The following is a 54,607-nucleotide window of genomic DNA, read 5'->3' as shown; positions in this document are numbered from 1 at the left end:
CCGCACCACCGGCCAACCCGTCACCCGATCACTCATCGCCTACGACCACTGACCCACTTCGGAACTACTCGTCTAGCCCTTGGCATCAATCATCTAGTGAACGACGTAAGGGAGGGAAAGCACCTGTGACCCGATGGGAAGACACACTCACCGACCTGGTGAGCACCCGCGGCCCGGCGCTCAAACGGTACGCCTACTTGCTCACCGCCTCCGACGAGGCTGCCGAGGACCTGCTCCAGGAAGCGCTGCTCAAGGTCTTCACCAGCGGACGCCGCCGAGGAGTCCCCGGAGCCGTCGAAGCCTACTTGCGCACGGCGATGCTCAACACCTTCCTCGACACCGTCCGCCGCCACCAGCGATGGCTGCGCATCCTGCCCGCGCTGAGCCCGCGCACCTCCGTACCGGACCACAGCACGGCGGTGTCCGACTTCCATGACGCCAGCGCCGCCCTGGCCGCGCTCTCGGACCGCCAGCGCGCCTGCGTCGTACTCCGCTACTACGAGGACCTGACGGTACCGGAGATCGCGACCAGGCTCGGAATCTCCCAAGGATCGATCAAGCGCTACCTCGCCGATGCCACGGCCCGCCTGCAACCACTGCTGCAGTCCACCGACGGAGGAGAGAGCACGTGACGGAGAACCCCGACGACCTGAGCCGAATCCTCCGGCACGCCGCCGCCGACGCACCGCCGCCGCGCACCGATCCACAGCGGACGATCGCTCTCGTGCGCCGTCGCCGGCGCAACCGGGCGTTCCTCCTCGGATCGACGGCAGCCTTGGCGGCTGCAGCCGTCGCAGGCGTCCTGAGCTCGCTGCCCGGACACGACGGGCCCGTGTCCGCCGCTCCCGGTGCGCTCGGGCCCGCCTCCTCCTGCGGGGCTCCCCTGCCTGCCGACGTGGACCTGCGGCCGCCCGCCGCGGTGGCTCTGGGCATCAGCGGCGTTCACAAGCGCACTGCCCAGGAACCGCCTTCGGTGGAGGTGTCCGTCAGCACCGACCGCGAGGTCAAGGTCGTTCCCACCGGAGTGATCGAGATGCAGGTCCTGGTCCTGCACGACGGAAAGGTGGTGGACAGGATCGGCGGCACGTCATTGCCGCAGGGCGCCCCCTCCGATGCCGCGGTTCCTGCCATCGGCCGCCAATGGCAGGTCTCCCCGACGGCCCTTCACGTCGAACAGGTCGCCCCCGACGCCCGAACGCGTTGCCCGAACGTCGACTGGACGCAGATCTGGGCCTCACCGGCGGACTACCAACTCGTCGCCGTCATGAGCGAACCCCGCGTCTACGACACCGACGGCCCGTTGCCCGTGTCCACCACAGATCCGGCCGACCCCGTCATCATGTCCGGACAGCAGCCGCTCGGCCGGTGACAGCCGAGGAACACCACCACGGTGGCCTCACCGCAGCCATCGGTCCCACCCCGCCCGGAGGGCCTAGCGTGGGACGGCGGGCGCGCCCCCGAGCCGCGTCCGGGAGAGGTGGTGGCGGGATGGAACTGCCGGACGTGCTGGGCGTGTTCGCGCACCCGGACGACGAGTCGCTGGCGGCGGGCGGGCTGCTGGCCCGGCACGCGGAGGCCGGGGCGCGGACGGCCGTGGTGACCGCGACGTGGGCGGAGGGGACCCACCGGGTGCCGGAACTGGCGCGGGCGCTGGCGGAGTTGGGGGCCGGTGCGCCGCGGCTGCTGGGGTACGCGGACGCGAAGGTCCCGGAGTCGGCGCCCGGCGCGGTGCGGCTGCTGGACGCGCCGGTGGCGGGGGCGGTGCGGCAACTGGTCGCCCAGTTGCGCGAGTTCCGGCCGAGCTGGGTGGTGACGCACGACGCGCACGGCGGCATGACCGGGCACCCGGACCACCGGCGGACCCACCGGCTGACGGTGCTAGCGGTGCGGGCGGCCGCCCTGCCGGACCGGTACCCGGAGCTGGGCGGGCCCGTCCGGGTGCGGCGGCTGCTGCTGGCGACGCACCCGGCGGGGGCGGCCCGCGAGCTGGCCCCGCTGCTGCTGCGGCCGGGGCGGACGGCGCACACCGTGCCGGACGGGGAGGCGTGGGCGCTGGACGTCTCGCCGTGGCTGGAGCGCAAGCTGGCGGCGGTGTTCGCGCACCGCTCGGAGGTGGAGCGCGGCGCGCTGCCGGGGCGGCTGGCGGCCGCGACCCCGGCGGACCGGGTCCGGATGGCGGGCACCGAGTGGTACCAGCTCCTCCCGCTGCCGGACACCGGGGCGGACCGGCCGCTGTCCGGGGATCTCCCACCGTCGGAGGACTTGACGCGGCACTGCCGGGGAGCGAAGGTGAGCAAAACCATCTGACATGTTGCGTGTGACATTGCATAGCCCCGATGCCACCGCCGAGGCGGGGCCGCCCGCACGCGAGGAGGCCCGGCCGTGGATCTGGAACTGCGACACCTGCGGGTGCTCTGCGCGATCGCCGACAGCGGCAGCGTGGGCCGGGCCGCGGCGGCGATCGGCGCCTCCCAGCCCGCCACCAGCACCCAACTACGGCGCATCGAACGCTACTTGGGCGCGGTGGTGTTCGACCGGACGGCGGCCGGAGTGGTGCCCACCACCTTCGGCGCGGAGGTACTGGCCGCGGCCCGCGAGGTGCTCTCCCGGGTCGACCGGCTGGGCCGGGCGGCCGCCCCGGACGGCGAGCGCCCGCACCGCGAACTGCGCCTGACCACCGACTGCCCCGCCCTGCTGCCCGGCACCCTGGCCCGGGCCAGACAGCTCAGACCGGAGCTGCGCTTCACCCTGGCCCGCGGCCGGGACGCCGAACCCCCCGTCGACCTCGCCCCGCCGCTCGACCACCACGACGGCGCGGACCGGGCCCGGGGCGACGAGTTCGCCGACCTCGCCCTGCTGCTCGACCACCCCGGCTCCGGCCTGCGCGCCACGCCCGCCCTGGCGGCGCGGGCCGTCGCCACCGAGCCGGTGTTCGTCGCCCTGCCCACCGGACACCCGCTGCGCCACCACGCCGAACCGGCACTGGCCGACCTGGCGGGCGAGCACTGGCTGCTGCCCGCCGCCGACGGCGCCTCCTGGCCCGCACTGCTCCGGGCGGCCTGCGAGGCCGCCTCGTTCGCCCCCGCCGGGGTGCGGGAACTGCCGTGCGGGCGGCGGGAGGTGCTCGACTTGGTGGCCGCGGGCCTGGGGGCAGCCCTGGTGCCGGGCAGCACGGCGCCGGTGCCGGGCGTCTCCGTGAAGCCGCTGCTGGGAACGCCGCTGTGGCTGCGGTACGTGCTGCTGTGGCAGCGCGCCACGATCGGCCCGGGCCTGGCCGACACCCTGTTCGGGGCGGCCGCGGCCGCGTACCGGGAACTCGCCGCCGAGGCTCCCCACCTGCACAGCTGGGCCGGTCGCACCTTCCGCCCGCCACGCACCTGAGGCCGCGCCCCCGCAGCCCGCGGTCCGCGGTCCGCGGTCCGCAGTCCGCAGTCCGCAGTCCGCAGTCCGCAGTCCGCGCCAAGCCTTTCCCGGCCGTGTTATGCCGCGTTCATGCAATGTCATATGACCTGTGACATTGTTCTGACGCTGCTTCCGGTGCCAGGATGCTCACCGCGTCACCCTCCCCCAACTGATGTGCTCAGTGAGCTCCCTCCCCCAGGAGAAGCAGTGCGTCTGCGCATACCCCTCCCCACCCTGGCGGCCGGCCTGCTGGCCGGCTGCACCGTCGCGGCCACCCTGCTGCCGGCCTCCCCCGCCGCGGCCGCCCCCGGCGGGCAGTCCGCGAAGGCCGCCGGTACGGCGCTCTCCGCCCCGGCCGCCGCCCCGGTCTCCGCCTCCGCCTCCGCCGAGGACGCGAACGCCCCCGGCGGGGCCGTCCCCAAGCCGCTCGGCCCGATCGTCGACGCCGCCCCCGAGAGCCTGACGCCGGTGGCGGCGCCGCTGCCGCCCGCCCTGCTCGGTCAGGTCCAGCTGGGGCAGCCGAAGGGCACCGCCGTCCAGACCGCCCCGCGCCCGGCGGAACAGGGCGCCGGGAAGGCCCCGCACGGCACCCAGGCCGCCGCCTCCGTCTCCGCCGCCTCCGTCTCCGCCGCTGCCGCTGCCGCTGCCGCGCCGAGCTGCACGTACGCCGACTTCGGCAGCCGCTCCGGTACGGACCTGGTGAACTTCGTCAAGTCCTCGACGAACACCTGCGTCAACACCCTGTACAACGTGACCGGCACCGACGCGGGCGCGATCTTCAAGCAGGCCAACATGCTCACCGTCGCGGGCGCCTTCAAGGACCTGGCGGCGGCCTACGACGGCACCAACAGCTCCGGCATCCTGCAACTGGTGCAGTTCCTGCGGGCCGGGTACTACGTGCAGTCCTACTACCCGTCCCAGGTCGGCGGCTACGGCGCCACCCTGACCGGCGCCACCCGGGCCGGCCTGGACGCCTTCTTCGCGGGCACCCGCTGGAAGGACGTCACCGACGCCAACGGCCTCGTGCTGTACGACGTGCTGGTGCTGACCGACAGCGCCAACGTCCAGGCCGAGTACCTGAAGGTCTACCGGCAGGTGCTGGACGGCTACGACAACAGCTACAACGCGACGCCGAAGATGGTCAACGCGGTCAACTCGGTGCTGTTCGCCCCGCTGTGGCGCGGCAACTGGAACACCGACTTCGTGAACGCGATCGGCGCGGACACCTCCCTGGTCACCTCGCTCGGCAACTTCGCGCTCGACCACCGCGACCTGCTGGGCACCTCGAACGCCTTCCTGGACGTCAACGCGGGCAACGACCTCGCCCGGATGGCCGGGACGTCCACCGCCGTGGAGAGCGCCGCCAAGCCGCTGGTCAAGCAGATCCTGGACACCACCCAGATCCTCGGCGCGACCGGCCCGCTGTACGTGCACGTGGCGTTCAACGCCAACACCTACGACCACGGCCAGTGCTCGTACTACGGCACCTGCGACCTACCGAACAAGCTCGCCGACGCCGTCCTGCCCAACGTCCTGGTCTGCGACAACAAGACGCTGCGCGCCCAGGCCCTGACGGTGGCCCAGCTGCAGCCGGTCTGCGACAGCCTGCGCGGCGAGGACGCCTTCTTCCACGGCCTGGTCAAGGACAGCGGCCCGGTGCCGAACCAGTACGGCAAGACGGTCGTCATGCCGGTGTTCGCCAGCGCCGCCGACTACCAGACCTACTCGTGGGCGATCTACGGCAACTCGACCGACAACGGCGGCCAGACCGTCATGGACGTCACCGACCCGAACAACCAGCCGGTGTGCGTGATGTACCAGAAGTCGTGGAACGACGACTTCGCGGGCAACGTGTGGAACCTCAACCACGAGTACACCCACTACCTCGACAACGTCTACGACATGAAGGGCGACTTCGCCGCCGAGACCTCCGTCCCGGACATCTGGTGGATCGAGGGCGTCGCCGAGTACCAGTCGTACGCCTACCGCGGCGTCACCGACACCCAGGCGATGGCCGAGGCGGCCAAGCACACCTACAAGCTGTCGACGATCTTCCAGAACACGTACGGCAATTCGGACTCCACCCGGGTCTACCCGTGGGGCTACCTGGCCGTCCGCTACATGTTCGAGAAGCACCCGGCGGACGTGCACGGCATGCTCGGCCACTTCCGCACCGGCGACTACCAGGGCGGCTACGCGGTCTACAACGGCCTCGGCACCTCCTACGACGCCGACTTCGACGCCTGGCTGAGCGCGTGCGCGAGCGGCGCCTGCTTCGCCACCGGCCCGACCGCGCTGTTCGACCAGTCCGTCAACGGCGCCACCGTCACCCTCACCGACCGCTCCGTCGTCACCAACTCCCCGGCGCAGATCACCGGTTGGCACTGGACCTTCGGCGACGGCAGCTCCTCCGACGAGCGCAACCCCGCGCACACCTACGCCAAGGCGGGCACCTACACCGTCGCCCTGACCGTCACCGACGCCAACGGCCGCACCACCGCCACCCCGGCCTCGGTCACCACCACCGTCGACGGCGGCGCCCCCGTCCTGCCGCTCTGCACCGACCAGCGCACCGACGCGATGGGCCAGAACTGCCGCCGCACCGGCCGCGCCCGCACCGCGGGCAGCACCGACTACCTGTACGTCTACCTGCCAGCCGGAACCACCACCCTGAAGGTCACCGCGAGCGGCGGCACCGGCACCGCGTACCTGTACTACAACGACACCACCTGGGCCTCCCCGAACGCCTTCACCGCCTCCTCCACCAACCCGGGCACCACCCAGAGCATCACCGTCACCACCCCCACCGCCGGCTACCGCTACCTGAGCCTGTACGCGGTCACCGACTTCTCCGACGTCACCATCAGCACCCAGTTCTGACCTGCTGACCCCCACCCGGGCAGCCGCGGCCCCCGCGCCGCGGCTGCCTCCGGCGTTCCCCGGCCCTCAGCCCAACCGCCCGGCCCTCAGCCCAACCGTCCGCCCCTCAGCCCAACCGCCCGGCCGCAGCCTCCCGCAGCTCGTCGTCCTCCACCGGGCTGTCCCTCAACTCGGCCAGCCGGAACTCCAGTTCCCCACCCACGGGGACGTGCCGCACCGCGTACAGCCGGGCGTCGGGCTCGCAGTCCCAGAGCGACTCGCTCAGCAGCGGCGCCGCCGCGTCCGGGTCGATCGCGTGCAACGCCCGCAGGTAGGACGGGCGTTCGTAGCTGTGCGGGGTGAGCTGCCAGAACCGGCGCAGCAGCGGCCCGGCCTCCGCGGCGGCGGGGCCGAGCCGGGCCAGGCCGTCGGAGACGAGCTTCGGCCCGCACCACGCGCGCTCCTCCCACTGGCTCGCCAACTCGGCCACCAGTCGCGGGACGTCGCCGGTGCCGCCGTGCTCGGCGAGCACCTGCACGCCCAGCCACTGCAGCCAGTGGCGGTCGTCGTCGGCCCACTCCCGGGCCGGTCCGACCGCGAGCGGACCGAGCCGCCGCACCGCACGGTGCACGCCGCCCAGCGCCCGCCCGCCGGAGCCGTCACCCCCATCGGTCGACAAGTCAGGTACCAGGGCTAGGAGTTCGACCGGAACGGTGGGGCGCTCGGCCAGGGTCCGCAGGGCTTCGCCGCGCTCCCTGGAAGAGGATTCCGGGTCCGTCAGCACGGCGAGCAGCCGGTCGGTGCGGGGCGTGCTCCGCACCGGGCGCCGGGCCCGCGGCGCGGGCTCCCGCACGGGCAGCAACTCCCGCCAGGTCAGCCAGGGTTCGAACCCCCAGAGTTCCGGCCGCTCCCCGCCGAGGCGGCGCACCGCGTCCGGCCCCAGGTCCTCCCACCAGTCCGTCGGCCAGTTGTCCGCCAGGACGGACAGCGCCTTCTGCCACCACTCGCCCTCCCGCACGTAGCGGCGCAGCGCCTCCCGGGCCGGTGCCGAACCCAGCAGGGCGAGTCGGGCCAGCGTCTCCCGGGCCCACTCGGAGCCGTTCTCGTCGGGGTTGTCGAGCTGCGCCAGCAGCGGTTCGATCGGCAGCCCCAACTCCCGTACCAGGTAGGCCTGGTAGTCGGCCCGCTGGTCGACGCTCCGGTCCCAGCGGGTGTCCCGGTGCAGGCAGTCGAGCACCGCCTCGGCCCCGGCCGGGCGATCGGACAGGGCGTACGCCCAGCCCAGGCCGCGGCCGCGTTCGAGCGCGCCGAGCAGGGTGTCGGGCGGGGAGTAGGACCAGGCGGCGTCTTCGGTGTCGGTCACGGGCGACGAGGGTGCCCGACGCCCCGGCCGGACGCGAACGGTTTTCCGGCCGTCCGGTTCAACTCCCGTACGGGGACCATCCGGTGGCGGTGGCCCAGGGTTCGGCGAGGGCGACGACCAGGTCGACCACCGGGTCCTTGACGTCGGCGTAGGTGTCGTGGTCGGCGACCGCCCCGGCCAGCGCCCGCTTGAACGCGGCGTAGCCCGGCACCGCCTCGGGGTGGGCGCGGAACCAGTCGCGGAACAGCAGCGCCAGCCGCTCGTTGGGCGAGCCGAGCAGCCGCACGTGCAGGTTGCAGTCCGGCCCGGCGGCCGGGTCGCGGCGCACCCACAGCCGCTTCACCCAGCGCTGCGGGTCGTCGTCCGACCCGGCCGGGACGTGGTCGTGCCGGTGCGGCGAGCGGCGGAAGCCGAGCGCGCCGAGCGGCCCGTCGAAGTCCCGCTCGGCGGCGGCCAGGTCGGCGACGCCGATCTGCACGTCGTACACCGGCTTGGCGGCCATCCCGGGGACGGCGGTGCTCCCGATGTGCTCGACCCGCACCGCCGCCGGGCCGAGCGCGGCCCGCAGCCCGGCGGTGAGTTCGGCCGCCCGTACGGGCCAGGCGGGGTCGTAGGGGCGGACGAGGACGGCGGGCTGCGGTGCGGTGGACATCCGGCCGAGTCTAACGGGGGCGGCGGGTGACGGCGGGGGCTCCCGCGGGTACACCCGTGCCGTGGCGGTGGGGGCCGTGCCATCGGGGTGGGCCCGCTGCCCGATGACGGGGGTCGTCGTGGGAACGGTCGGTGTGGTGTACGCGGTGGTCGGGCTGCTCGGGGCGTGGCTGCTGCGCCGACTGCCCGTCCGGGGGCGGACGGAGGGCCTGTCGGCGGCCGGGGTCGCGGCGGTGCGGGGCGGGGGCCGGGCGGCGCTGGCGGTGGTCGCCGTGGAGCTGTGGCGGGCGGGGGCGATCGAGGTCGGGCGGTCCGGGCGGCTGCGGCGGCTGGTGCACAGCGCCCCGGGCCGCGGCACGGCCCCGCTGCACCGGGCGCTGCGAAGCGCGCTCGGCCGGGAGCTGTCGCTGGCCGACGCCGCCGTCGCCCCGGCCGTGCGACGGGCCCGGGCGGAGCTGCTGGCCGAGATGGCCGGGCGCGGCCTGCGCTGCGGGCGGGCCCGGCTGGCCGCGTCGGCCCTGCTCGCCCTGGCCTCCGCCGGAACGGCCGTGGCCCTCGCCGTCCGGGGCGACCTCGCAACGGGCCTGCCGCTGGCGGCACTCGCGCTCGCCGTCCCGTTCACCCCGGCCCGGACGCCGGCCGGGCACCGGCTGCTGCGCGACCTGCGCCGCCTGCACCCCCTGCCGGAGGCGGACGCCGCAGCGAACGCCGCAGCGGACACCGACCCGGCGGAGGCCGGGCTGCTGACCGCACTGCACGGGCGCCGGGCACTGCGCCTGCTGGCCCCCGGCTTCGCCGCCCCGGCGGGCCTGCTGGGCCGCCGGACGGCCCGGGAGACCGTGGCCCGCTCCGAGGGCGACGCGTTCGGTTTCGGCACCGTCCCCACCTCCGTCCTCAGCTCCGGCGACAGCCACGGAGCCTGAACACCCCGGCCCGCCGCCCGTCCGTCCCGCCGTACGCCCATCCCGCCGCTCGTCCGTCGGTGCGGTGGTGCATCCTGCGGGGATGGACGCACGCAGACCCGGCATGTGGTGGGGCACCACCGTCGAAGCACCCGACCCCGGTGCGCTGGCCCGCTTCTACGTGGCGCTGCTCGACTGGCACCTGGGCCACGAGGAACCCGGCACCGCGGTGGTCGCAGCCTCCCCGCAGGGGCCGTTCCTGGTCTTCCAGCAGGCCGACGGGTACCGACGGCCGGTGTGGCCGCCGCAGGAGGGGCAGCAGCGCCCGATGATGCACTTCGACTTCCAGGTCGCCGACCTGGACGCCGCGGTGGCCGAGGCGGTGGCACTGGGCGCGGTGCTCGCCGAGCACCAGCCGCAGGAGCACGTCCGGGTCCTGTTCGACCCGGCCGGGCACCCGTTCTGCCTCTGCCACGACCCGTCCTGATCCGGCGCCGCGCACCCGCTGGCGGCCGCGGAGCGCCGTCGGCGGGTGCGCGGCTGGGCCTCGCTCCCGCCGTCCGTCCCCGCGGGCGGGCCGTCGGCCCGTCCGGGACCGGCGTGCCGGGGCGGGGCGGGGGTGGGGGATCATTCTCGGCATGACCCCCGTTCTGCTGTTCGGCCTGGCCGCGTTGTTCGTGCTGTTGACGCGGCGGCGGACCCCCGGCGGGCGGCCGGTGCCCGGGGCGGCGGAGGTGGCCGGGTTCGACCCGGGGGCGTACGGGCTGGTGCCCTCGGCGGAGTTGGACCCGGGGCGGGGCGGGCCGCCGATGCGGCTGCTGCGGCGCAAGGAGCTGGAGGCGCTGGCGGACTCCTGCCTGGCGGGCGGCTGGCGGGCCGCCGAGGCGCACGTGGCGGCGGCGGGCGAGGACTGGGACGAGCGCTGGTCCCGGCTGGACTTCCTGACCCGGATCGCGGCCGAGCGCGACGAGTGGCTGACCGCCTGGGAGGAGGCGGGGACGGACCGGTGCGCCGCCGCGACGGTCCGGGCCCGGCTGGTGGTGCAGCGGGCCTGGGAGGCGCGCGGCGGCGGCTTGCCCGCGCAGGTCGCGCCGGAGCGGGCGGCCGCGTTCCGGGCGCAGCTGGCCGTGGCGCACGAACTGGCGTGCCGCGCCGCCGAGTCGGACCGGCGCGACCCCGGCCCCTGGGTGGTGATGGTCGCCGCGGCACGCGGGATGCGGCTGCCGCGGCGGAGGTTCCGGGAGCTGTGGGGCGAGGTGGTGGCCCGGGCGCCGCACCACGTCGGGGGGCACTGGCAGGCGATGCAGTACTGGTGCGCCAAGTGGCACGGCAGTGACGCCCTGATGCTGCGCTTCGCGGTGCGCGCGGTGCACGGGGCCCCGGCCGGGTCGCCGCTGCCCGGGCTGTACCTGCAGGCGCTCACCGAACTGGAGCTGCGGCACGGCCCGGGCGGGCTGCCCGGCGGCCGCCGGTACCGGGAGCTGCTGCCCAGGGTCGCGGCGGCGCTGGACGGGACCCCCGCCGCCAACGACCAGGTGCCGCTGCTGCGGCACCTGCTGGCGCACTTCGCCCTGCTGTCCCGGCAACCCGCGCTGGCGCTGGAGCAGTTCCGGCTGATCGGACCGTGGTGCGGCGCCCACCCGTGGTCCGCGGCGCCGAACCCGGTCCGGGCCTTCGACCAGGCCCGGGCGCTGGCCGCGACCCTGGCCGCGCCCCTGACCGGGAACGGGATCGGAAACGGGGGCGGGAACGGGACGGAGGGCGCGAACGGGACGGAGGGCGGCCGGACGGTCTCCGGCGCCTGACATTCCGGCTGTTGTCCGGACGAGTCGGACGGCCCGCCGGGGGCCGCCGGGCCGCTTCCGGGCCGCCGCCGGGCCGCTTCCGCGGCGGGATCCCACCCGTCCGGCGCGGCAGGCGGACGAGTGGCGTGACCGCCCCCGGGTTCGGTCGTTATCCCCGGACGTGAGTGCCGACCCCTGGGCCCCGATGGGCGTCCGTGACGAAACGATTCAGCAAGCCCCCATCTACGCAAGACTGGTGACGCTGTGGCACCAGTCCGGCCGTACCGTGCCCGGCCGCCGGGACCACGAGTGGTCCCGGCTGGTCACCCCGCCCCGGTTCTCCGCCCACCCGGCCCCCGTACGGGAGCACTGCTCCCCGCCGCCCCCGCCCGATCCCGGGGCGGACGGCGCGGCAACGGGGGCCGCCGTCCCCGCAGCGCAGGCCCCCGCAGCGCCGGTCCCCGAACCGCCGGGCACACCCCCCGCAGCGCAGGCCCCTGCCCCCGCCACACAGGCCCCCTCCCCCTCCCCCGTCCCGTCCGTCGTCCGTCCGAGGGAGGCGTCGTGAGCCACCGCAACACCCCGCGCGCGTGGCTGCGGCGCAACGGCGAGCCGGACTGCGTGCTGCTGCTGGACGTGACGGTCTCGCCGTGCCCGGGGCTGCGGGTCTCGGTGCCGGCCCGGCTGCGCTACCACCGGGCCGATCCGTACGCCGTGCACCTGGACTGCCACGTCGACCTGGAGGAGCCGATCACCTGGCTGTTCGCCCGCGAGCTGCTGGTGGAGGGGCTGGAGGGGTGGGCGGGGATCGGGGACGTGACGATCCGGCGGTCGACCGCGGACGGGGACCTGCTGGCGATCGCGCTGAGCACGCCGGGCCAGACCGCGGTGCTGCACACCCCGGCCGAGCCGGTGCGCGGCTTCCTGGAGCTGACCCGCCGGCTGGTGCCGGTCGGCGCCGAGCACCGGTACCTGGACGCGGAGGGGATGATGCGCCGGATGCTGGAGGAGGCCGGGGGCGCGGAGCGGTTCGAATAGCGCCGGCAGAATTGAATAAGAGCGGACAAGATGATCGTATTCCCGCCGGGTCATCACATTCGGCCATTTCCGATACCCCGGTGTCGAACGGTCGACGCTCGGCGGAAATCGGTATTCGCCGTCGGCGCCGCCCGTTATTCTGGGGCCAACCCCTTAGGTGGTCCGCACAAGGAGTTGTCGATGCCGCACACCCGTGGTCCGAATGCCGCATTGCGCGGTTGCATGGCGGAGGCCGGGTGGAACGGCCCGGCGCTGGCGGCCGCGTTGCAGAAGGTGGCCCGGGAGAGCGGCTTCAGCGTGGGCTACGACCGGACGACGGTGGCGCACTGGCTGTCCGGCACCCAGCCGCGGCCGCCCGGGCCGCAGTTGCTGGAGGAGGCGTTCGCCCGGCGGCTGGGCCGCCCGGTCTCGCGGGGCGAGCTCGGCCTGCAGTCGGCCGATCCGGCGCTCGCGGAGGAGTCCGGCCCGGAGTCGGCGGACGCCCTGACGGGGCTGCGTCGACTGCATTCCTGGCCGAATTCCGGCGAGCCGCAGGACGAAACGTTTCAGCCTCCGCTGTTCCAGATCCGGCTGGTGCCCGCCCCGCGCCCGGCGGCGGGGCCCGGACCCTCCGCCGGGAACGCCGCGCCCCGTCCGCCGCTGGTGCCGTCCGTCCGCCGCTCCGGCCCGGAGCGGGTCGGGGCCCGGCAGGTGGAGGCGGTGCGGGAGATGACGGCGTTCGGCGCCCGGCACTACGACGGGTACGGCGGGGCGATCGCCCGCGGCCTGCTGCTGGGCTACCTGCGCGACCAGGTACTGCCCTGGGCGAAGTCCCCCGCCGGGGGCCCGCGGCACGCCGAACTGCTGGTCGCCGCCTCCCAGTTGGTCCGCCTGGTCGGGCGGACGTACACCGACGACAACCGGCACGGCGAGGCCCAGCGGCACTACCGGCTGGCGTACCAGCTCGCGGCCGAGGCACAGGACGGACCGGCCCAGGCGATGGCACTGCGCGACCAGAGCACCCAGGCCGGGGCCCTCGGGCACCAGGCGTACGCGGCCCGGCTGGCGGACGCGGCGGCCGAGCACCTGCCGCCGGACGCGGCCCTGGGCGTGCGGGCCTTCGTGCTGGCCCAGCAGGCGGTGGCGGCGGCCCGGCTGCGGCAGTCCGCGCAGGCGCTCAAGCACCTGGAGGGCGCGCAGCACTGGGCGGGGCGGGCGGCCGCGGAGGGCGGCCCGCACCGGTACCCGGAGCCCGCCCTGCTGTACCAGGCCGCGCAGGTGCACCGCTCGCTGCGGGCCACCGAGTTGTCGCTGTCGTACCTGCGGGCCTCGCTGCGGGCCCGGCCCCCGGGCGAGCACCGGACGATCGGGGTGTCCCTGTTGCAGCTCGCGCACCTGGAGCTGGACGCGGGCAACATCCACCAGGCCCGGCGGGCGTACGCGAGCTTCCGGGAGCGGCAGGACGCGCTGCGCTCCCCGGCGACGGCCCTCCAACTGTCGCGCCTGGAGGGCCGGTTCGCCCGACTGGGCGGGTAGCCCGGCGGACGGCGGAGCGGACCGGGGCGCGGCTCACCCCGCCGCCGGGGCATGCCGGGGCGCGCCCCGGCGGCGGGGTGAGCCGTGCGGGCGCGGTGGTTGGCGGGCGGGGGCGGCGGTGATCAATTGACGTCATGAACGATCCCTCGTACTACCCGCTGCTGCGGCCCGCCCCTTCGTGGACGATCGGCCGGGAGGCCGTGGAACGCCCGGCAGTTGACGTCGTTCCCGCGGGCGGCGGCGCCCCGCCCCCGGAGGTGCCGGACCGGGCCGGGCCCGGCACCGGGCGGTTCAGCTGACGGGGGCGGGGGCGGGGGCCGCCGCGTCCGCCGCGCCTGCCACGTCCGCCGCCTGCGGGTCGACGGGGCGGACCAGCATCAGCGCGGTGGCGGCGGCGAGCACCTCGCCGTCGCCGCCGGTGACGTCGGCCCGGGTGAGGATGCGGCTGCCCTGCCGGTGGGTGACGGCGCCCAGGCAGCCGACCTCTCCGCCGGGCGCGGGGACGGGCCGCAGGTACTGGAGGCTCAGGTTGGCGGTGACCACGGTGTGCCGGGGCGGGACGAGGGAGGCCACCGCGAGGCCGCACGCGGTGTCGCACAGCGCGGCGAGGTACCCGCCGTGGGTGTGGCCCGGCCAGCCCTGGTGGTCGGCCGCGGTGGTGACGGAGAGCAGCACCTCGCCGGGCGCGACGGCCACCACCCTCATGTCGAGGAGGTCGCTGAACGGGAACAGCGCCCGCGCGACGCCGCGGGCCGCCCGGACGGCGTCGAGGCCGTTCATCCGCTCCAGCCGCCCGTACAGGGAGCCGTACAGGGAGCCGTCGGCGGACGCGGCTTTCGGACCGGACGGAACGGGGCCGGACGGAGCGAGGCCGGACAGCGACGGGCCGGACGGCGAGGGGGCGGGCCGGGGGGAGGGGCCGGGCGGGGTCGAACCGGGCGGGGTCGGGCCGGTTCGGCAGGGGTTGGGCATGGGGTTCTTTCCGCTCGCGGGCGTGCTGCGCCGCCCGAACGACGTACCGGGTCGCGGGTGACCGTCCCGGTGGGCGCGGTGCCGTCGCGCCGCCGGGTTTCCCGGTCTCCCGGCAGCAGTATGGGGGGTGGCGCGGCCCGGCGGGCGGGAGCGGGCGGGGCGGTCCGGTTGAAGTCGTCGCGGTGTTGAAATCCCTGGTCGGCGCGGTGCGGTGGGCCCGTGCCGGGGTCGGCCGGGCGGCCGCGCGGGGGGTGGCGCGGGGACGGGGCCGGCCCCGGGGCCGGGTGGGGTGCCCGGGCCGGGGCCGTCCGTCCTCCTCCCCGGGGCGGGGAGTGCTGTTCCCTGGCCGCGCCCCGTGCGTCAGGAGGCGCGTTCGTTGAGGGCGGGGACCCTGATCCGGCCGGTGGAGCGCACGGGGACGCGGCCGACGGGGGCGACGGGGCCGGTGGGGCGGACCCGGTAGCGGTTGAGGTGGCGGCGTTCGGCCTCGCGCAGCGGGCGGCTGCGCCGGGTCGCGGCGTCGGTCGGCACGGTGACCGTCCGGGCCTGGAACACCATCTGCCCGCGGCGGCGGGCCTCGCAGGTGGTGCTGATCGAGGACCGGCCGAGGCGCTCCACCCAGATCTGCACGGGCAGCGGGGTGGGGCAGTGGTAGAGCGGGGAGCGGTAGTCGATCTCGTGACGGGCGATCATGAACCCGTCCTCGAAGAGGTCCTGGCCCTCGGTGTCGTCGTACAGCAGGCAGTAGACCGCCTCCTGGACGTACTGGAGGACCTTGAGGTTGTTGACGTGCCCGAAGGCGTCCATGTCGCCCCAGCGGGTGCGGCACAAGTAGGTGTACAACGGTCAGCCGTCCGTTCGGTGTTCGGCGCGGTAGCCGAGGCTGCGGCGCAGGTACCCGTAGGCGTACGGGGAGCGGTGCAGGGCGGTGTCGTGGCCCTGCTCGTAGACCTCGGCGGCGGTGTCCAGGACGGCGCGGCCGAGGATCCGTTCGGTGCGGTGGCAGAGCTTCTCGAGTTCGACCAGCCGCTGGGCGGCGGGCAGTCCGGCGAGGGCGGCGCACTCCCGCTCCACGTGGTCGACCCCGTCACGGTGTTCAGACATCGATTCCTCGTTTCCGGTCGGACTTGTATCGCGTGAGGATTCAGGAATGGGGTTCAGCTGTGGGTTTCATCCGTCGTGGGGAAGGGGCGGCGGCTCCGTTGACGCCGAATATCCTTCCGCTGGTCAAACTCGATCAGGAACCAACCGGAAATGGTGAATTGCGCGGTCTTTCGTTGAAGATCGCCGACTCGCCGTCAACTTTCAACACCGGGCCGGGCCGGGCTCAGCCGAGCCGGGCCGGGCCGGGCTCAGCCGAGCCGGGCCGGGCCGGGCCGGGCTCAGCCGACCAGGGTGAGGGCGAGCACCGACCCGGGCAGCGCGACGACCACCAGGCCGTCGGGGGTGACCGAGAGGGTGCGGACGGCCGCGCCGAGCCGGATGTCGGCGCCGTGGTGGCGCTCGCCCCAGCGGCGCAGCCGCAGCAGGCCGTCGGACCAGGCCGCGGCGAGCAGCAGTCCGGCGGGGGTGCTGCCGAGGGCGACGGCGGTGACCGGCCAGGGGCGCTGGTCGACGGGGGCGGGCAGCGGCGGGCGGCCGGGCATCCAGGTCCACACCCGGCCGTCCTCGCCGCCGCTGGCGACCAGGACGCCGCCGTCGGCGGGAGCCACGTCGAGGGCGGTGACCGGGCCCTCGTGCAGGGGGTGCTCGGGCCGGTGGGCGGTGCCGGTGGAGACCTCGCTGTAGGTGGTGAGGCCGTCGGGGCGGCCGAACACCATGACGTCCTCGTGCGCGGCGACGGCGGTGCAGGCGTCCAGGGCGGCCAGCGCGCCGTCCGGGACGCCCTCGGCGCCGCGCACGGTGAGCGAGCGCAGCGTGCCCGAGGCGTCGAGCAGCAGGGCGCCGCCGAACGGGGTGGCGGTCAGGGCGCGCGGGTGGGGTGCGTGCAGCGGCTCGGGCCGGTCGTCGTGGAGGCGGCCGGTGGCGGGGTCGGCCAGGTGCAGGCCGTCGCCGTCGGCGAGCAGCAGGTGCCCGGCGGACGGGCCGAGGCCCGGGGTGGCGGCGCAGGGGCCGTCGGCGGGGGTGTGCTGCCAGACGGCGCGCCAGCGGGTGTCGGCCTGCCGGGCGAGTTCGGCGCAGTGTGCGGCAGCGGCGTCGTGGCGGCCGGTGAGGTGGGCGTGCAGGACGGCGGCCCGGTCGGCGGGGCGGGCGGTGGCGGCCCGGTCGGGGGCGGCGCGGCGCCAGGCCTCGGCGAGCGGGGTGGCCGGCCGTCCGCTGTCCTCGGCGTACTGGAACGCGGCGGTGACGGCGGCGGGTTCGGCGTGCAGCAGCAGGTCGACCTCGTCGAGCATCGGGCTGGCGGGGTCGCCCGCGGAGGCGTGCCGGAGCAGCAGGGCGAGGCGCTCGGGGTCGCTGGCGGCGAGGTCGGGGCCGCCGTCGGCGCGCACGGGTATGCCGCCCGCCACCTCCCACATCGTGGCGGCGTGGTCGACCGGCGGGCTGTCGGCGGTGACCAGGTCGGCGAGCTGCTCGGGGCGCAGCCGCCAGCGGTCGGCCATCGGGGGCGGGGGCAGCAGGTCGGCGGCGGCCGCGACGGAGCGGGCGTCGGCGCCGGGCAGGGTGGCCCACAGGGCGGTGCTGATCGGGCCCTCGGCCCCGGCCAGGGCGGCGAGGGCGGCGCGTTCGGCGGGCGGGACGGCCGCCCACCAGGCCCCGGCGAGCGCGGCGGCGCGTTCGGCGGGCGGCCGGGCCGGGTCGGGGGCGGCGCCGGGGGTGCGGGCGGCGAGCTGGGCCAGGCCCGGGCTGGGGTGGGTGGCGGCCGGGTCGACGGGGTGGCCGGGCAGCCCCGCGCACCAGGCGGCGTACTTCGCGGGGTCGGTCCACTGCGGCTGGTCGAGGTCGAGGACGGCGCCGGTCGGGGCGGCGGCGGTGAGCGCCTCGGCGGCGGGGCCGTCGGCGGCCTCGACGACCAGCAGCAGCCAGGGGACGGACAGCAGCGGGACGAGGAGCTCGCGGGCGAGGCGTTCGGGCAGGTCGGGCAGCCGGGGGCCGCCGGCCCGGTCGAGGTCGGTGACCACGACGGTGCGGGGGGTGCCGTCCTGCAGCGCTTCGAGGAGTTCGGCGGGTTCGCCCGCGCTGAGGCCGAGCAGGTCGGCGAGCCGGGCGGTGGCGGAGCGGACCGTCAGGCCCTCGGCGTCCAGCAGCGCGTGGACGCGGCGGCCGGGGCGCGGGTGGTCGGGCGGGCAGGCGGCGGCGAGCCAGGTCAGCAGGTGGGTGCGGCCGCTGCCGGAGGAGCCGGTGATCCGGCACAGCCGGGGCGCGCGGGTGTCCTCCAGCCAGGAGAGCAGGGCGCGCCCGGCGGGGCGGCGTCCGGCGCCGAGCGGCGGCAGGCCGGGGGCCGGGGCGTCGGCGGGCGCGGGGGCGGGCAGCGGGCGGCCGTGGCGCGGGTTGGGGCGGCGGGCGCCGGGGGTGCCGGTGCGGTCGGCGGGCGGGACGCTGGCGCGCACGGCGTGCACGGGGATCCGTCCGGCGGGGTCGAGGCCGTCGTCCAGCAGGTACTGCCAGCACCCGGGCCGTCCACCGGGTGCCCCGTTCCCCACCGCGCCGGGTGTTGCCTCGGGGGCGGTCGGCCCGCCCTCCGCCCGGTCCGCGAGTCGAACGCCGGCGCGGTTGTCGCTGTCCACTTGTCGCCTGTCCTTCGTGTCCGTCCCCGTCGGCCGGTCCCCTCGGCGGGCGCCCGGAAGGGGCCGGGCGCTCCCCGCTCGCCGTGGCACCGTCATTTCCGGCCGCGGTCAGCCTACTTGAGGTGCACGGACGACTGTTCGGGTCCGGCCCGTCGGGCCCGGGCGCGGGTGTGAGGTGGGTCACAGCGCCCGGTGCCGCGGCACCTTCCGCGGGCCGGTCCGGTTCCCTGTTCCGGACACGACCGACGGAGCGAGGGAGCGGGCATGGAACGGGCGACGGGGGCGGCCGGGGTCGCGGGAGCGGCGGAGGCGGAGGCGGCGGGGGAACGGGCCACCCGGGCGTACGCGGAGCACCGGGAGCTGCTGTTCTCCCTCGTCTACAACCTGCTCGGCAGCGTCGCCGACACCGAGGACGTCCTGCAGGACACCTGGCTGGCCTGGACCGCCCGCGCGACCGACCCGGCCGCCCCCGGGATCGAGCACCCCAAGGCGTACCTGGTGCGGATCGCGGTCAACCGGGCCCTCGCCCAGCAGGCCGCGGCCGTCCGGCGGCGCGAGACGTACGTCGGCCCGTGGCTGCCGGAGCCGCTGGTGGGCCCGCTGCTGGGCGCGGACGGCGGGACGGACGGCGGCACGGGGGACGTCGCGCTGGCCGCCGAGCGGGCCGAGTCGGTGTCGCTGGCGCTGCTGGTGGTGCTGGAGACGCTGTCGCCGCTGGAGCGCACCGCGTTCGTGCTGCACGAGGTGTTCGGGTACAGCGGGGCCGAGGTCGCCGCGGTGCTGGGCCGCAGCCCGGCGGCGGTGCGGCAGCTGGTCAAACGGGCCCGCGCCCACGTCCAGGAGCGCCGTCCCCGCTACGAGGCCGAGCCCGCCGTGCGGCGGCAGGTCACCGAGCGCTTCCTCGCCGCGGCCCTCGGCGGCGACCTGAAGGCCCTGCTGGAACTGCTCGCCCCGGACGTCACCCTGATCGGCGACGGCGGCGGCAAGGCCCCCGGCGGACGGCGCCCGCTCACCGGCCGCACCAAGGTCGCCCGCCTGCTCGCCGCGCTGGCCGGGAAGTCCGGCGACCGCGGCCTGGAGGTGACCTGGCGCAGCGTCAACGGCGCCCCCGCCGCCGCCTTCTCCGCCTTCGGCCGCCCGTTCGCGGTCCTCGTCCTGGACCTGGCGCCGGAGGGCGACCTGGTCCGCGGCATCCACGCGGTCTCCAACCCCGACAAGCTGCGCGGGGTGGCGTGACCCCGCCTGCCGCGCGGTCGGCGGCGCACGGCGCGGGTCAGGGGGCGAGGACGAGCTTGACCGTCCCCCGGTCCGTCTCGCCCAGGGCGTGCGCCCCGGCCGCGGCCGCCAGCGGGAGGACCCGAACTCGGCGCACCGCAGGCCGCGTTGCCGCACTGTGCCGCACAGATCGATGGCGACGGTGAACCGCTGACCGCCGCCAGCACCCGCACCCGCACCCGCACCTCCCCCGGCCCCGGCCCCGGGTTGCCGGATCACCGGTACTGCGGGACGGGGCACGCCGGTCCGTCCAGCCACGGCACGGTGCCGTCCGGCCCGACCGCGAGACCGAACCGGGTCAGCTCCGGGCAGCCCCGGCCGTCCCACCAGGCGAGGGCCCGCTCCACCAACTGCCAGAGCCGCCGGGGCCCGGCCTGGTACACCGTCGCCCCCTGCTGCCCCGCGCGCCACGCCACCGCCGCCCAGGACCGGTCCGACAGCCCGTAGCACCACACCACGGTCGTCCCGTCCTCCTGCCGGTGCACCAGGTGCGTCACGTCCGGCACCGCCAGCCCCACGACGAAGCGCTGCACGCCCCAGCGGCCGCCCAGGGCGTCCGCGGCGAGCACCGTCCGGTGCCGGGTGTCCGCACCGTCCGGGAACTCCGGTACGTACGCGGCGTGTTCGGGGAACGCGAGCCGCTGATCCCGCGACTTCATGAACTCCACCAGCCCGGTGAACCGTCCTTCCGCCGTCCCGTCGGGCCGCACCTCCAGCCTGGCCACGGCGTCCAACGGGCTGAAGTCCGTCCCCCAGGGCACCAGTACGACACCGCCCGGCCGGGACTGCGCGATCCACGCCCGCGAAACCTCCCGGACGCCGTACGTCACGACGACCCGGTCGTACGGGCTGCCGCCGGGCCGGCCGACCCCGCCGTCACCGACGACCAACTCCGCCTCCAGGCCCGCCCGTTTCAGGTGCGCGGCGGCCAGCGCCGCGACCTCCCGGTCGCACTCGACGCTGACGACCCGTCCCGCCCCGAGCCGGTGCGCCAGCAGCCCGGCGTTCCAACCGCACCCGGTCCCCACGTCGAGCACCCGCTGGCCCGGCCGCACGTCGAGGTCGCGGAGCATCGACGCGACGACGCTCGGCATGCTGAGACTGCTGGTCGGCACCCGCCCCGGCTCCACCCCGCCGTGCCCGCCGTCGTCCCACTGCGTCACCAACGGGACGTCCGCCTCCGTCGCGGCCCACCAGGCGACCGGGTCCTCGTCCCGGTCCACCAGCACGCTGCGGCCGGTGGCCATGTCGTACGCCCAGACCCGCGGCGGCGCGAACAGCGAACGCGGCACCGCACCGAACGTGCCCGCCCAATCCGGGGACAGACTGCCGGTGGAGAGCAGGGACCGCCCCGACCCGAAGCCGGGACGGCCCACCCCCTCCGCCCGGAGACCGTCGGTCACTTGCGGTGCTCCCCGCCCCCGGGCGGCGCGCTGCCGTCGGGTGACGGCGGAGCCGGAGGCGGCGGCGGTTGGATCGGCGCGGGACTTCCCCCGTGCCCGCCATCGGCGTCGAGCATGAGAGCGACCTCCCTGCATCAGCGGAAACGGCGGCCGGACGGCCACCGGAAATCACGCTAGGGGCAGCCGGGAGGGCGTTCAAGACCGGTTTCCTGTTTCCGCAAGAACTCGTCCCGAATGCCTTCCAGCAGGCTGCGCATGTCGTCCCCGGCCAGAGCAGCGGATGAGAACCTCTCGAACTTCCGAACGTAGAGGTCCACGTCCCTGGGATCGGTCACCACCAGTTCCGCGTGAACGGTTTCCACGGTCACCGTTCTGTCGTCCCGAACCGCGAACGAGTGGCCCGGCACGTCCGCGTGGAAACCGGCGAGCGGCATCACTCGCACGTCGACCCCGGAAAGCCTGGAAACGGAAACGATCCTGTCCAGTTGTTCGACCATCACCGCGGGCGGCACCAGGCCCCACCGGAGAACGGATTCCAGGATCACGAACTGCAGTTCCTTGGCCGGGTCGTAGAGAACCGCCTGCCTGGCCAGGCGGCCGCCGACCGCACGGGACAACTGCTCCTCCCCGATCTCCTTCCTCGCGAACACCGCCCGCGCGAACTCGGGGGTCTGCAGGAGCCCGGGGATCAGGGACGTCTGGAAGATCCGCAGCAGCGTCGTGGTGTCGTCCATCGCCTTGATCTGCTGCTGCTTGCGGTGGTACCCCAGCCTCCGGTACAGCCGCCAGGCCGTCGCCTCGGTCGCCTCCGCGCGGGCAGCGGCCATGTACTCGGCCTTCACCGCCTCCGACACGCCGATCGCGGTGAGGATGCGGTCCGCGTCGACGACGGACACCGCCGCCCGCCCGTTCTCGATCTTGCTGAGCTTGCTCGTCGACATGACGGCGCTGCGGGCCACCGTCCTGGCCTCCTTCCCGGAGGCCTCTCGCAGTGCCCGTAGCGCCGGTCCCAGCTCCGACCTGTTCACTCGCCGTACTCGGCCCACCAATCGGCGAACGGCACAGCGTGCGCGAGTGCCGCGTCCCGGTGCGCCGCGAATTCCGGGACGCGGTCTCCCCCGTGAAAATCGGCACCCAGGTACCCGCCGGAGTCGTCGTAGTTCATGACCGCGACGGCCTCGTCGTCGAAGAGCCAGAAGTCGGGAACGCCCTGGAGCGGATTCTCCCGTTCGGTGACGTCGAGGATGAAGAACTCCTCCCCGGCCGTCATGTTGCGGCGGTACCCCCATGACAGCTCGAACCGCAGGTAGTCGGTCAGCGGCCGCGACAGCACGTGCACCCGGTACATCCTCCTGCCGGACCGCACGGCTTCTCCGACAGTGGTCACCCAGGAGGAGTTCCGGTACTCCTCGGGCTGCTCCTCGCCCGCCAGGAACGCGTGGTATGCCTCCACGCCACCGGACCGGCTGTAGTCGTCCAGGCTTTCCAGCCTGAACGCTTCACGCCTGAACTCGGAGAACATGCTGCCGAGGTTCTCAGAGAAGCCCATCGCGGACCGCCTTCCGGATCAACTCCACCGGGATCTCCACCACGGTCTCGTGCTCGGGAATTTCACGACCGTGGTCGGTGATCCGCTCGCCCTGCACGGCCAGCGTGCCCCGGTCCGTACGGTAGAGCGTGGGGCACTCGCCCTCGTCGCACGAACTCGACAACGTTTCCAGTTCCACGGTTGCCCCCTCGTCGACGGATGCCGCACTCGATGCTTCCGAGCCGGCGGCCGTGCGGTCAAGGTCCCTCAGTTTCCGGAACTGGAAACCGGCCCGATTGTGAGTCAATGAACTTGACCCTTCGTCAAGTCCGACCGCAACCTTCGACCGGCAGCTCCGGGCACTCCGGACCCATCTTGGCCAGGACGAGCTGGGGGCCCTGATCGGGTACACCGGTGCGCACGTCTCGCTGATCGAGACCCGGGAACGGCTACTGCCTGCGTCGTTCGCCCCGACGGTGGGGTGGGCGCTCGACGGCGTCGGGGCGCTGGAGAGCCCGTGGTTCCCACTGGGGCACACCTCGTTGGCGGAGGACTGGCCCGCCGCGCCGTCTACCCGACCGTCCCACCGGGCTTCCGAGTAAGGGATGACCGAACTGGGTCTGGAGGAAGGCCAGTTGGCCGATGCGATCGACACCCAGGCGTCCAGGGCGAAGAACCGGACAGCAGTTGGCAGTTGGTGGTGCGGGCCGGCGGGCTACCAGGCGCGGCGCAGCGGGGCGGGGGCGCGGAGTTGGGCGACCAGGGCGCGGCGCAGGGCGCGGTCGTGGTCGGTCTCGACCGGGAGGTCGAGTTGGACGATGTCGACGCCCGCGGAGCGGAGCAGGTTGATCCGGGCGGCGACGGTGGCGGGCGAGCCGGTGTAGGCGCCCGCGAGGGAGCGGCGGATGTAGGCGGCGACCTGGGTGGGGGCGGTGTCGGGGTCGACGGCAGCGGTGTCGGCGGTGCCGCGTTCGCGGTCGCGGTCGAGGGCGACGGCGTCGTGGTAGCGGGCGGCGTCGGGGCCGGTGGCCAGGCGCAGGGCGTCGCGGCGCAGGCGGCGCAGGTGCTGCTGGGCGGCGGTGTCGGTGTCGGCGAGGACGACGGTGACGTGCCGCCAGATCCGCAGGGTGCGGCCGTGCCGGGTGGCGGCGGCGCGGGCGGCGGCGATCCGCAGCCGGGTGTCGGGGAGCGGGCGGGGCGGGACGGCGTAGACCTGGGCGTAGCGGGCGGCGAGGTCGACGCCGGCCGGGGAGGAGCCGCCGAAGGAGAGCAGTTCGCTGCCAGGGTGGGGGCGCAGGCCGCTGCGGGCGGCGCGGACGGTGTAGTACTCGCCGTGGTGGTCGAGGTCGTCCTCGGCGGCGAGGTAGCGGGTGAGCAGGGAGAGGTACTCGTCGGCGCGGCGGTAGCGCTCGGCCTTGGGGAGGGTGTCGCCGTCGCGGGCGACGTCGGCGTCGCTGGAGCCGATGACCAGGTGGGCGCTGATGCGTCCGCCGGAGAGCCGGTCGAGGGTGGCGAGGGTGCGGGCGGCGGCGGTGGGCGAGGTGGTGCCGATGCGGTGGGCGGCGGCGATCCGCAGCCGGGTGGTGGCGGCCAGGGCCCAGCCGGCGACGGCCCACGGGTCGGGCCAGGAGGAGGACTGGACGACGAGCGCGGAGTCGAGCCCGTCCTCTTCCAACTCCCTTGCGGTGCGGGCGATGTGGGCGGGGTCGGCGGTGCGTTCGCGCGGGTCGGGGGCCCAGCGCAGGGCCTGGCGTTCGGCGGGGGTGCGGCCGGCCACGGGGGCGGCGCGGACGCCGCCGCGCAGTTCGAGCTCCATCGGTTCAACTCCGTTGGTGGCAGGGGGTGGTGGGCGGGCCGCCGGTGAACGGCGGCCCGCCGCTGAACAGTTGGCCGGACAGTCGGCCGGACAGCTCATCGGGCGGCGGGCCCGAGCCGGGCGAGGGTGTCGAGCAGCCGGGTGCGGCTGGTGAACACCTCGGGCGGCAGCGAGACGTACAGCTGGATGGCGGTGACGCCGGGCTGCTGGTAGCGCAGGATCTGTTCGCGGCACTCCTCGGGGGAGCCGTGCAGGAACAGGGCGTCGACGACCTCGTCGGGCAGGGCGCGCTGGGCGCCCTCGTGGTCTCCGTCGGCCCAGCGCTTGTGCGTCTCGGCGAGCAACTCGCCGTTGCCGAGCCACTGGTGGAACTTGCGGTAGGGCTCGCGGTTGAGGATCCAGGCGAGGAAGGGCCGGCTGGCGCGGTGCGCGTACGCGGTGTCCTCGGTGGGGCAGACGAACACCTTGACGACGAGTTCCTTGCCGGGCGGCTGCGGGCCGACCGCGTCCAGCACCTTGGGCAGGTCCTGGGCGCGCAGCAGGTTGGTGATGGCGCCGTCGCCCTCGGTGAAGCCGAGCCGCAGCATGCCGGGGCGCAGCGCGCCGAGGATGACCTTGACCGGGTCGGCGGGCGGGTGGGGCAGGCGGTAGCCGGTGATGGAGAAGGTGTCGAAGTCCCCGGCGACGTGTTCGCCGCGCAGCGCGGCGGTGAGGAAGCGCAGCACGTCGCGGGTGCGCTTGAAGGGCTCGTCGAACGGGATGCCGTTGATGTCGGTGACGTGCGCGGGCACGGACGCGCCGATGCCCAGCAGGAGCCCCCCGGTGGAGAGTTGGGCGAGGGTGGCGGCGGTCTGGGCGAGCACGGCGGGTCCGCGGGTGTGGACCGGGACGATGCCGGTGGCGATCCGCAGGTGCGGGGCCCAGGCGGCGGTGGCGGCCAGCGGGGTGAAGGCGTCGGTGCCGCCGCCCTCGGCGCTCCACACGTCGCCGTAGCCGAGGTCGGGGAGGCGTTCGACCAGGAAGCGGTGCCGGTCGATGGTCAGTCCGGGCAGCGGCAGGGTGATGCCCCAGGCGGGCGGGGGCACGGCGGGGTGGGCGGTGGTCATCGGGGGCCTTTCTGCGCTGCTGGTCGGGGGCGGGGCGTCACTTGGTGACCGACACGGTGGTGAGGTCGAGGAACCAGGACTGCGGCTGGACGAGTCCGTGCACGCTGGGTGCGAGGGCGCGCGGGTTGCGGTCGTTGACCACGAACAGCCAGGGCGCGTCCTCGGTGACCTGGCGCAGCGCGGTGCGGTAGGCGGCCTGCCGGGCGGACTGGTCGGGGTTGGCGGCGGCGGTGGCGATCAGCTCGTCGACCTTGGCGTTGGCGTAGTGGCCGGTCCAGAACGGGCTCTTGGAGCCGATGAACAGCGGCAGCAGCGCCTCGGACTGGAACAGCGTGGTGGACTGGGCGATCGCGTCGGAGCCGAGCGCGACCTCGCCCTTGGCCTCGGCGCCGATCAGGGTGGTCCAGTCGGTGGTGCGGATGTCGACCTTGATGCCGACGGCGGCCAGGTCGCGCTGCAGGGCCTCGGTGATCGGCACCGGCAGCAGGTTGCCGGAGCCGCCGGTGGGCACCGTCACGGAGGTGGCGAAGCCGTTCGGGTAGCCCGCCTCGGCGAGCAACTGCCGTGCCTTCGCCGGGTCGTGGGCGTACCGGTCGTCGCCCTGGTCGTACGCGGCGGTGGCCCGCGGTGCCGCCTGGTAGGCGGGGTCGGCGGTGCCGTGCAGCAGGTTGTCCGCGATGGCCTGCCGGTCGATGGCGTAGTTGGCGGCCTGCCGGACCCGGACGTCCGCCCACGGGCCCTTGGTGGTGTCCAGGATCCAGTACCAGAGGTGGTCGTAGCTGTTGGAGAGGACCTGCGCGCCGTCCGCCTTCAGGCTCTCCAGGTCGTCCGGGTTCGGGTACTCGATCCAGTTGGCGCCGCCGGAGCGCAGCGCGGCGGTGCGGGCCGCCGGGTCGGGCAGCGCCTTGACGACGAGGCGTTCCAGCCGGGGAGCGCCGCGCCAGTAGTCCTTGTTGGCGACCAGGTCGACCTGCTGGCCCTCGGTCTGCGAGGCGAAGGCGAACGGGCCGGTGCCGACCGGGTGCTGGGAGAAGTTCGCGCTGCCGGACTTGCGGACGGCGGTGGGGCTGGCGATCAGCACGTGCGCGAGGTCCTCCGGGAAGTGCCCGTTCGGGCTGGAGGTGACCAGTTCGACGTGGGTGTCGTCGGTCTTGCGGTACGAGGCGATGTCGCCCGCGTACTCCTTGGCGGCGGCTCCGAGCGCGTCGGTGTACTCGGGGCTGGCCTTGTCGAGGTAGCGGTGCAGGTTGAACAGCACCGCGTCGGCGTCGAACGCCGTGCCGTCCTGGAACGTGACGCCCTTGCGCAGGGCGAACGTCCAGGTGACCTTGTCGGGGGCGACCTGCCAGGACTCGGCGAGCGCGCCCGTCACCTGCGGCGGCTTGTCGGTGTCCTTGAGCAGCTCGTAGCGGGTCAGGCCCTCGTAGATCTGGAAGCTCAGCAGGCGCTTGCCCTCGAACCCGGCGCCGCCGATCACGGTGTCCAGGTTCGGCAGCTTGCCGGTCGCGCCGATCACCAGCGTCCCGCCGCCACCGCCACCGCCACCGCCCGCGGCGTCGCCGCCCGCGGAGGTGGAGGCGCAGCCGGTGGCCGCCAGCAGGGCGGCGGTGGCCAGGGCGGCGGCGGCTCTGGAGCGGATGCGGAGGTGCTGGGTCATGTCGGTTCCTCGGTCTTGTGGTTCGGTTCGGCACCGCGTTCGGCACCGCGTTCGGTACGGCGTTCGGGAAGGCGTTCGGGAAGGCGGAGGGTGACGTGCGGGCCCGAGGCGTCCAGCAGGGCGCGGGTGTACGGGTGCGCCGGGGCGGTCCACAGGTGCTCGGTGCGGCCCTGCTCGACCACGCGGCCGGTGCGCAGCACCAGCGTGCGGTGGGCGAAGCGGGCCACCGCGGCGAGGTCGTGGGAGACGAACAGGTAGGCGGTGCCGGTGCGTTCGCGCAGTTCGGCCAGCAGGTCGAGCAGCCGTTCCTGGGTGTCGCGGTCCAGTGCGGAGGTCGGCTCGTCGCACACCACCAGCGCCGGGCCGGTCGCCAACGCCCGTGCCACCGCGACGCGTTGCAGCTGCCCGCCGGAGAGCTCCCGCGGGAAGCGGCGGGCCAGCTCCGGTGCGAGGCCCACCTGGCGGAACAACTCGGCGGTGCGGTCGGCGCGTTCGCGCCGCGGCACGCGGTGGGCGCGCAGCGCGAAGGCGACGGCCTCGCCGGAGCGCAGCGCCGGGTTCAGCGAGCCGCGGGGGTGCTGCGGCACGAACTGCAGCCGGGCCCGGACGTCCCGGTCGGCGCGGGCCCGCAGGCGCGCGGGGTCGCGGCCCTCGAACGTGACGCTCCCCGCGTCGGGGCGCACCAGCCCGAGCGCGAGCCGCGCCAGCGTCGACTTCCCGGAGCCGGACTCGCCGACCAGCGCGACGCTCTCGCCCGCGCGCACCTCCAGGGTGACGTCGGCGACGGCGGGGCGGTGGGCGTAGCTCTTGGAGACGGCGTCGAGCCGCAGCAGGGCGGTCACTTGGAAACCTCTTCGGCAGACGAGGACGCACTCAGGGGCCCGGGGAACGGCGGGCCCGGGGCTGCTGACGGTTCACTGCCGGGGCGTGCCATTGGCTTCGGGTTCTGTTCCTTGCCCGAAGCAGCACGGACGTCCCGGTGGGCTCCGGCCACCAGCAGCTCGGACCCGCCGTTCCCCGAGCCCCTGTTCCCTCCCGCTTCCTCTGCCGGAACCAACAGCTCCTCCGCCGGGCCGGTGGCCGTGAGGCGGCCGCCGTCGAGGACGGCGACGGTGTCGCCGATGCGGGCGGCGGCGGAGAGGTCGTGGGTGACGAGGAGGAGGGCGAGGTTGCACCGGGTGCGGAGGGTGCTGAAGAGGTCGAGGATGCGGGCGCGGACGAGGGTGTCGAGGGCGGTGGTGGGTTCGTCGGCGATGAGGAGTTCGGGGTCGGCGGCGATGGCGAGGGCGATGGCGGCGCGCTGGCGCAGGCCGCCGGAGAGTTCGTGCGGGTACGCGCTCGCGGCGCGTTCGGGGTCGGGCAGTCCGGCGGCGGCGAGCAGCGGGAGGGCGGCGGCGCGGGCGGCGCGGCGGGTGTCGGCGAGGCGGTGGGTGCGCAGGACCTCGGCGAGCTGGGTGCCGATGCGGCGCAGCGGGTCGAGGGTGGCGGAGGGGTCCTGGGGGACGTAGCCGATGCGGCGGCCGCGGACGCGGGTGAGGGCGCGTTCGGGCAGGCCGAGCAGTTCGGTGCCGCCGAGGCGGATGCTGCCGCGGACGGTGGTGCCGCGTCCGGGGAGGCCGAGGACGGTGCGGGCGAGGGTGGTCTTGCCGCTGCCGGAGGCGCCGAGCAGGACGAGGGCCCGTCCGGCGTCGAGGGTGAGCGAGACGTCGTCGACGGCCCGGGTGCCGCCGGGGTGGTGGACGGTGAGGTGGTCGATGGCGAGCAGGCTCACCGGGTCGCCTCCGTTCCTTCGCCGAGCCGTCCGCGCAGGGTTTCGCCGAGGGCGTTGAAGGCGACCGAGACGGCGAGGATGACGAGGGCGGGGAGGGCGGCGAGCCAGGGGTGGGTGAACAGGGCGGGGCGGAGTTCGTCGAGCATGGCGCCCCATTCGGGGGTGGGCGGGGGGACGCCGAGGCCGAGGAAGGAGAGTCCGGCGGCGTAGACGACGGCGAGGCCGACCAGGGAGCTGGCGTAGACCAGGACGACGGGGGCGACGACGGGCAGGACCTGGCGCAGGATCAGGGTGGTGCGGGTGGCGCCGCTGACGGTGGCGGCTTCGAGGTACTCGGCGGTGCGGATGCGCCGGGTCTCGGTGAAGGCGACCCGGGCGACGGCGGGGGTGAGGACGACGGACAGGGCGAGGACGGTGGCGCCGAGGCCGGGGGTGAGCAGGGTGGCGACGGCGATGGCGAGCAGGACGCCGGGGAAGGCGTAGAGGACGTCGAGGGTGCGCAGCAGGGCCTGTTCGGTGGCGCGGCCGGTGAGGGCGGCGGTGATGCCGATGAGGGCGCCGGCCAGGGCGGCGACGGCGACGGGGAGCAGGCCCGCGGTGAGGGAGGGGCGGGCGGCCCAGAGCAGGCGGCTGAGCAGGTCGCGTCCCTGGCCGTCGGTGCCGAGCGGGTGGCCGGGGGCGCCGGGGTCGAGGAGCCGGTCGGCGAGGTGCCCGGTGTCGGGGTCGGCGGGGGCGAGCAGGGGTGCGGCGAGGGCGAGCAGGACGGGCAGCAGGGCCGCGGTGGCGGCGAGCGCGGTGCGGGGGTGGCGGATCGTGACCATGGTTCAGCTCCGCACCCGGGGGTCGATGGCGGCGTGGGCGGCGTCGACGAGCAGGTTGACGCCGACGAAGGCGGTGGCGACGAGCAGCACGCCGCCCTGGACGAGCGGCAGGTCGCGGGCGGTGAGCGCGTCGTAGAGGAGGCGGCCGAGGCCGGGCCAGGCGTACAGGGTCTCGACGAAGACGACGCCTTCGAGCAGGTAGGCGAGTTGCAGGCCGCCGATGGTGAGCAGGGCGGGCGAGGCGTTGTGGGCGCAGTGCCGCAGCACGGCGGCGCGGCCGAGGCCGCGGGCGCGCAGGCCGTCGGCGAGGTCGGAGGCGAGGACGCCGGAGAGCGCGGCGCGGTGGACCTTGGCGGTGAGGCCGAGCGGGACGAGCGCGGCGGCGGTGGCGGGCAGCACGAGGTGGCGCAGCAGGTCGCCGGTGCCGCCGGGGCCGAAGGCGTCGTGGGTGCCGCCGGCGGGCAGCAGGCGCCAGTGGACGGCGAGGACGGCGGTGAGCAGCAGGGCGACGGAGTACTGGGGGGCGGAGACGGCGAGGGTGGCGGCGGCTCCGCTGAGGCGCCTGGTCCAGCCGTGCGGGCGCAGCGCGCCGAGGGTGCCGAGCAGGACGCCGCCGAGCAGGACGAGGGCGAAGGCGGCGGCGGTGAGGGTGAGGGTCTGGCCGAGGGCGGGCAGCAGCAGGGCGGCGACGGGGCGCTGGGTGGAGGTGGAGGTGCCGAGGTCGCCGGTGAGGGCGTGGCCGAGCCAGTCGAGGTAGCGGACGGGCAGCGGGCGGTCGAGGCCGATGCGTTCGGCGAGGGCCTGCCGGGCCTCGGCGGGTGCGCCGGGGCCGAGGAACGCGGTGACGGGGTCGCCGGGGACGAGTGCGACGGTGGCGAACACGACGGCGCTCACGCCGAGCAGCGTGGGGACGGCGAGCAGCAGGCGGCGCAGCAGGAAGCGGGTCACGGGGCGGCCGGGTCGGCGGTGGCGGCGGGCATGGCGCGGTGGGTCCTCCGGTTCGGACGGCGGGGCGGGGCCGGCGCCGTCGGGGTCGTTCGGACCGAGGCTCGCGGACGGTGCGCGGCGTCAGCCAGCCAGGCGTTCGTGCTGTTACCCGTGGTCATAGGAGCGGGCGGGGCGGGTAGCGCGGTGCGGGCAGGGCGGTGGGGGCAACTTCCGGACTCCGGACCGTCCTTGACCGTCCCTCATCGGCGCAAATAGGATTTCCCCATGGCTTATCGGCGGACCGACTTCACCCTCTGGGGGATCGGCGGCTCGTGGCACCGCAGGTGCTTCGACGAGACCTGTCGCCCCGGCACGGTGCGCCGCCCCCTGCCCTGACCCGGCCGGCCCGCGGCGTCACCGCCCGTCCTCCGCGGGGTCGGTGCCGAACCGGGCGCCGATCCCCCGTCCCGCGCCTTCGCCGCCTCCGAGGGGACCGACCCGCCATGCACCCGCTCCCGTACCCCGCCGCGCCCTCCCGCCGGGAGGTCCCGTGGCCGCGCTGACCAGCGGCCCCGCCCGGGTGCTGCGCCACCGCGCGCACCCGCAGGACGCCCTGCACACCGAGATCGACAACCCGCTGGACCTGCTCGCCGGGCACCAGCTGCTCGCCGACGCGGCCCGCACCGCCCCCGAGGCGGCCTGCACCTGCCACCACCCGCTGTGCCCGACCGGCGCCGCGCACCGGACGGTCGCCACCCGGGTCTTCCTGGTCGAACGGCACCCGGTGGTCAGCGCCGGGCTGCGCAGCGTCCTGGCGGGCGTCGCCGACCTCGCCGTGGTCGGCTCCTCCGCCGACCCGGCGCACGCCGTCCGCTCGGTCCACCGCACCGGGCCGGACGTGGTGCTGCTGGGCCGCGGCACGACCCTGGACGGCGACCTGGCCGCCGTCGCGGCCCTGCGCCGCCCGGACGGGGCGCCGGACGCCCGGGTGCTGCTGCTGCGCCGGGCCGAGACCACCACCGAGGCCAGCCGGATCCTGATGGCGGGCGGCAGCGGCTGCTTCCCGCTGGACCTGCCGCCGGAGCGGATCGTGGACGCCGTCCGGCTGGTCGCGGCCGGGGGCACGCTGTTCCTGCCCGCCCCCGTCCCGGTCCGCCCGCAGCCCGTCGCCCCGGTCGAACTCCCGCTGGACCAGACCGGGTTGACCGACCGCGAACGCGAAGTCCTGGCCCAGCTGGCCCTCGGCCTGAGCAACGCCGAGATCGGCCGCCGCCTCGCCCTGGCCGAGGCCACCGTCAAGAAGCACCTCACCCAGGCGATGCGCAAGACCGGCCAGTCCGACCGCCTGCGCGCCGCCCTCTACGCCGTCCGCCACGGCCTGGCCGGCTGAGCCGCCGCCCCGCCGTCCCCGAGGAGCCCGTCCACCCCCGCGGTGGGCGGGCTCCCGGCGTTCCCGGGTGCCCGCGCGGGTCCCCGGGTCGCCCTCCGGGGGCGACGAAGGTCGCCCTGCGCGTAGCCGTTCGGGGCTTCTGGGGGTGGTGGGGCGGTCCTTAGCGTGGCAACGACAAGCACCTGCGGACCGTTGCGGAGGGAGAGCACCTGATGGGCGTCGACGGAACGGGGCCGGGTCGGCCGGTGGTGGTGCTGCCGGTGGGGGTGGCGGAGGGCGGCCCCGAGTGGGGGCGTTCGCCGTACCGGTCGATGTCGGAGGCCGAGCGCTCCGCCCTGTGGCGCCAGCGCCTGCACGAGGCCGAGGCCGGGCTGACCCGGTACCTGGTGTCGCTGGACGACCAGCCGCAGCTGGCGGAGTGGTTCGCCCTGCAGGGCGAGATCTTCGCCGACCTGCCGGAGGAGTCCGCGCCGTCCGCGCAGTGGCAGCGGCTGTTCTTCCGCGGCCAGGCGCTGATGGAGCGCTTCCTGGTGCGCCGCTACGGCGAGCAGGTGCTGGCGGCGTGGGCGGCGTCCAACGCCGAGGTGCACCGCACCGTCGAGCCGGACCACGGCCGGGGCGCGGCGGACCCGATCCACCGGATCGCCCGGCAGGCCGAACTGTACGGCTCCGAGTACGAGTTCGACGACGACCGGCCGCCCGGCCGGGAGCGGGCCGAGCTGACGATCACGCACTGCGCGATCTGGGACTACCGGGAGCAGGCCCGGCGCAGCGGCGTGACCATCACGCTGGCCTCGCCGTGCACGTACTGCACCCACGCGCTGTCGGCGAACATCCGCGCCAAGGGCTTCCGTCCGGCGTACCGGCTGCAGTCCGGTCCGACCGGTCACGGCTGCCACTGGGAGGCGAGCGCCGCGACCGAAGGCACCGAGGAAGGGACGGGGACGCGCTGATGTGCGGAGTGACCGGATGGCTGGACTGGGCGGACGACCTGCGGCTGCGCGCCGAGGCGGTCCGCCGGATGACCGGGACGCTCGCCTGCCGCGGCCCGGACGCGGACGGGGTGTGGCTGTCGCGGCACGCGGCGCTCGGCCACACCCGGCTCGCGGTGATCGACCTGGACGGCGGCGTGCAGCCGTTCGCCGACGCCGGGGCCGGGGCGGAGGCCGTCCGGGCGGTGCTGGCCTACAACGGCGAGCTGTACAACCACCGCGAGCTGCGCGCCGAACTGGAGGCGCACGGGCACGTGTTCCGGACCCGCTCCGACACCGAGGTGGTGCTCCGCGCCCACCTGCAGTGGGGGCACCGGGCCCCGGCCCGGTTCAACGGGATCTTCGCTTACGCGCTGTGGGACGCCCGGCGGGAGGAACTCCTGCTGGTGCGAGACCACTTGGGCATCAAGCCGCTGTACTGGCACCGGCACGCCAACGGGGTGCTGTTCGGCTCCGAGCCGAAGGCGGTGCTGGCGAACCCGCTGCTGCCCGCCGAGTTGGACGCCGAGGGCGTCGCCGAGCTGTTCGCGCTGCCCGCCGCGCCCAGCGCCGGGCACGGCCTGTTCCGCGGCCTGCACGAGGTCCGCCCCGGCCACCTGGTGCTCGCCACCCGGCACGCGGTGCGCGAACTGCGGTACTGGCAGCTGGAGTCGGCCCCGCACCCCGACGACGAGGCCACCACCCGGGCGCACGTGCGGGAGCTGCTCGCCGACGCGGTGGAGCGCCAACTGGTCAGCGACGTGCCGCTGTGCACCCTGCTGTCCGGCGGCGTCGACTCCTCCGCGATCACCGCGCTGGCCGCCGCCGCCCGGGAGCGCCGGGGCCAGGGCAAGATCACCAGCTTCTCGGTGGACTTCCCCGGCAGCGCCGACCGCGCCCCCGACGCCTGGCGCACCAGCCAGGACGCCCCGTTCGTGCGCGCCGCCGCCGAGCACATCGGCACCCTGCACACCAGCGTGCTGATCCCCGACGACGACCTGCTGGAGGCCCGCGACGCCGTGCTGCGGGCCCGCGACCGGCCCGGCTGGGGCGAGATGGACGCCTCGCTGCACCTGCTCTTCCGCGAGGTGCGCCGCCGCTCCACCGTCGCGCTGTCCGGCGAGGCCGCCGACGAGGTCTTCGGCGGCTACCCCTACTTCCACGACGCCCCGGCGCTCGCCTCCGGCACCTTCCCCTGGCTGCACGGCCGCACCACGCCGGCCGCGCTGCTGCGCCCGGAGGTGCGCGCCGCGGCCCGGCCCGCCGAGTACACCGAGGCCGCGTACCGGGCCTCGCTGGCCTCGGTGCCCCGGCTGGACGGGGAGGGCGCGGCGGAGGCGAAGGTCCGCGAGACCTTCCACCTGGCGCTGACCCGCTGGCTGCCGCCGCTGCTGGACCGGGTCGACCGGGTGTCGATGTCGGTCGGCCTGGAGGTGCGCGTCCCGTTCTGCGACCACCGCCTGGTGGAGTACCTGTGGAACGTGCCGTGGGCCCTCAAGTCGCCCGGCGGGCGCGCCAAGGGCCTGCTGCGCGACGCGGTGCGCGACCTGCTGCCGCCGCAGGTCGCCGACCGCCCCAAGTCGGGCTACCCGTCCACGCCCGCCGTCCGCTACACCGAGGTCCTCACCGCCCGCGCCCACGAGCTGCTCGCCGACCCGGCCGCCCCGGTCTTCGACCTGGTCGACCGCGAGCTGGTGCGCGCCCACCTCGCCGAGGGCCGCCCGCTGCCCGGCCCGCGCACCGCGCCCAACCCGGTCGGCGGTCTGGACCACCTGGTGCAGGTCGACGAGTGGCTGCGCGCCTACCGGGTGGCGCTGCGGTGAGCGCGCCCGTGCAGAGCGCGGTCACCGCGGACGCGCTGCGGGCCGCCGCCCGGCACTGGCCGACCGGGGTCGCGGTGCTGACCGCCCGGTGGGGCGGCGAGGAGCACGCCAAGACGGTGTCCTCGTTCACCACGCTCTCCCTCGACCCGCCGCTGATCGGCGTCGCGCTCTCCCCGCGCAGCCCGCTGGCGGCGGCCGTGCACGCCTCCGGGCGCTTCGCCGTCAGCGTCCTGACGGACCGTCAGGAACCGCTGGCCCGGCGCTTCGCGACCCCGGGCGCGGGCCGGGCGGCCGGGGCGTTCACCGACCTGCCGGTACGCCCCGACCCCGCCTGCGGGCCCGTCCCGGCCGGGGCGGCGGCCTGGTTCGCGGCCGAGCTGCACGCCGAACTGCCGGTCGGCGACCACGTGCTGCTGGTCGGCCGGGTCACCGCGGTCGGCGCGGACGGCGCGGACGGCGGCCGCCCGCTGCTGCACCACGCCGCCCGCTACCGGCTGCTCGGCCCCGAGACCCCGTCCGCTACCTCAACTTCCCTCCCTACCAGAGGAGTCGGCGCATGACCCTGCTGTCCACGGAGCCCCGCGGCCTGCTCACCGGCGACCGCTACCGGGCCGAACTCGACGACGGCCGCGAGCTGTACCTGGACGGGCAGCGCGTCGCCGACCCGGCCTCGCACCCCGCGTTCCGGCCCGCCGCCGACGAGTTGGCCCGGCTGCTGGACCTCCAGCACGAGCCCGAGCACCGCGAGCTGCTGACCTGGAAGGACCCGGACACCGGCCTGCGGCTGGCCCGCGCCTACCAACCGCCCACCTCCCTGGAGGAGTTGCGCGTCCAGCGGCGCAGCGCCGAGTTCTGGCACGCCCAGGCGCTCGGCCAGCAGGGCCGCTCGCCCGCGTTCATGGCCTCGATCGCGGTGGGCGTGCACGACTTCCGGCACCGGCTGGCCACCGCCGACCCGCGGTTCGGCGCCAACGCCGAGGCCTGGTACCGGTACTGCGCGCAGAACGACCTGGTGCTGTCGCACGCGCTGGGCGACCCGCAGATCGACCGTTCGGCGAGCCCGCTGGACGACCCGGACCTGGCGCTGCGGGTGCTGGAGGAGAACGAGCGCGGCATCGTGGTGCGCGGCGCCAAGCAGCTGACCACGCTGGCGCCGCTGGCCCACGAGGTGCTCGTGTACCTGTCGGCGTCGTTCACCGACGACCGGGCCGAGAAGTTCGTGGTCTGGTTCGCGCTGCCGCTGAACGCCCCCGGCCTGGTCACGCTGGCCCGCGAACCGCTCGGCGCCGCGCCCTGGGGCCACCGGCACCCGGTCGGCGCCCGGTACGACGAGCAGGACGCGATGCTGTTCTTCGACGACGTGCTGGTGCCGTGGGAGCGGGTGTTCCTGCTGCGCGACGCCGCACTGGCCCGCGAGGGCCTGGGCCGGATCAACGCCTGGAGTGCGTACGTCGGCCACATCCGCTACCGGGAGCGGCTGCGCACCCTGCTGGCCACCGCGACGCTGCTCGCCGAGTCGATCGGCGTCGACGGGTTTCGCAACGTCCAGGAGGACCTGGGCCGGCTCGCCGGGTACGCCGAACTGACCGGCTACTTCCTGGACGCGGCCGAGAACCGCGGCGCGCCCACCGACTCCGGCCTGTTCGCGCCCGGCGACACCTTCGCCTCCCGGGTGTGGTCGGCCGAGGTCGCGGGCGATGCGGTCGACATCGTCCGCCGGATCGGCGCCTCCGGCCTGCTGATGCAGCCCTCCCCCGGCGACCTCGCCCACCCGAGGCTGCGCCCGCACCTGGAGCGCTACATGCGCGGCCGCGGCACCGACGTGGAGCGCAAGTCCCGGCTGTTCCGCCTCGCCTGGGAGCTGACCGGCGACGGCTTCGGCCAGCGCCAGGACCTGTACGAGTACGTCCACCGCGGCGACCTGGCCCGCAACCGGATCACCGTCTACCACCGCCACGACCAGTCCGAGGCCCGGGCCCGGCTGCTCGCCCTGCTCGACACCCCCGACACCCCCGCCAGCACCGCCAGCACCGCCAGCACCGAAGACCAGGAGGCCCGCGCGTGAGCCCGTCCACCGTCGAGATCCAGGCCCGCACCCTCGCCGGGTACGCCGACGCCAGCCGCCTGCGCCAGGTCCAGGACCGCGACTGGGTGCTGGACCGCGTCACCGGCGCCCCCGAGGTGCTGGTCGACCTCGGCAGCGGCATCGGCCAGCTGCTGGAGAGCGCCCTGGAGCGCTTCCCCTCGCTGCGGCTGGCCGTCGGCCTGGAGCGCTCCGAGCACCGGATCGCCGAGGCGGGCCTGCGCCTGGCCCCGTACGGGGAGCGGGCCGAGCTGCACCGGGCCGACCTGACCGCGCCCGAGCCGCTGCCGCACCGCGCCCAGGTGATCACCCAGACCTCGGTGCTGCACTGGCTGTACCCGGTCGAGGACCGGGTGTTCGCCTGGGTCGCCGCCCACCTCGCCCCCGGCGGGCGCTTCCTGCTCACCACCTACCACCCGGCCCGCGACGCCCACGGCCTGGGCGGCGAGGACGAGTTGGTGCGCGAGGCGCTCGACGCGCTGGGCACCCCGGCCGCGGAGGTGCCCGCGCTGCTCGCCGCGCACGGCGTCCTGCCGATCGGCACCCGCACCCGCACCGTCGACGACCTGCTCGCCGTCCTCGCCCCGCACCTGGCCGTCGCCGGGCACGCCGAGCGGGACGCGGTGGTCACCGTCGACTCCGCCGAGCAGTACGAGCGCTTCCACGCGGCGACCTTCGGCGACTACTACGCGCAGGTGCTGCCCGAGGAGCGCCGGGCCGACTTCTACCGGGCCGTCGGCGCGGCCGCCTGGCGGCGGCAGGCCGAACGCGGGCACGTGAGCCACATGCCCGTTCGGCTCTGGGAGTTGGCGCAACGTGAGGAGTTTGTTGCAGGATCCGGAACCGGCCCGCTCCCGGCCTAACCTGGAACCGACGTACCCGAGCACCACCGCGACGAGGAGCGAGCACCGTGTCCACCCCCGCCACCGGCCAGGAACTCGGCGCGTTCCTGCGCGCCCACCGCGAACTCCTCCAGCCCGCCGACGTCGGCCTGACCGCTACCGCCCGGCGGCGCACCCCCGGGCTGCGCCGTGAGGAGGTCGCCTCGCTGTCCGGCGTCGGCCTCGCCTGGTACACCTGGCTCGAACAGGGCCGCGTCACCGCCTCCCGGCAGGTCCTGGAGGCGGTGGCGCGCGCCCTGCGGCTGGACGCGGCGGGCCTGCGGCACGCGATGCGGCTGGCCGGGTACCACGAGCCGGTGCCCGCCGACGCCGACCGCAGCGCCGCCGGGCGGCTGGCCGCGTCCGTCCGCCCGGTCCTCGACTCCTGGCCCGCCAGCCCCGCCGCCCTGCTCGACCGGCACTTCGACCTGCTGGCCTGGAACGCCGCCTGGAGCGCGCTGTGGGGCTCCCCCGAGCACGTCCCCGCCGACCGCCGCAACCTGATGTGGCTGCTGGCCGTCGACCACCGGCTGCGCGAGGTCCTGCACGACTGGGAGCCGCTCGCGATGAACGTCTTCCAGCACTTCCGCGCCCAGGCCGGTCCCGCCCTCGCCGACCCGCGCACCGGCGAGCTCTACCGCCGCCTCGACACCGACGCGCCCGAGCTGCGCCACTGGTGGGGCTGCCACTCGGTGGCCGAGCTCACCGCCCGCACCGTCCTGGCGGACCCGCCCGGCCTCGGCCCGGTCCGGCTCACCCTCAGCTCCTTCCACCCCGTCGACGACCCGTCCGCGCTGGTCGTCCTGTTCACCCCGGCCACCCCCGCCGACGCCGCCCGGATGGCCGAGCTGACGGCGGCGCAGGAGGCGGGCGGCCCCGAGCTGCTGGCGGCCGGGGCGGGCCGCTGAGCCTCAGCCCGCCAGTGCCGTGCGCAGCGGCGCGGCCTCCAGCCCGAAGGCCGCGCGCAGCTCGCCGTCGTCCACCACGAACGGCCGCTCCGCCATGTAGCCCATCTCCGCGAACTCCCGCCACAGCGGGTCGCCGAACGCCAGCAGCGCCAACTCCCGTTCGCCGAGCTGCTCCAGGCGCGGCTCGGGCGCCCCGTGCAGCGCGGCCAGTTCGGTCGCGGCGGCCCGCACCGTGGTGGTGATCACCGGGGCGTGCCAGGGCCGCCCCCAGGCCCGGTCGTCGCGGGCGACCGCGACCAGCGCCGCGGCGACGTCCTCGGTGTACGAGAAGGAGTGCGCCGCGTCGGGGTCGCCGTGCACCAGGGCGAGTTCGCCGTCCAGGACCCGGGGCGCCACCAGCAGCGTGAACGGCGAGAGCGCGCCCGCGCCCAGGTACTGCCCGGCCCGCACCTCGGTGACCCGCAGCCGCCCCTCGGCGTGCGCCCGCTCGGCCCGCCGCCACAGCTCGGCGCGCACCCGCCCCTTGCGGGTGCGGGCCAGCAGCGGGGTCCGCTCGGTCACCGGGCCCGCGGTCGGCCCGTAGCCGTACAGGTTGCCGAGCATCACGTAGTCGGCCCCGGCCCGCTCGGTCGCCGCGAGGATCGAGTCGAACAGCGGCGGCATGGTCTGCGGCCAGGTGTGGTACGCGGTCATGGCGGCGTTGAAGACGGTGTCCGCCCCGGCCAGCACCTCGGCCAACTCCCCGGTGCGGCCCGCGTCCAGGGCGATCCGCTCGATGCCCGGGTGCTCCGGTCCGCCGCCCCCGCGGGTCACCAGGCGGACCTGCTCGCCGCGTTCGGCCAGCTGCCTGGCGGTCGCGGCCCCGGTCGCGCCCGCTCCGATGACGACTGCTCCGGCCATGGTGGTGCCTCCTCGCTCAGGTGGGGATCGTGGTCGCGGGGACCCTCCGCCCGGCCAACTCTGCCGTGCGGGAGGGGAGTAGGGTCAGTGGCCCGATAGCCACGGAGTCCAAGGATCCAGCCATGCACCGCGTCGCCGTCCTGGCCGTCCCGCCCGTCAAGCCCTTCGACCTGTCCATGCCCTCGGTGCTGTTCGACGCCGCGGTCTCGGACGGGCGCCCCTGCTACACCGTCACGGTCTGCACGCCCGTGCCCGGGGTGCTGCCCGGGCACGGCGGCATCGACGTCGTCGTCCGGCACGGCTTGGAGGCCGTCGCCGCCGCGGACACCGTGGTCGTCCCCTCCACCGCCAGCCGCCACGACGCCGACCCGGCCGCGCTCGACGCCCTGCGGCAGGCCGCCGCCGCGGGCAAGCGGATCGCCTCGATCTGCACCGGCGCCTTCGTCCTCGCCCAGGCCGGACTGCTCGACGGCCGCACCGCCACCACCCACTGGGGCCTCGCCGACGAACTGCAACGCGCCTTCCCCGCCGTCCGGGTGGACGCCGACCGGCTGTTCGCCGTGGACGGCCCGGTGGTCACCGGCGCGGGATCCGCCGCCGGCCTCGACCTGTGCCTGCACCTGATCGCCTCCGACCACGGCGCGGCCGTCGCCAACGCGGCCGCCCGCGCCGCCGTCGTCACCCCCGTCCGCCGGGGCGGCCAGGCCCAGTTCGTCAGCACCCCGCTGCCCGCCCGCACCGACTCCCCGCTCGACGCCGCCCGCGTCTGGGCCCTGCAGCACCTCGACCGGCCGATCTCCCTCGCCGAGCTCGCCGCCCGGGCCCGCACCAGCGTGCGGACCCTGACCCGCCGCTTCGCCGCCGAGACCGGCACCACCCCCTTCCAGTGGCTGCTCCAGCAGCGCCTGCTGCGGGCCCGCGAACTCCTGGAGACCACCGACCTCACCGTCGACCAGGTCGCCGACCGCAGCGGCCTGGGCTCCGGCGAGTCCCTCCGCCAGCACCTGGGCCGCCACCTCGGCACGACCCCGGCCGCCTACCGCAACGCCTTCCGCCGCCCCGACCGCGCCTGAGCCCCCCTTTCGGATCCTCCCGGGCGCCCGCCGCCGGGCCGGGCCGGTCAGCGGTGGTCGAGGTGGGGGAAGACGAACTCGTCCAGCAGCAGGCCGAGGGCGACCGCGGCGGGGACGGCGACCAGGGCGCCGACGATGCCCAGCAGTGCGCCGCCGACCAGAACGGCCACGATGGTGACGAAGGGGTGGACGTCGACGGCGAACTTCATCGTCCGCGGCATGATCAGGTAGTCCTCCAGCAGCCGGAAGCCGATGTAGAAGCCGGCCGTGGCCAGGGCCACCGGCCAGGAGACCGCGAGGGCGACCAGGCTGACGACGATGCCGCCGATGGTGGAGCCGACGATCGGCACCAGGTCCATCAGGGCCACGAACACGCCGAGGGCGGCGGCGTAGGGCACGCCGACGGCGGCGCACCACACCGCGGTGGCCAGGCCCGCGATCGCGGAGGTGACCAGGTTGCCGAGCATGTAGCGTCCGGTGCGGGTGAGGATCTCCTCGGTGAGCTCGCGGGCCCGGCCGCGGCGGCTGCCCTTCACGAAGCGGTAGCAGAACTCCTTGATGTCGGGCATCCCGGCCATCAGGTACAGGGTCACGGTGGCGACCACGGTGAGCGAGGTGACGGTGTCCAGCAGCAGGCGCCCGGCGCCCAGCACACCGCCCATCAGACCGGGGCCTCCGCTGCCGCCGAGGGCGTTCTTGGCCTGTTCGGCGAGGTGGAAGCGGTCCTCGATCCGGCCGAGCGCCGAGTGGTGGTCGTGCACCTGATCGAGCCAGAGCGGGATGCGCCGGGCGAGCACGCCGGCCTCCTGGCCCACCGGGGGGACCACCAGCAGCAGGAAGCCCGCGGCCAGGAGCAGGAAGACCCCGAGCACGGCGGCCACCGCCCAGCCGCGCCGCAGTCGGCGCCGGCACAGCGCGGCGACCACCGGCTCCATGCTCACCGCGAGGAAGGCGGAGAGCAGCAGCAGGGTCAGGAACTCCTCCAGGCGCAGCAGTTGGCGGAAGAGGAACCAGCCGGTGAGTGCGCCGAGCGCCAGCCGCAGGCCGGTGGAGAACCCGGGCAGCCTGGTCGGGGCGGAGCGCCGGCCGGGCGCCGCGGGCGGCGGGGGGTCGGCCTCGGGCGCGGTCGGGGCGGCGCCGGGGGGCACCAGCAGCCGTCGGCGGATCCCGTCGGCGGCGGCGGTGCTGACGACGCGCAGTCCCGGTGGCATCTTCATGGTCTCGTCGGTCCGTTCCGCTCGCGGGCCTGTGGGCACCGTCCGGTTGCCCCCTCGTACCGGGTCGAAGCACTCAGGGGACGCTCCGTGCGGGGGCGGGGCGTGGCGGGGCGGCGCGGCGCGGGGCGTGGCGTGGGCGCGGCACGGCCCCGGAAACGTCACCGGTGAAGGGTGTGCGGTGTCCGGGGCCTGCCCGGCCGGGTGGGCTGCACCGGCCGCACCGCCGCGGCGGAGGTGTGGGATCACGCCGGGACGGCGTCGGTGCCCGCTGCCGCCTGCGGCGCAGCGGGGGCCCGGAGGAGGTCGGCGGCTCAGCGCCGGAAGGCGTCCTTGACGTTCTCCCCGGCCTGCTTGAGGTCGGCCTTGGCCTGCTCGGCCCGGCCCTCCGCCTCCAGGCGCTCGTTGCCGACGGCCTTGCCGGCCTTCTCCTTGACGGCGCCCTTGATCTTCTCGCCGGTGTTCCCGGCCTTGTCACCCGTCGTCATGTCCGCCTCCCGGCTGTCGGTTCCTCGCTGACGGACGGTCTGGTGCCCCGGATCCGCCGGAAGATTCCCCCGAATATCCGCCGCGGCCCCGGGCAGCAGAGGCCGTGACAATTCGAGTCCCGGGAGGTCGTCGTGGTTCCCCTGCTGCTGGTCCTGCTCCTCGCCCTGCTGCTGTTCGGTGCCGGTTTCGCGGTGAAGATCCTCTGGTTGGCCGCCGTGGTCGTCCTGGTGTTCTGGCTGATCGGTTTCGCGGCCCGCGGCGCGCACCCGTCCGGCGGCCGCCACCGCTGGTACCGCTGGTGACCGTCCCCGGTCCCGGCTGTCCAGGGCTTGTCCGACGGTCCGCGTCGCATCAGCGCGCGGACCGTCGGACAAGCCCTGTGCGTTCTGCTTCAGGCCGCGCGAGACCGCCCACGCGCCCGCCGCGGCGACCAGCGCCAGGCCGGTGCCGACCAGCAGCGCGCCGCGGGTGACGTCGGCGAACGCGCCGACCGCCCACGCGCCCAGGCCGGTGCCCGCGTACATGGTGGAGGTCAGCCAGGCGCTGGAGGTGGCGCGGTGGGCGGGGGCGACGCTGCCGGCCAGGGTCTGCTGGTCGGTGACGAAGGCGCCGCTGGCGGTGAACCAGACCAGCACGCCCAGCAGGGACAGCGGCAGGCCGGGGGCGCTGGTGGCGAGGGCGATGCCCGCGGCGAGCAGCAGGGCCCACAGGGCGAGCAGCGGCAGGTCGGTGCGGCCCGCGCCGCGGGCCCGGTCGCCGAGGCGCCCGCCGACCAGCGAACCGGCCACGCTGCCCGCGCCGACCAGCACGCCGACCAGGCCGAGCGCCTGCACCGACAGGTCGAAGCGGCGGTCGAGCACGGCGCCGAGGAAGGTGTACGCGCCCAGGTTGGCCGCGTTGAAGACGGTGTTGACCAGCAGCGCGCGCCGCAGCACCGGGTCGCGCCAGCCGCCCAGGACCGCCCGGACGGCCCCGCCCGGCGCCGCGCTGCCCTTCGCGGGGGCGACCTGCCGGGTGAGCAGCGCGAGCGCGGCGAGGGTGCCGATCGCGAGCGCCCAGAACGCGGCCCGCCAGCCCGCCGCCCCGGCCAGCACCCCGCCCAGCGGCACGCCGACGACCTGGCCGGTGGAGAACAGCGCCATGCCGAGCCCGAGGGCGCGGCCGCGCACCGCCTCGGGGGCGGTCTCGGCGATGTGCGCCCAGATCGCCGGTCCGGCGGCCGCGGCGGCCAGCCCGGCCAGGGCGCGGGAGAGCACCAGCAGGGTGAGGTCGGTGGAGAGCGCGGCCGCCGCGTTGGACAGCACGAACAGCAGCCCGCCCGCGAGCAGGGTGCGGCGGCGGCCGAACCGGTCGCTGAGCAGGCCGAGGAACGGGGCGAAGACCGCGTACACCAGCACGTACGCGGTGACGGTGGAGGCGGCGGCGGCCTCGGTGGTGCCGATCGACTCGGCGATGGTCGGCAGCAGCGGGGAGACCAGGAAGGTCTCGGTGCCGAACAGGAACAGCAGCGCGAACACCCCGGCGTAGCGCAGTGGCCGCAGTGCTTCGGGGGCGGGCGCCGCCTGGGTGCGCCCGCGCTCGGTCAGGTCGGAGACGTCGCTCACGGCGACCACCACCTCGTCCGGTCGTCGGATCGCGCGGCGCGTCCTCGGACCGCGGACGCGTTCGGCCGCGCGGGGGGCTTGGGCGTCCGATGCCGCCATCGTCCGCGGCGGGCCGCGGGTGCAGCCAGACAGGCGATCATCCTGTGACCGGGACTCACCGTCTGACGTCGCGTCAGCGCGTACGCGGTGTGAACGGGGCCCGGCGGGGATAGAAGGGCTGCATGCGTTTCGTTCCGGAGCCGGTGGCGGCGGTGGTGCGGCGCGGCGCCAAGGACGCGTTCGTCGTGCAGACGGTGCGGGCCACGGTCGCCGCGACGCTGTCGTACGTGGTGGCGACCTGGCTGAGCCGGGAGCCGGTGCCGCTGACCGCGCCGCTGACGGCGCTGCTGGTGGTGCAGGTGACGGTGTACTCGACGCTGACCACCAGCATCCGGCGGGTCAACTCGGTCGTGGTCGGGGTGCTGATCGCGATCGGGTTCTCGACGGTGGTGGGGCTGTCCTGGTGGAGCCTGGGACTGATCATCCTGGCCTCGCTGGTGATCGGGCGCTTCGTGCGGGTGGACGAGTTCGTCCAGGAGGTCGCGATCAGCGCGATGCTGATCCTGGGCGTCTCGCAGGTCTCCACGCAGGCCTGGGACCGGGTGCTGGAGACGGTGATCGGCGCGAGCGTCGGCCTGCTGTTCAACCTGGTGATAGCGCCCCCGGTGTGGGTCGACACGGCGGGCGAGTCGATCGAGGACCTGGCCCGCCGGGCCCGGCACCTGCTGCTCGGCCTCGCCGAGGAGCTCGGCCGCCCGGTGCCGGTCGAGCGGGCCGCCGAGCGGCTGCACGAGGCCCGGCGGCTGGACCAGGCGATCACCGAGGTGGACGGGGCACTGCGGCAGGCCGAGGACAGCCTGCGGCTGAACCCGCGGATCAGCGAGGGCCTGCTCTCCCGGCTGGTCCTGCGCACCGGCCTGGACACGCTGGAGATCTGCGTGGTCGTCATCCGGGTCATCGCCCGCTCGCTCACCGACCTGGCCAAGCGCCGCGGCCCGGGCGAGCGGCTCTTCCCCGACGACGTGTCGGTGGCCCTGGAGGAGCTGTTCGAGCACGTCGGCGGCGCGCTGGTCAGCTTCGCGGTGCTGGTCACCACCCAGGTCAGCCGCAACGCGGAGGAGGCCGAGCAGCGCCTGACCGCCGAGCTCTCCGCCGCCTGGGCCTGCCGCGAGAACGTCGCCCAGCTCCTGCTGCGCCGCGTCCAGGAGACCCCCGAAGCCTGGCAGTTGCACGGCTCCCTGCTCGCCGAGGTCGACCGCATCCTGGACGAGCTCGACCTGGAGCACCGCGGCCGCCGCCTGATGGAGGAACTCGACCGCGCCTCCGTCGCCAACCGCACCCGCTTCTCACGCCTCCCCCGCCTGCGCCGCTTCGTCCGCGGCGAACGCCTGCGCCCGCCCCGCCTCCGCCGCCGCAGGTCCGCCGCCTGACGGCGCACACCGCCCGGGGCTGCCGCCCTGACACGCCGGGGATCGGCCGTCGGGGGGAAACGTCGTACCGGTTCGGGTGTGTTGTGACGGGCCGTCAGGCCGTGGCGAGGACCCTCGGGGGGTGTCGGCGCCGTGCCGGCAGCCCCCGTCCCTCCCCCGCCACCACCCCCGGAGCCCCCATGACCCCGACCCCGTCCCCGACCCCGACCGGACGGCGCCTGCTGCCGCTGCGCGCGGCCGCGCTCGCCGGTGCGGCCGTCCTGCCGCTGGCCGTGTTCGCCGCCCCCGCGCACGCCGCGCCCGGCGACAACGGCGACGTCAAGATCCACATCGTCGGCACGCTGTCCGACGCCCACCAGAACCAGCCGAAGGTCTGCACCTTCTACCTGGACGCCTTCGACTTCGACACCGTGCAGCAGGTGACCTGGCACATCGACCAGCAGCCGCCGACCGGCAACGCCCAGGTCGACGCCGGGCAGCTGACCCTGACCGGCGGCACCGGCCAGACCGGGACCCGCTCGCTGCCGACCGGCCACTACCAGCTGACCTGGAACTTCGCGGGCGAGACCGGCGACGGCAAGCACAAGACCTTCATGGTCGACTGCCCCGACCTGGGCAGCCCGCCGCCCAGCGGCTCGCCCTCGCCCGTCGGCAACGACGGCGGCGGCGGGTCCCCGTCGCCGTCGTCCAGTTCCTCCCCGTCGACCCCGCCGGGCGGTCCGGGGCAGGGCGGCGGTCCGGGCCGGAGGCCGCAGGGCGGGGTCGCGGCCGGTGCGGGCGGCTCCTCGCGCGACCTGAACCCGGCGGAGGTCACCGTCGGCGCCGCCCTGGTCGCCGGGGCGGGCTACCTGGTCGTGCGCCGGCGCCGCCGCTCCCGCCGTTGACCCGCACCACCCACCGACGCTCCCGCGGTGCCGACCGGCTACGGTTCGGCACCGCGGTCGTCGCGCTGCTGTGCGGCGCCTGGCTGGTCGACGACGGGCTGACCACCTCCCAGCCGCCCCCGCCGCCGTCCGCCCCGCCGCCGTCCTCGGCCCCCGCCCGGGCGGTGCCCTCCCCCAGCCCCTCGCCGACCGTCCCGGACGCCCCGGCACTGGGCCCGTCCGACCCGGCGCGGCTGCGCATCCCGTCCATCGCGGTGAACGCCGCGTTCACCCCGCTCGGCCTGGACGCCACCGGGGCCCTGGAGACCCCGCCGGTCGGCCGCCCGAACCTGGTCGGCTGGTACCGGGACGCCCCCGCGCCCGGCGCGGACGGCACCGCCGTGGTCGTCGGCCACGTCGACGACAAGCACGGCCCCGGCGTGCTGTACCGGCTCGGGCTGCTGCGCCCCGGCCTGACCATCGCCGTCACCCGGCAGGACCTCCGCACCGCCACCTTCACCGTCGACGCGGTGCGCTCCTACCCGAAGAGCGCCTTCCCCGCCGCGGAGGTGTACGCCCCCACCGGCCGCGCCGAACTGCGCGTCATCACCTGCGGCGGCCACTACGACCGGCGCACCGGCTACGACTCCAACACCGTGGTGTACGCACACCTGACCTCCACGTCCTGATCACCCCGCCTCCCCCTCCTCCTCGCCGCCCCCACATGTCGTGCGGATACGAACGGGTGATTTCCGGCCGGGCCGGACGGCCCGGGACCGCGGGGCGGCGCCTTGTCCCGCAAGGGGTGTGACGGCGTGTCCGACAGGGCGGGGCGGGCGACACGGGGAGTGACGCCTGACCACGCTGCGTGTCCGAAATGTGGTGTGGTGGGCCCGCCCCCGGGCACTCCCGCCCGGACCGAACTGGAGGAACCATGTCCCGAACTGCCAAGGCCAAGGGGATCGTCGCGCTCGCGGTCGGCGCCGCCGCCGTGGTCGCCGGTGTCCCCGCGCTCGCCGGTGCGGCCACCACCGACTCCCACCGGGCCGCACCGCCCACCGTCACGATCGACTTCACCGGCACCAACTCGGCGTCCGGCGCGGCGAACGCGATCGGCGCGGGCTTCGGCGGCACCGCCACGGCCAAGGACGCCACGGGGGCGCAGGTCGCCACCGTGTACGACCAGTGCACCAAGGACGCGATCTCGGTCGACTCGGCCACCGCCTTCTGCACCGCCGACCTGGTCTTCACCGACGGCGACCAGGTCACCTTCACGGCGGTCGTCCCGATCGACAACCCGCTGACCGCGAAGTACCCGAAGAAGTTCGACGGCGTCGTCACCGGCGGCACCGGCGCCTACAAGGGCCTCGCCGGCGCCGTCCACGTCACCAACACCGCCCTCGCGGTCTACGAGCTGAGCTGGGACGCCTGACCGTCCCCGCCCCGCAGCGAGGGGAGCCGCCGATCCCACCGGCGGCTCCCCTCCGCCGTTCCCGGCCGGGGGCGGTGGCGGCGGCGCTGCGGGGGAAGTCGGCGGCGATCGACCCGGGCGCCTTCCACAAGGAGTCGGCCTGGTGGAACGTCGTCGTCGAGCAGATGCGGCACGGCCCGTTCTGACCACTCATGGTCGCACTGTCACCACTTCCGGCAACTACCGATCCGGCCTGCGGTGACAACCGACCACCCGCTTACAGTCGTCCAATAAAAAGATGGTGCGATGTCCGGTCATGCCGGCGCAGTCGCGCGGCGGAGCGGGACGAGGGACAGCGGGACAGTGAAGAACCACAGGCGCAGGGAGAGACCGGAGAACCGGAGCCGGAACGCCAAGGTGGCGTGGGGCGTGCTCGCGGGCTGCGCGGTCACCGCGCTCGCGCTGACGCTGGTGCTGGACGACGGCGCGGACCCGGTCCGGGCCTCGTCCGACGCCGCGGCGGCCGGGGCCGGGGCGACGGCGTCCGCCTGGGACGGCAAGGTGAAGGTCCTGGGCGACGGCTCGATGTCCGACACCGGGCCGCAGCCCAACCAGCTCAAGATCGAGAAGCTGAAGCCCGGCGAGAAGCCCCCGCAGTTCGTGGTCTTCTCCTGGGACGGCGCGCTGGAGAACGACGACCACCTGTTCTCCCGCTTCCGCGAGCTGGCCAAGGCCAACAACGCCACGATGACGTTCTTCCTGAGCGGCATCTACCTCGTCCCGAAGGAGAAGCACGACCTCTACCAGCCCCCCCGGCACTCCCCCGGCAACTCCGCCATCTCCTTCCCCACCGACGAGCACGTCCGGGAGACCCTGGCGCAGCTGCGGCTGGCCTGGCAGGACGGCAACGAGATCGGCACCCACTTCAACGGCCACTTCTGCACCGACGCGGGCGACGCCGGGGGCGGCTCCACCTGGAGCGTCGACGACTGGAAGAAGGAGATCGACCAGGCGTACTCGTTCGTCGCCAACTGGCGGACGAATACCGGCTTCACCGACGAGGCCCCGCTGCCGTTCGACTACGCCAAGGAGCTGGTCGGCGGCCGGGCCCCCTGCCTGGAGGGGCAGAAGAACCTGCTGCAGGCCGCGAAGACCTACGGGTGGCGCTACGACGCCAGCTCCCCGGGCGAGTTCCAGGTCTGGCCGACGAAGACCGACGGCATCTGGAACTTCCCGCTGCAACTGCTCCCGTTCGGCAACACCCAGGTGCTGTCGATGGACTTCAACTTCCTGGCCAACCAGTCGGGCGCCAGCACCGAGGGCGACCCGAAGAAGTACGCCGCCTGGGAGAAGCAGACCCGCGAGGGCTACCTGGACGGCTTCGAGCGGGTCTACAACGGCAGCCGGGCGCCGCTGTTCATCGGGAACCACTTCGAGACCTGGAACGGCGGCATCTACATGCAGGCCATCCAGGACGTGATGGAGGCCGTCTGCAAGAAGGACGGCGTGCACTGCGTCTCCTTCAAGGAGCTCTCCGACTGGATGGACGCCCAGGACCCGAAGGTGCTGGACCAGCTCCGCCGACTGGACCCGGCCCAGTCCCCGGACTGGCCGACCTACCTGAAGTGACCGCTCCCCCGCCCGGGGACGGGCGGGCCGACGGTTCGCCGGGGAACCGTCGGGGCCGAGCCGTAGTCTCTCCCCCTGGATCGCTGGATCGGTCGACCGGACGGGGTGTCATGACCGGGGGCGGGGCTGTGGACGGGAGCGGTCGAGCGACGGAGGACCCGGTCTCCGGGCCGCCGACGTCCGGGGGCAGTACGGCACTGGAGGCAGCGGGGGCAGCGGGTCCCCCGCCCCCGCCTCCGCAGGCGCACGTGGCCCCGGGTCGGCCCGGTCGGCCGGGCTGGTCGGAGCGCAGGCGGCGGGCCGCCGCGCTCGGACTGCTCGCGCTGGTGGTGCTGCTCGTCGCACTGGTCCGCGCCGCGGCCCGAGCCGCTCGGGACGGCAAACCGGTGGTGCTCATCGAGGTCTTCCACCACCCGCTGCCGTACGCCGCCGCCGTGCTGGTGCTGATCGTCCTCGCCGTCCTGGTCGGGACCCGGTCCCGCGCGACCAGGACGCTGCTGCTGGTCCCGGTCCTCGGCTGCGCGCTGCTGGCCTCGCCCGTCGCACTGATCGTCTTCGGCGACCTGCCGCACGAGACCGCGGACCGGCCGGCTCCCGGCCGCTCCGACCGCAGCCTGGTCATCCACGAGGGCAGCGCGATGATCGATCCGCTCTGGTGGGTCTCGGTGGACGCCGGCTCCGGCCTGACCGCACGGCGCTGGCCGGTCGGCTACTTCAACGGCGACGACCCCGATGACGCGCTGGCCTCGGCCCAGTGGGACGGCCCCGACCGGATCAGGCTGGCCACCGAGGGCGGCGAGGTGTTCGTGGTGGCCCTCGACCCGGCGACCGGACGGCCCGAGCACCGGGTGCGGGCGGGCTGAGGGCCCGCTCCGAAGCCGTGGTCCGCGTGGCGCGGACCGACCGCACTGACCCGCCGACCCACCCGGGGGAGGGGCACCGCGTCCGTGACCGGATGCGGCGCCCCTCCCCCGTGGCCGTCGGCGGGTCAGTGCGCGGTGGCCTTCGCGTAGGCGGCCCATATCCCGGCCGGGATCGCCGAGTCGGGGGCGGTCTGGGCGGCGCCGCCGATGCCGGTGAGCGGGAGCAGCTCCAGGGTCTTCAGGTCGAGCCGGAAGACGGTGACCGCGGTGGCGACGTCGCCCCGGTAGCCGACGTACCAGCCCGCCCGGTGGTCCTGGGTGGTGCCGGGCTTCCCGGCGGAGTCGGGGGCGGCCTGGCGGACGTCCTTGGCGGCGCCGTCCTTGACCGCGCCGCGCAGCGCCGCGTCGACCTGCGAGGCCACCTCGGAGCTGACGGCCTGGGCGGCCTTCGGCTTCTCCACCGGGATGTCGACGCCGTTGCGGCTGACGCTGGTCACCGAGTAGGGGTCGGTGCGCTTGCCCCGGGCGTCGAAGGCGGTGTACGCGTCGGCGAGCCGGATCGCGCTCGGGGTGGAGTTGCCGAGCGCGTAGGCGGGGGTGAGGTCGCCCATGCTCTCGGGCAGCAGCCCGAGGTCGATCGCGGTCTTGCGGACGTTGCCCAGGCCGACGTCCATGCCGAGCTGCTGCACGGGGCCGTTGACGGACTGCTCGATCGCGGTGCGCAGCGAGACGCTGCCCCAGTTCCTGCCGCCGTCGTTGGTGGTCTTGGCCTTCTTGCCGTCCCGGCCCCAGTAGGGCCCCTCGGGGGTCTGCAGTTCGATCCCGTTGTCGCCGTTGTACGTGGTGGTGGGCAGGACGGGCGTCCGGGGCGCGTCGCGCTGGCGCTGGACGCCCTGGCCCAGGCCCGCCGCGTACACCAGCGGGGTGAAGGCCGAACCGGCGGGCACGTTCACGGTGTTGGCGTTGTTGAAGCCCTGCTTCAGGTAGTCGGGGCCGCCGTAGACGGCCAGGATCCGGCCGTCGGTGGCCACCGAGGCGGCGCCGAGGTGGACGTTCTGGTCGGCGGGGCGGTGACCGGAGTCGAGTTTCTTCTCCTCGGCCTGGACGGCCTCGGTGAGGGCGTCCTCGCGCGGCTTCTCGAAGGTGGTGTAGATCTGGTAGCCGCCGAGGTCGAACTGGGCCGGGGAGATGTCGGCGTGGCTCTGCGCGTAGCTCTTGGCGAGGTCCACCAGGTAGCCGGTCTGGCCGTTCAGGCCGACCAGCGGCGGCACCGCCTGCGGCTCCGGGAACTCGGTGTACTCGGCCCGCTCGGACGCCGAGAGCTTGCCGATCTTGACCATCCGGTCCAGGATCCACGACCAGCGCTCCACCGCCCGGGCGTGGTTCTCCGGGCCGCTCGCCGGGTCGTAGAGCGAGGCTCCCTTGAGCAGCGAGGCCAGGAACGCGCCCTCGCTGACGTTCAGCTCGGAGACGTCCTTGCCGTAGTACGCCTGCGCGGCCCGCTCGATGCCGTAGCTGCCGCGGCCGAACCAGCTGATGTTCAGGTAACCGCTGAGGATCTCCTGCTTGCTGACCTGCTGGTCCAGCTTGAGCGCGATGAACATCTCGTCGAGCTTGCGGGAGAAGTCCTGGCGCTGGTTGAGGTAGGCGTTCTTCACGTACTGCTGGGTGATGGTCGAGCCGCCCTGGGTGTCGCCGCCCGAACCCATCCGGTAGACGGCCCGGGCGATGCCCTGGAAGGAGATGCCGGGGTCGGAGTAGAAGGTCTCGTTCTCGGCGGCCAGCACCGCCCACTGCACCTGGGTCGGCACCTGCTCCAGCGGCACGTCCTGCCGGTTGACCAGGCCGGTGCGGGCCATCTCGCTGCCGTCCGCCCAGTAGAAGACGTTGTTCTGCTGGGTCGCGAACGCGTTGAGGTCGCTGGGGATGTCGGTGGTCGCGTACATCGTGCCCGCGGTCACGACGAGCAGCCCGAACGAGCCGCCCGCCAGCAGCAGCCACTGCCGCCAGGACGGCAGCCAGCGCAGCGCGCCGCTGCGGCCGCTGCGGGGGTAGTCGATCCGGTGCCGCCAGTCCGGCACCCAGCGGCGCCAGCCCGCGCGGTCGGCCCGCGGGTAGTTCAGCCGCCGCGCCGACCACTGCTGCCACCCCGGCACCTCCCGCGGCCGCCGCCGGGAACCGCCGGCTGCGGCACCGGCGGCCTCGGTGGTGGCGGCGTCCTCGGCCGTACCGGCGCTCTCGGCAGCAGGGGTGGCAGGGGCGGCGAAGGCGTCGGACGTGTCGTAGCCGCTGGGCGGGCCGAAGTTGCCGGGCCCGCCGTAACCGCCGGGGGTGCCGTAGTCGCCAGGAGTGCCGTAAGCGCCGGAAGATCCGGAGCCGCCGGGTGCGTCGTAATCGCCGCGCGGGCCGTGACCGCCGGGCGGGTCGTAGCCGCTGGGCGGGTCGTAGCCGCTGGGCGGGCCGAAGTTGCCGGGCGCGCCGTAACCGCCGGGCGGGCCGAAGTCACCGGGGGGGCCGTAGCTGCCGGGGCCCGGGCCCCGGCCCGCGGCGCCTGCGGCGCGGCCCGGAACCGGCTCCGGTGGCTCTCCCCCGGCCGTGTGTCCCGGCTGGCCAGACACCATCAGTACTCCGATCCCTCGCGGGGCGTCCCCTGTCCACTGCTCAGACGCCCCAACCTCATCACACGTTTCATCGACCCCCTTGTGATCGGCGTCACTCCCGGGGGCACCGCCGGGGGCCGGTTCGTCATGTCCACCGGCTCCGCGGAGGGGCAACCCGCCGCATGAACAGGGCAGTTCACCGGGCGGTTCTTGACCGGGTGCGCCGGGCCGGGGAGCGGGAGGGCCGGGAAGGAGGAATCAGATCGTGATGATGGCGAACGAAGTGCTCAGCACTCGGACGGCGGGGCGCTCCGGGCACGGAGCGGACGTGCCCGGAGCGCCCGGGGAGGAGCGGTGGTCAGCGCCCGGGGAGGGGCCGTGGTCAGCGCCCGGGGAGGAGCGGTGGTCAGCGCCCGGCGGCCATCGCCTTCGCGTGGGCGGCGAACAGCTCGGCGGTGCTGCGGGTCGGGTTGGCCGGGTCGCTGTTCCACATGACGCGGTGGCCGTCGTAGTCGGGGTAGAACGAGCCGTCGTCGACCCGGGAGGTGAGCAGCCAGAACTGGTCGCCGGCCGCGCCGGAGGCGAGCGCGGCGTCGGTCCAGGCCCGGTAGGCGGCGTCGCGGGCGGCGGTGTCGGGGACGTCCCGGTTCGCGTCGATGTGGAGGCCGAACTCCTCGACGACGACGGGCTTGCCGAGCGTGCGGCCGTCGGCGACGTGGTCGGTGATCCAGCGGGTGCCCCAGGAGGCGGCGTCGGTGCCGGGCTTGCTGCCGCTGGTCTCGCCCCAGTTCTGCGGGTAGACGTGCACGGTGCCGTAGTCGACGGCGGGCAGCGCGGTCAGCTCCAGCCAGTCGCTGCCCTCGTAGTTCGAGTAGGGGTAGTCGGCCTCGTCCGTCCGCCCGTAGAAGCCCTCGTCGCCGATCGCGAGCAGCTGGCGCGGGGCCAGCGACTTGACGTAGGTGCTCATCTCGCGGGCCCAACCCAGGAGCGTGGCACCGGACTTGTCGCTGCGGCAGCGCGGCTCGTTGGCGAGCTCCCAGCTCATGACGGTGGGGTCGTCGGCGTAGCGCAGGCCGGTGTAGCGGTTGCGGCGCTGGATCACGTGCTTGGCCCAGGCCCGGTACGCCTTGCGGCAGTTGGCGTCGGTGTAGAACCTGTCGTGGTGGGTGCCGTCGCCGTAGGAGTCGTCGGCGAGACCGAGGAACCAGGAGACGTACTGCTGCATGCCGCCGTAGTCGGGCCAGTTGTTGACCAGCGGGAGGACGAGGCGCAGGCCGAGCTGCCCGGCCTTCTGGACGGCGTAGTCGAGGCTGTCGAACGCGGCCTCGTCGTAGCGGAACGGCTCGGGCTGCAGGGCCCGGTAGGAGCGGCCGGCGCCGTCGGCGAACGCCCAGGCGCGGACGACGGTCAGGCCCATCGCGGCGGCGTCGTTCAGCACCGCGTCGATCATGTAGTGCGACTGCTGGTGCAGGTAGTAGCAGTTGGTGCCACCGAAGCGGAACGCGCGTCCGTCCAGGCGCAGTTCGCCGCCGCCGGCGGTGACGAAGGAGCCGCGCTTCCGGCCGGGGGCGTCCTGGCCGCCGGTGCCGTTGTCGGCGGACGCGGTGCCGCCGAGCAGCGGGGCGGCGGCGAGTCCGAGGGCGGCCGCGCCGAGCAGGGTGCGGCGGCTGGTGGTGCTGGTGCGGGGCTGGTCGTTCACTCGGTCCTCCGGACGTGCGGGTGGGGTGGGGTGGCGCCCGGGGGTGCCGCGAAGTCCCGGGCGTGGCGCGGCCGGTGGAGCTCCGGCCGCGCCGCGGGGCGGTGCCCGGCCGACTGGGTCGGCGGGGTCAGCCGTTGACGGTCTTCTGTGCCTGGGACCACTTCTTGTTCAGCTCGGCGAAGTAGCCGTCCAGGTCGCCGGAGGCGGCGCCGCGGGCGATGT

50 protein-coding genes and 1 pseudogene are annotated in these 54,607 nt (G+C 75.2%); 28 read left to right on the top strand and 23 right to left on the bottom strand.

The features are described from left to right. Positions 1-125: 125 nt before the first annotated feature. The 5 genes from OO57_RS19355 to OO57_RS19335 all read left to right on the top strand — a co-directional run bounded on the left by OO57_RS19355 (position 126) and on the right by OO57_RS19335 (position 6,282). Positions 126-632 carry a sigma-70 family RNA polymerase sigma factor gene (locus OO57_RS19355; protein ID WP_033253785.1) on the top strand — a complete coding sequence of 169 codons (507 nt, stop codon included), beginning with the start codon at positions 126-128 and terminating at the stop codon, positions 630-632. Further along, entirely contained in the window at positions 629-1,369 is a 741-nt protein-coding gene (locus OO57_RS19350) for a hypothetical protein (protein ID WP_033253784.1), read from the top strand. Before OO57_RS19355 ends, OO57_RS19350 begins: the two co-directional genes overlap by 4 nt. Before the next feature lie 119 nt (positions 1,370-1,488). Continuing rightward, complete coding sequence (locus OO57_RS19345; protein ID WP_063737595.1) at positions 1,489-2,307, top strand: PIG-L deacetylase family protein; 819 nt, start codon at positions 1,489-1,491, stop codon at positions 2,305-2,307. Between the two features lie 75 nt (positions 2,308-2,382). After that, positions 2,383-3,381: a LysR family transcriptional regulator gene (locus OO57_RS19340; RefSeq protein ID WP_033253783.1), complete on the top strand. Its 999-nt coding sequence runs from the start codon at positions 2,383-2,385 to the stop codon at positions 3,379-3,381. 228 nt (positions 3,382-3,609) lie between these two features. Continuing rightward, positions 3,610-6,282: a collagenase gene (locus tag OO57_RS19335; protein WP_033253782.1), complete on the top strand. Its 2,673-nt coding sequence runs from the start codon at positions 3,610-3,612 to the stop codon at positions 6,280-6,282. A gap of 106 nt (positions 6,283-6,388) precedes the next feature. Here the strand turns inward: OO57_RS19335 and OO57_RS19330 are convergent, their stop codons facing one another. Continuing rightward, positions 6,389-7,624 (bottom strand): hypothetical protein, encoded by a 1,236-nt coding sequence (locus OO57_RS19330; RefSeq protein WP_033253781.1) that lies wholly within the window; start codon positions 7,622-7,624, stop codon positions 6,389-6,391. Between the two features lie 58 nt (positions 7,625-7,682). Continuing rightward, on the bottom strand, positions 7,683-8,276 hold the full coding sequence (locus tag OO57_RS19325) for a GrpB family protein (protein WP_033253780.1): 594 nt from the start codon (positions 8,274-8,276) through the stop codon (positions 7,683-7,685). Between the two features lie 118 nt (positions 8,277-8,394). Here OO57_RS19325 and OO57_RS19320 point away from each other — a divergent pair, with 118 nt between their 5' ends. From OO57_RS19320 to OO57_RS43945, 6 genes are all read left to right on the top strand, one after another. After that, positions 8,395-9,198, top strand: a complete 804-nt coding sequence (locus OO57_RS19320; RefSeq protein ID WP_158715170.1) for a hypothetical protein — start codon at positions 8,395-8,397, stop codon at positions 9,196-9,198. Positions 9,199-9,280: 82 nt separating this feature from the next. Then, the gene (locus OO57_RS19315) at positions 9,281-9,664 is read left to right on the top strand and encodes a VOC family protein (RefSeq protein WP_033253778.1); all 384 of its coding nucleotides are present in this window, start codon (positions 9,281-9,283) and stop codon (positions 9,662-9,664) included. A 151-nt stretch (positions 9,665-9,815) separates the two neighbouring features. Beyond that, the gene (locus tag OO57_RS19310) at positions 9,816-10,982 is read left to right on the top strand and encodes a hypothetical protein (protein WP_063737594.1); all 1,167 of its coding nucleotides are present in this window, start codon (positions 9,816-9,818) and stop codon (positions 10,980-10,982) included. 543 nt (positions 10,983-11,525) lie between these two features. After that, on the top strand, positions 11,526-11,999 hold the full coding sequence (locus OO57_RS19305) for an SsgA family sporulation/cell division regulator (protein WP_051777961.1): 474 nt from the start codon (positions 11,526-11,528) through the stop codon (positions 11,997-11,999). A 222-nt stretch (positions 12,000-12,221) separates the two neighbouring features. Beyond that, positions 12,222-13,514, top strand: a complete 1,293-nt coding sequence (locus OO57_RS19300; RefSeq protein ID WP_033253777.1) for a hypothetical protein — start codon at positions 12,222-12,224, stop codon at positions 13,512-13,514. 134 nt (positions 13,515-13,648) lie between these two features. Then, a complete protein-coding gene (locus OO57_RS43945) occupies positions 13,649-13,813 on the top strand; it encodes a hypothetical protein (RefSeq protein ID WP_158715169.1) in 165 nt (54 codons plus the stop codon). Here the strand turns inward: OO57_RS43945 and OO57_RS19295 are convergent. The 4 genes from OO57_RS19295 to OO57_RS19280 all read right to left on the bottom strand — a co-directional run bounded on the left by OO57_RS19295 (position 13,806) and on the right by OO57_RS19280 (position 18,211). Beyond that, positions 13,806-14,486, bottom strand: a complete 681-nt coding sequence (locus OO57_RS19295; protein WP_033253776.1) for a PaaI family thioesterase — start codon at positions 14,484-14,486, stop codon at positions 13,806-13,808. The genes OO57_RS43945 and OO57_RS19295 overlap by 8 nt on opposite strands. Positions 14,487-14,846: 360 nt before the next feature. Continuing rightward, positions 14,847-15,329, bottom strand: a complete 483-nt coding sequence (locus tag OO57_RS19290; RefSeq protein ID WP_051777960.1) for an acyl-CoA thioesterase — start codon at positions 15,327-15,329, stop codon at positions 14,847-14,849. Between the two features lie 3 nt (positions 15,330-15,332). After that, positions 15,333-15,590, bottom strand: coding sequence for a hypothetical protein (locus OO57_RS19285; RefSeq protein ID WP_158715168.1), 258 nt, complete (start codon positions 15,588-15,590; stop codon positions 15,333-15,335). Positions 15,591-15,868: 278 nt separating this feature from the next. Further along, on the bottom strand, positions 15,869-18,211 hold the full coding sequence (locus OO57_RS19280; RefSeq protein ID WP_033253774.1) for a hypothetical protein: 2,343 nt from the start codon (positions 18,209-18,211) through the stop codon (positions 15,869-15,871). Between the two features lie 264 nt (positions 18,212-18,475). Between OO57_RS19280 and sigJ the strand changes: the two genes are divergently transcribed. Beyond that, entirely contained in the window at positions 18,476-19,447 is a 972-nt protein-coding gene (sigJ, locus tag OO57_RS19275) for an RNA polymerase sigma factor SigJ (RefSeq protein ID WP_051777959.1), read from the top strand. Between the two features lie 254 nt (positions 19,448-19,701). On the opposite strand, the gene OO57_RS19270 is transcribed toward sigJ, so the two are convergent. The 11 genes from OO57_RS19270 to OO57_RS19220 all read right to left on the bottom strand — a co-directional run bounded on the left by OO57_RS19270 (position 19,702) and on the right by OO57_RS19220 (position 30,536). Next, entirely contained in the window at positions 19,702-20,889 is a 1,188-nt protein-coding gene (locus OO57_RS19270; protein WP_051777958.1) for a methyltransferase domain-containing protein, read from the bottom strand. 173 nt (positions 20,890-21,062) lie between these two features. Continuing rightward, the gene (locus tag OO57_RS19265; protein ID WP_033253773.1) at positions 21,063-21,917 is read right to left on the bottom strand and encodes a helix-turn-helix domain-containing protein; all 855 of its coding nucleotides are present in this window, start codon (positions 21,915-21,917) and stop codon (positions 21,063-21,065) included. After that, a complete protein-coding gene (locus OO57_RS45740) occupies positions 21,914-22,438 on the bottom strand; it encodes a DUF6879 family protein (protein ID WP_033253772.1) in 525 nt (174 codons plus the stop codon). The genes OO57_RS19265 and OO57_RS45740 overlap by 4 nt, the downstream gene beginning before the upstream one ends. After that, positions 22,425-22,616: a hypothetical protein gene (locus OO57_RS19255; protein ID WP_033253771.1), complete on the bottom strand. Its 192-nt coding sequence runs from the start codon at positions 22,614-22,616 to the stop codon at positions 22,425-22,427. Before OO57_RS19255 ends, OO57_RS45740 begins: the two co-directional genes overlap by 14 nt. Before the next feature lie 516 nt (positions 22,617-23,132). Then, on the bottom strand, positions 23,133-24,233 hold the full coding sequence (locus tag OO57_RS19250; protein ID WP_033253770.1) for an LLM class flavin-dependent oxidoreductase: 1,101 nt from the start codon (positions 24,231-24,233) through the stop codon (positions 23,133-23,135). 95 nt (positions 24,234-24,328) lie between these two features. After that, positions 24,329-25,339, bottom strand: a complete 1,011-nt coding sequence (locus OO57_RS19245) for an LLM class F420-dependent oxidoreductase (protein WP_051777957.1) — start codon at positions 25,337-25,339, stop codon at positions 24,329-24,331. Positions 25,340-25,376: 37 nt separating this feature from the next. Next, positions 25,377-26,996: an ABC transporter substrate-binding protein gene (locus OO57_RS19240; RefSeq protein WP_051777956.1), complete on the bottom strand. Its 1,620-nt coding sequence runs from the start codon at positions 26,994-26,996 to the stop codon at positions 25,377-25,379. Then, entirely contained in the window at positions 26,993-27,838 is an 846-nt protein-coding gene (locus OO57_RS19235; protein WP_063737593.1) for an ABC transporter ATP-binding protein, read from the bottom strand. The genes OO57_RS19240 and OO57_RS19235 overlap by 4 nt, the downstream gene beginning before the upstream one ends. Further along, positions 27,835-28,767: an ABC transporter ATP-binding protein gene (locus OO57_RS19230; RefSeq protein ID WP_051777955.1), complete on the bottom strand. Its 933-nt coding sequence runs from the start codon at positions 28,765-28,767 to the stop codon at positions 27,835-27,837. The genes OO57_RS19235 and OO57_RS19230 overlap by 4 nt, the downstream gene beginning before the upstream one ends. Next, positions 28,764-29,588 (bottom strand): ABC transporter permease, encoded by an 825-nt coding sequence (locus OO57_RS46835; RefSeq protein ID WP_051777954.1) that lies wholly within the window; start codon positions 29,586-29,588, stop codon positions 28,764-28,766. The genes OO57_RS19230 and OO57_RS46835 overlap by 4 nt, the downstream gene beginning before the upstream one ends. Before the next feature lie 3 nt (positions 29,589-29,591). Continuing rightward, positions 29,592-30,536: an ABC transporter permease gene (locus OO57_RS19220; protein ID WP_033253769.1), complete on the bottom strand. Its 945-nt coding sequence runs from the start codon at positions 30,534-30,536 to the stop codon at positions 29,592-29,594. A gap of 529 nt (positions 30,537-31,065) precedes the next feature. On the opposite strand from OO57_RS19220, the gene OO57_RS19215 reads away from it, so the two are divergent. The 7 genes from OO57_RS19215 (at position 31,066) to OO57_RS19185 (ending at position 38,571) form a co-directional block, all read left to right on the top strand. Then, positions 31,066-31,905, top strand: a complete 840-nt coding sequence (locus OO57_RS19215; RefSeq protein WP_081973796.1) for a response regulator transcription factor — start codon at positions 31,066-31,068, stop codon at positions 31,903-31,905. Between the two features lie 212 nt (positions 31,906-32,117). Next, the gene (locus tag OO57_RS19210) at positions 32,118-32,858 is read left to right on the top strand and encodes a hypothetical protein (RefSeq protein ID WP_158715167.1); all 741 of its coding nucleotides are present in this window, start codon (positions 32,118-32,120) and stop codon (positions 32,856-32,858) included. Next, positions 32,858-34,699: an asparagine synthase (glutamine-hydrolyzing) gene (asnB, locus tag OO57_RS19205; RefSeq protein ID WP_033253768.1), complete on the top strand. Its 1,842-nt coding sequence runs from the start codon at positions 32,858-32,860 to the stop codon at positions 34,697-34,699. Before OO57_RS19210 ends, asnB begins: the two co-directional genes overlap by 1 nt. Continuing rightward, complete coding sequence (locus OO57_RS19200) at positions 34,696-35,259, top strand: flavin reductase family protein (RefSeq protein WP_051777952.1); 564 nt, start codon at positions 34,696-34,698, stop codon at positions 35,257-35,259. Before asnB ends, OO57_RS19200 begins: the two co-directional genes overlap by 4 nt. Next, positions 35,256-36,764: a 4-hydroxyphenylacetate 3-hydroxylase N-terminal domain-containing protein gene (locus OO57_RS19195; RefSeq protein WP_051777951.1), complete on the top strand. Its 1,509-nt coding sequence runs from the start codon at positions 35,256-35,258 to the stop codon at positions 36,762-36,764. The genes OO57_RS19200 and OO57_RS19195 overlap by 4 nt, the downstream gene beginning before the upstream one ends. Beyond that, positions 36,761-37,645: a class I SAM-dependent methyltransferase gene (locus OO57_RS19190; RefSeq protein ID WP_051777950.1), complete on the top strand. Its 885-nt coding sequence runs from the start codon at positions 36,761-36,763 to the stop codon at positions 37,643-37,645. Before OO57_RS19195 ends, OO57_RS19190 begins: the two co-directional genes overlap by 4 nt. Positions 37,646-37,692: 47 nt before the next feature. Beyond that, entirely contained in the window at positions 37,693-38,571 is an 879-nt protein-coding gene (locus tag OO57_RS19185) for a helix-turn-helix domain-containing protein (RefSeq protein WP_063737592.1), read from the top strand. 3 nt (positions 38,572-38,574) lie between these two features. Here OO57_RS19185 and OO57_RS19180 read toward each other — a convergent pair whose 3' ends face one another. Next, the gene (locus tag OO57_RS19180; protein WP_033253767.1) at positions 38,575-39,471 is read right to left on the bottom strand and encodes an NAD-dependent epimerase/dehydratase family protein; all 897 of its coding nucleotides are present in this window, start codon (positions 39,469-39,471) and stop codon (positions 38,575-38,577) included. A gap of 122 nt (positions 39,472-39,593) precedes the next feature. Here OO57_RS19180 and OO57_RS19175 point away from each other — a divergent pair, with 122 nt between their 5' ends. Continuing rightward, the gene (locus OO57_RS19175; protein WP_033253766.1) at positions 39,594-40,544 is read left to right on the top strand and encodes a GlxA family transcriptional regulator; all 951 of its coding nucleotides are present in this window, start codon (positions 39,594-39,596) and stop codon (positions 40,542-40,544) included. A gap of 47 nt (positions 40,545-40,591) precedes the next feature. On the opposite strand, the gene OO57_RS19170 is transcribed toward OO57_RS19175, so the two are convergent. Together OO57_RS19170 and OO57_RS45730 are read right to left on the bottom strand one after the other, a co-directional pair. Then, complete coding sequence (locus OO57_RS19170) at positions 40,592-41,761, bottom strand: AI-2E family transporter (RefSeq protein WP_234337405.1); 1,170 nt, start codon at positions 41,759-41,761, stop codon at positions 40,592-40,594. 311 nt (positions 41,762-42,072) lie between these two features. After that, a complete protein-coding gene (locus tag OO57_RS45730; RefSeq protein ID WP_234337409.1) occupies positions 42,073-42,246 on the bottom strand; it encodes a CsbD family protein in 174 nt (57 codons plus the stop codon). Positions 42,247-42,378: 132 nt separating this feature from the next. Between OO57_RS45730 and OO57_RS45725 the strand changes: the two genes are divergently transcribed. Next, complete coding sequence (locus OO57_RS45725; RefSeq protein WP_234337408.1) at positions 42,379-42,549, top strand: hydrophobic protein; 171 nt, start codon at positions 42,379-42,381, stop codon at positions 42,547-42,549. A gap of 207 nt (positions 42,550-42,756) precedes the next feature. Here the strand turns inward: OO57_RS45725 and OO57_RS45720 are convergent. After that, positions 42,757-43,950 (bottom strand): annotated as a pseudogene (locus OO57_RS45720) (MFS transporter); the annotation flags it as partial. A gap of 122 nt (positions 43,951-44,072) precedes the next feature. On the opposite strand from OO57_RS45720, the gene OO57_RS19160 reads away from it, so the two are divergent. The 7 genes from OO57_RS19160 (at position 44,073) to OO57_RS19130 (ending at position 50,086) form a co-directional block, all read left to right on the top strand. Further along, a complete protein-coding gene (locus tag OO57_RS19160; protein WP_033253765.1) occupies positions 44,073-45,320 on the top strand; it encodes an FUSC family protein in 1,248 nt (415 codons plus the stop codon). A 179-nt stretch (positions 45,321-45,499) separates the two neighbouring features. Further along, positions 45,500-46,204, top strand: coding sequence for a hypothetical protein (locus tag OO57_RS42685; protein WP_051777948.1), 705 nt, complete (start codon positions 45,500-45,502; stop codon positions 46,202-46,204). After that, positions 46,201-46,872, top strand: coding sequence for a class F sortase (locus OO57_RS19150; protein WP_051777947.1), 672 nt, complete (start codon positions 46,201-46,203; stop codon positions 46,870-46,872). Before OO57_RS42685 ends, OO57_RS19150 begins: the two co-directional genes overlap by 4 nt. A 245-nt stretch (positions 46,873-47,117) precedes the next feature. Beyond that, a complete protein-coding gene (locus OO57_RS39570) occupies positions 47,118-47,615 on the top strand; it encodes a hypothetical protein (protein ID WP_051777946.1) in 498 nt (165 codons plus the stop codon). Between the two features lie 74 nt (positions 47,616-47,689). Further along, entirely contained in the window at positions 47,690-47,800 is a 111-nt protein-coding gene (locus OO57_RS45715; protein WP_234337404.1) for an SUKH-4 family immunity protein, read from the top strand. A gap of 211 nt (positions 47,801-48,011) precedes the next feature. Then, the gene (locus tag OO57_RS19135; protein ID WP_033253762.1) at positions 48,012-49,223 is read left to right on the top strand and encodes a lipoprotein; all 1,212 of its coding nucleotides are present in this window, start codon (positions 48,012-48,014) and stop codon (positions 49,221-49,223) included. A gap of 248 nt (positions 49,224-49,471) precedes the next feature. Next, positions 49,472-50,086 carry a hypothetical protein gene (locus OO57_RS19130; protein ID WP_033253761.1) on the top strand — a complete coding sequence of 205 codons (615 nt, stop codon included), beginning with the start codon at positions 49,472-49,474 and terminating at the stop codon, positions 50,084-50,086. A gap of 125 nt (positions 50,087-50,211) precedes the next feature. On the opposite strand, the gene OO57_RS19125 is transcribed toward OO57_RS19130, so the two are convergent. Further along, positions 50,212-52,707 (bottom strand): transglycosylase domain-containing protein, encoded by a 2,496-nt coding sequence (locus OO57_RS19125; RefSeq protein ID WP_324606788.1) that lies wholly within the window; start codon positions 52,705-52,707, stop codon positions 50,212-50,214. Between the two features lie 385 nt (positions 52,708-53,092). Continuing rightward, positions 53,093-54,385, bottom strand: a complete 1,293-nt coding sequence (locus tag OO57_RS19120) for a glycoside hydrolase 5 family protein (RefSeq protein ID WP_199811285.1) — start codon at positions 54,383-54,385, stop codon at positions 53,093-53,095. Positions 54,386-54,607: the final 222 nt, after the last annotated feature.

Origin of the sequence: Kitasatospora phosalacinea (assembly GCF_000717185.1) — a bacterium.
GTDB lineage: Bacteria > Actinomycetota > Actinomycetes > Streptomycetales > Streptomycetaceae > Kitasatospora > Kitasatospora phosalacinea_A.
The sequence above is the reverse complement of the archived record's forward strand: the minus strand, read 5'-3'. Positions and strand labels throughout refer to the sequence as shown.

What these genes read in the sequence shown, in the direction of transcription:
- OO57_RS19250 (WP_033253770.1), bottom strand. Translation starts at nt 24,233, where the DNA reads ATGGAGCTCGAACTGCGCGGCGGCGTCCGCGCCGCCCCCGTGGCCGGC.
- OO57_RS19295 (WP_033253776.1), bottom strand. Translation starts at nt 14,486, where the DNA reads ATGCCCAACCCCTGCCGAACCGGCCCGACCCCGCCCGGTTCGACCCCG.
- OO57_RS19300 (WP_033253777.1), top strand. Translation starts at nt 12,222, where the DNA reads ATGGCGGAGGCCGGGTGGAACGGCCCGGCGCTGGCGGCCGCGTTGCAG.
- OO57_RS19285 (WP_158715168.1), bottom strand. Translation starts at nt 15,590, where the DNA reads ATGTCTGAACACCGTGACGGGGTCGACCACGTGGAGCGGGAGTGCGCC.
- OO57_RS19170 (WP_234337405.1), bottom strand. Translation starts at nt 41,761, where the DNA reads ATGAAGATGCCACCGGGACTGCGCGTCGTCAGCACCGCCGCCGCCGAC.
- OO57_RS46835 (WP_051777954.1), bottom strand. Translation starts at nt 29,588, where the DNA reads ATGGTCACGATCCGCCACCCCCGCACCGCGCTCGCCGCCACCGCGGCC.
- OO57_RS45730 (WP_234337409.1), bottom strand. Translation starts at nt 42,246, where the DNA reads ATGACGACGGGTGACAAGGCCGGGAACACCGGCGAGAAGATCAAGGGC.
- OO57_RS19245 (WP_051777957.1), bottom strand. Translation starts at nt 25,339, where the DNA reads ATGACCACCGCCCACCCCGCCGTGCCCCCGCCCGCCTGGGGCATCACC.
- OO57_RS19310 (WP_063737594.1), top strand. Translation starts at nt 9,816, where the DNA reads ATGACCCCCGTTCTGCTGTTCGGCCTGGCCGCGTTGTTCGTGCTGTTG.
- OO57_RS19345 (WP_063737595.1), top strand. Translation starts at nt 1,489, where the DNA reads ATGGAACTGCCGGACGTGCTGGGCGTGTTCGCGCACCCGGACGACGAG.
- asnB (WP_033253768.1), top strand. Translation starts at nt 32,858, where the DNA reads ATGTGCGGAGTGACCGGATGGCTGGACTGGGCGGACGACCTGCGGCTG.
- OO57_RS19325 (WP_033253780.1), bottom strand. Translation starts at nt 8,276, where the DNA reads ATGTCCACCGCACCGCAGCCCGCCGTCCTCGTCCGCCCCTACGACCCC.
- OO57_RS45740 (WP_033253772.1), bottom strand. Translation starts at nt 22,438, where the DNA reads ATGGGCTTCTCTGAGAACCTCGGCAGCATGTTCTCCGAGTTCAGGCGT.
- OO57_RS19210 (WP_158715167.1), top strand. Translation starts at nt 32,118, where the DNA reads ATGGGCGTCGACGGAACGGGGCCGGGTCGGCCGGTGGTGGTGCTGCCG.
- OO57_RS19240 (WP_051777956.1), bottom strand. Translation starts at nt 26,996, where the DNA reads ATGACCCAGCACCTCCGCATCCGCTCCAGAGCCGCCGCCGCCCTGGCC.
- OO57_RS19195 (WP_051777951.1), top strand. Translation starts at nt 35,256, where the DNA reads ATGACCCTGCTGTCCACGGAGCCCCGCGGCCTGCTCACCGGCGACCGC.
- OO57_RS19180 (WP_033253767.1), bottom strand. Translation starts at nt 39,471, where the DNA reads ATGGCCGGAGCAGTCGTCATCGGAGCGGGCGCGACCGGGGCCGCGACC.
- OO57_RS19175 (WP_033253766.1), top strand. Translation starts at nt 39,594, where the DNA reads ATGCACCGCGTCGCCGTCCTGGCCGTCCCGCCCGTCAAGCCCTTCGAC.
- OO57_RS19125 (WP_324606788.1), bottom strand. Translation starts at nt 52,707, where the DNA reads ATGGTGTCTGGCCAGCCGGGACACACGGCCGGGGGAGAGCCACCGGAG.
- OO57_RS19315 (WP_033253778.1), top strand. Translation starts at nt 9,281, where the DNA reads ATGGACGCACGCAGACCCGGCATGTGGTGGGGCACCACCGTCGAAGCA.
- OO57_RS19160 (WP_033253765.1), top strand. Translation starts at nt 44,073, where the DNA reads ATGCGTTTCGTTCCGGAGCCGGTGGCGGCGGTGGTGCGGCGCGGCGCC.
- sigJ (WP_051777959.1), top strand. Translation starts at nt 18,476, where the DNA reads ATGGAACGGGCGACGGGGGCGGCCGGGGTCGCGGGAGCGGCGGAGGCG.
- OO57_RS43945 (WP_158715169.1), top strand. Translation starts at nt 13,649, where the DNA reads ATGAACGATCCCTCGTACTACCCGCTGCTGCGGCCCGCCCCTTCGTGG.
- OO57_RS39570 (WP_051777946.1), top strand. Translation starts at nt 47,118, where the DNA reads ATGTCCCGAACTGCCAAGGCCAAGGGGATCGTCGCGCTCGCGGTCGGC.
- OO57_RS42685 (WP_051777948.1), top strand. Translation starts at nt 45,500, where the DNA reads ATGACCCCGACCCCGTCCCCGACCCCGACCGGACGGCGCCTGCTGCCG.